The sequence below is a fragment of the Flavobacterium cheniae genome, from assembly GCF_004363695.1.
In the GTDB taxonomy this organism is placed as follows: Bacteria; Bacteroidota; Bacteroidia; order Flavobacteriales; family Flavobacteriaceae; genus Flavobacterium; species Flavobacterium cheniae.
In genome coordinates, this window is the sequence record NZ_SNZC01000004.1 from 115,343 (window position 1) to 173,013 (window position 57,671).

Annotated in this window: 52 protein-coding genes (2 of these 52 running past the window's edge); 17 read left to right on the forward strand and 35 right to left on the reverse strand. The window is 32.9% G+C overall.

Going from position 1 to position 57,671, the window contains the following annotated elements; all coding sequences use genetic code 11:
* From C8D80_RS10845 to C8D80_RS10880, 8 genes are all read right to left on the reverse strand, one after another.
* A protein-coding gene (locus C8D80_RS10845; protein WP_133610272.1) for a tetratricopeptide repeat protein crosses the window boundary here: on the reverse strand, positions 1-485 show its 5' portion. The gene continues 277 nt to the left of window position 1, outside the view; the window shows 485 of its 762 coding nt (coding positions 1-485); it begins with the start codon at positions 483-485; the stop codon falls past the left edge of the window.
* Positions 485-2,263, reverse strand: coding sequence for a BatD family protein (locus tag C8D80_RS10850; protein ID WP_133610274.1), 1,779 nt, complete (start codon positions 2,261-2,263; stop codon positions 485-487). The genes C8D80_RS10845 and C8D80_RS10850 overlap by 1 nt, the downstream gene beginning before the upstream one ends.
* A gap of 3 nt (positions 2,264-2,266) precedes the next feature.
* Entirely contained in the window at positions 2,267-3,037 is a 771-nt protein-coding gene (locus C8D80_RS10855; RefSeq protein WP_242004832.1) for a tetratricopeptide repeat protein, read from the reverse strand.
* Positions 3,030-4,073 (reverse strand): vWA domain-containing protein, encoded by a 1,044-nt coding sequence (locus C8D80_RS10860; protein ID WP_133610278.1) that lies wholly within the window; start codon positions 4,071-4,073, stop codon positions 3,030-3,032. Before C8D80_RS10860 ends, C8D80_RS10855 begins: the two co-directional genes overlap by 8 nt.
* 11 nt (positions 4,074-4,084) lie before the next feature.
* Positions 4,085-5,089 (reverse strand): vWA domain-containing protein, encoded by a 1,005-nt coding sequence (locus C8D80_RS10865; RefSeq protein WP_133610281.1) that lies wholly within the window; start codon positions 5,087-5,089, stop codon positions 4,085-4,087.
* Positions 5,089-6,705: a BatD family protein gene (locus C8D80_RS10870; RefSeq protein WP_133610283.1), complete on the reverse strand. Its 1,617-nt coding sequence runs from the start codon at positions 6,703-6,705 to the stop codon at positions 5,089-5,091. Before C8D80_RS10870 ends, C8D80_RS10865 begins: the two co-directional genes overlap by 1 nt.
* Before the next feature lie 5 nt (positions 6,706-6,710).
* Complete coding sequence (locus tag C8D80_RS10875; RefSeq protein WP_133610285.1) at positions 6,711-7,577, reverse strand: DUF58 domain-containing protein; 867 nt, start codon at positions 7,575-7,577, stop codon at positions 6,711-6,713.
* Positions 7,578-7,655: 78 nt separating this feature from the next.
* On the reverse strand, positions 7,656-8,660 hold the full coding sequence (locus C8D80_RS10880) for an AAA family ATPase (RefSeq protein WP_133610288.1): 1,005 nt from the start codon (positions 8,658-8,660) through the stop codon (positions 7,656-7,658).
* 177 nt (positions 8,661-8,837) lie between these two features.
* On the opposite strand from C8D80_RS10880, the gene C8D80_RS10885 reads away from it, so the two are divergent.
* Both C8D80_RS10885 and C8D80_RS10890 read left to right on the forward strand, forming a co-directional pair.
* Positions 8,838-9,710, forward strand: a complete 873-nt coding sequence (locus C8D80_RS10885; protein WP_242004831.1) for an aldo/keto reductase — start codon at positions 8,838-8,840, stop codon at positions 9,708-9,710.
* 75 nt (positions 9,711-9,785) lie between these two features.
* On the forward strand, positions 9,786-10,925 hold the full coding sequence (locus C8D80_RS10890; protein WP_133610293.1) for an ATP-binding protein: 1,140 nt from the start codon (positions 9,786-9,788) through the stop codon (positions 10,923-10,925).
* A 337-nt stretch (positions 10,926-11,262) separates the two neighbouring features.
* On the opposite strand, the gene C8D80_RS10895 is transcribed toward C8D80_RS10890, so the two are convergent.
* The 4 genes from C8D80_RS10895 to C8D80_RS10905 are packed head-to-tail and all read right to left on the reverse strand — an operon-like array spanning position 11,263 to position 14,430.
* Positions 11,263-11,934: a response regulator gene (locus C8D80_RS10895; protein WP_133610295.1), complete on the reverse strand. Its 672-nt coding sequence runs from the start codon at positions 11,932-11,934 to the stop codon at positions 11,263-11,265.
* 32 nt (positions 11,935-11,966) lie between these two features.
* Positions 11,967-13,979 carry an ATP-binding protein gene (locus C8D80_RS10900; protein ID WP_133610297.1) on the reverse strand — a complete coding sequence of 671 codons (2,013 nt, stop codon included), beginning with the start codon at positions 13,977-13,979 and terminating at the stop codon, positions 11,967-11,969.
* Positions 13,980-14,024: 45 nt separating this feature from the next.
* Positions 14,025-14,201: a hypothetical protein gene (locus C8D80_RS12785; protein WP_158633799.1), complete on the reverse strand. Its 177-nt coding sequence runs from the start codon at positions 14,199-14,201 to the stop codon at positions 14,025-14,027.
* Positions 14,202-14,220: 19 nt separating this feature from the next.
* The gene (locus C8D80_RS10905) at positions 14,221-14,430 is read right to left on the reverse strand and encodes a hypothetical protein (protein WP_133610299.1); all 210 of its coding nucleotides are present in this window, start codon (positions 14,428-14,430) and stop codon (positions 14,221-14,223) included.
* Positions 14,431-14,586: 156 nt separating this feature from the next.
* Between C8D80_RS10905 and C8D80_RS10910 the strand changes: the two genes are divergently transcribed.
* From C8D80_RS10910 to C8D80_RS10920, 3 genes are all read left to right on the forward strand, one after another.
* A complete protein-coding gene (locus tag C8D80_RS10910; protein ID WP_133610302.1) occupies positions 14,587-15,321 on the forward strand; it encodes a metallophosphoesterase family protein in 735 nt (244 codons plus the stop codon).
* Between the two features lie 39 nt (positions 15,322-15,360).
* A complete protein-coding gene (locus C8D80_RS10915; RefSeq protein ID WP_133610304.1) occupies positions 15,361-15,858 on the forward strand; it encodes a DUF6646 family protein in 498 nt (165 codons plus the stop codon).
* Positions 15,859-15,976: 118 nt separating this feature from the next.
* A complete protein-coding gene (locus C8D80_RS10920) occupies positions 15,977-16,552 on the forward strand; it encodes a PhnA domain-containing protein (protein WP_133610306.1) in 576 nt (191 codons plus the stop codon).
* Positions 16,553-16,631: 79 nt separating this feature from the next.
* On the opposite strand, the gene C8D80_RS10925 is transcribed toward C8D80_RS10920, so the two are convergent.
* On the reverse strand, positions 16,632-17,150 hold the full coding sequence (locus C8D80_RS10925; RefSeq protein ID WP_133610308.1) for a hypothetical protein: 519 nt from the start codon (positions 17,148-17,150) through the stop codon (positions 16,632-16,634).
* A gap of 54 nt (positions 17,151-17,204) precedes the next feature.
* Between C8D80_RS10925 and C8D80_RS10930 the strand changes: the two genes are divergently transcribed.
* On the forward strand, positions 17,205-17,996 hold the full coding sequence (locus C8D80_RS10930) for a DNA/RNA non-specific endonuclease (RefSeq protein WP_133610310.1): 792 nt from the start codon (positions 17,205-17,207) through the stop codon (positions 17,994-17,996).
* Positions 17,997-17,998: 2 nt separating this feature from the next.
* Here C8D80_RS10930 and rodA read toward each other — a convergent pair whose 3' ends face one another.
* The 6 genes from rodA to purH form a co-directional block, all read right to left on the reverse strand.
* A complete protein-coding gene (gene rodA / locus C8D80_RS10935; RefSeq protein WP_133610312.1) occupies positions 17,999-19,255 on the reverse strand; it encodes a rod shape-determining protein RodA in 1,257 nt (418 codons plus the stop codon).
* Entirely contained in the window at positions 19,256-21,184 is a 1,929-nt protein-coding gene (mrdA, locus tag C8D80_RS10940) for a penicillin-binding protein 2 (RefSeq protein WP_133610314.1), read from the reverse strand.
* Positions 21,181-21,687: a rod shape-determining protein MreD gene (locus C8D80_RS10945; protein ID WP_133610316.1), complete on the reverse strand. Its 507-nt coding sequence runs from the start codon at positions 21,685-21,687 to the stop codon at positions 21,181-21,183. The genes mrdA and C8D80_RS10945 overlap by 4 nt, the downstream gene beginning before the upstream one ends.
* A complete protein-coding gene (mreC, locus tag C8D80_RS10950; protein ID WP_133610318.1) occupies positions 21,687-22,517 on the reverse strand; it encodes a rod shape-determining protein MreC in 831 nt (276 codons plus the stop codon). Before mreC ends, C8D80_RS10945 begins: the two co-directional genes overlap by 1 nt.
* Before the next feature lie 10 nt (positions 22,518-22,527).
* Positions 22,528-23,556 carry a rod shape-determining protein gene (locus C8D80_RS10955; protein WP_026725280.1) on the reverse strand — a complete coding sequence of 343 codons (1,029 nt, stop codon included), beginning with the start codon at positions 23,554-23,556 and terminating at the stop codon, positions 22,528-22,530.
* A 143-nt stretch (positions 23,557-23,699) separates the two neighbouring features.
* A complete protein-coding gene (gene purH / locus C8D80_RS10960; protein ID WP_133610320.1) occupies positions 23,700-25,232 on the reverse strand; it encodes a bifunctional phosphoribosylaminoimidazolecarboxamide formyltransferase/IMP cyclohydrolase in 1,533 nt (510 codons plus the stop codon).
* 166 nt (positions 25,233-25,398) lie between these two features.
* On the opposite strand from purH, the gene C8D80_RS10965 reads away from it, so the two are divergent.
* Both C8D80_RS10965 and C8D80_RS10970 read left to right on the forward strand, forming a co-directional pair.
* Positions 25,399-26,649: an ABC transporter permease gene (locus C8D80_RS10965; RefSeq protein WP_133610322.1), complete on the forward strand. Its 1,251-nt coding sequence runs from the start codon at positions 25,399-25,401 to the stop codon at positions 26,647-26,649.
* 68 nt (positions 26,650-26,717) lie between these two features.
* Entirely contained in the window at positions 26,718-29,126 is a 2,409-nt protein-coding gene (locus C8D80_RS10970) for a TonB-dependent receptor plug domain-containing protein (protein WP_133610325.1), read from the forward strand.
* A 40-nt stretch (positions 29,127-29,166) separates the two neighbouring features.
* On the opposite strand, the gene accD is transcribed toward C8D80_RS10970, so the two are convergent.
* The 3 genes from accD to tamL all read right to left on the reverse strand — a co-directional run bounded on the left by accD (position 29,167) and on the right by tamL (position 33,795).
* Entirely contained in the window at positions 29,167-30,021 is an 855-nt protein-coding gene (gene accD / locus C8D80_RS10975; RefSeq protein WP_133610331.1) for an acetyl-CoA carboxylase, carboxyltransferase subunit beta, read from the reverse strand.
* Between the two features lie 109 nt (positions 30,022-30,130).
* Positions 30,131-31,198, reverse strand: coding sequence for a class II fructose-bisphosphate aldolase (gene fbaA / locus C8D80_RS10980; RefSeq protein WP_133610333.1), 1,068 nt, complete (start codon positions 31,196-31,198; stop codon positions 30,131-30,133).
* 47 nt (positions 31,199-31,245) lie between these two features.
* Complete coding sequence (tamL, locus tag C8D80_RS10985; RefSeq protein WP_133610334.1) at positions 31,246-33,795, reverse strand: translocation and assembly module lipoprotein TamL; 2,550 nt, start codon at positions 33,793-33,795, stop codon at positions 31,246-31,248.
* 36 nt (positions 33,796-33,831) lie between these two features.
* Here tamL and C8D80_RS10990 point away from each other — a divergent pair, with 36 nt between their 5' ends.
* Complete coding sequence (locus C8D80_RS10990; protein ID WP_133610337.1) at positions 33,832-34,557, forward strand: TrmH family RNA methyltransferase; 726 nt, start codon at positions 33,832-33,834, stop codon at positions 34,555-34,557.
* A gap of 3 nt (positions 34,558-34,560) precedes the next feature.
* Here C8D80_RS10990 and porT read toward each other — a convergent pair whose 3' ends face one another.
* The 12 genes from porT to C8D80_RS11050 form a co-directional block, all read right to left on the reverse strand.
* Positions 34,561-35,253, reverse strand: a complete 693-nt coding sequence (gene porT / locus C8D80_RS10995; protein ID WP_133610339.1) for a type IX secretion/gliding motility protein PorT/SprT — start codon at positions 35,251-35,253, stop codon at positions 34,561-34,563.
* A gap of 1 nt (position 35,254) precedes the next feature.
* On the reverse strand, positions 35,255-35,986 hold the full coding sequence (gene ubiE, locus C8D80_RS11000; protein WP_133610341.1) for a bifunctional demethylmenaquinone methyltransferase/2-methoxy-6-polyprenyl-1,4-benzoquinol methylase UbiE: 732 nt from the start codon (positions 35,984-35,986) through the stop codon (positions 35,255-35,257).
* Between the two features lie 53 nt (positions 35,987-36,039).
* Positions 36,040-36,525 (reverse strand): dihydrofolate reductase, encoded by a 486-nt coding sequence (locus C8D80_RS11005; RefSeq protein ID WP_133610343.1) that lies wholly within the window; start codon positions 36,523-36,525, stop codon positions 36,040-36,042.
* A 1-nt stretch (position 36,526) separates the two neighbouring features.
* The gene (locus tag C8D80_RS11010) at positions 36,527-36,922 is read right to left on the reverse strand and encodes a hypothetical protein (protein WP_133610345.1); all 396 of its coding nucleotides are present in this window, start codon (positions 36,920-36,922) and stop codon (positions 36,527-36,529) included.
* 1 nt (position 36,923) lies between these two features.
* Positions 36,924-37,382 carry an energy transducer TonB gene (locus tag C8D80_RS11015; RefSeq protein WP_133610347.1) on the reverse strand — a complete coding sequence of 153 codons (459 nt, stop codon included), beginning with the start codon at positions 37,380-37,382 and terminating at the stop codon, positions 36,924-36,926.
* Positions 37,383-37,516: 134 nt separating this feature from the next.
* A complete protein-coding gene (locus C8D80_RS11020; RefSeq protein ID WP_133610350.1) occupies positions 37,517-37,966 on the reverse strand; it encodes an energy transducer TonB in 450 nt (149 codons plus the stop codon).
* Positions 37,967-38,764, reverse strand: coding sequence for an energy transducer TonB (locus C8D80_RS11025; RefSeq protein WP_133610352.1), 798 nt, complete (start codon positions 38,762-38,764; stop codon positions 37,967-37,969).
* Between the two features lie 9 nt (positions 38,765-38,773).
* Positions 38,774-39,598, reverse strand: coding sequence for a thymidylate synthase (locus C8D80_RS11030; protein WP_133610354.1), 825 nt, complete (start codon positions 39,596-39,598; stop codon positions 38,774-38,776).
* A gap of 71 nt (positions 39,599-39,669) precedes the next feature.
* Complete coding sequence (locus tag C8D80_RS11035; protein WP_133610356.1) at positions 39,670-40,929, reverse strand: nucleoside permease; 1,260 nt, start codon at positions 40,927-40,929, stop codon at positions 39,670-39,672.
* Positions 40,930-40,947: 18 nt separating this feature from the next.
* Positions 40,948-41,571, reverse strand: coding sequence for a bifunctional nuclease family protein (locus C8D80_RS11040; RefSeq protein ID WP_111567342.1), 624 nt, complete (start codon positions 41,569-41,571; stop codon positions 40,948-40,950).
* 179 nt (positions 41,572-41,750) lie between these two features.
* Positions 41,751-42,719: an electron transfer flavoprotein subunit alpha/FixB family protein gene (locus C8D80_RS11045; RefSeq protein WP_111567341.1), complete on the reverse strand. Its 969-nt coding sequence runs from the start codon at positions 42,717-42,719 to the stop codon at positions 41,751-41,753.
* A 25-nt stretch (positions 42,720-42,744) separates the two neighbouring features.
* Entirely contained in the window at positions 42,745-43,491 is a 747-nt protein-coding gene (locus C8D80_RS11050) for an electron transfer flavoprotein subunit beta/FixA family protein (protein ID WP_133610358.1), read from the reverse strand.
* A gap of 228 nt (positions 43,492-43,719) precedes the next feature.
* On the opposite strand from C8D80_RS11050, the gene C8D80_RS11055 reads away from it, so the two are divergent.
* The 8 genes from C8D80_RS11055 to C8D80_RS11090 all read left to right on the forward strand — a co-directional run bounded on the left by C8D80_RS11055 (position 43,720) and on the right by C8D80_RS11090 (position 57,225).
* Complete coding sequence (locus C8D80_RS11055) at positions 43,720-44,742, forward strand: pyruvate dehydrogenase complex E1 component subunit beta (RefSeq protein ID WP_262709740.1); 1,023 nt, start codon at positions 43,720-43,722, stop codon at positions 44,740-44,742.
* A gap of 60 nt (positions 44,743-44,802) precedes the next feature.
* The gene (locus tag C8D80_RS11060) at positions 44,803-47,286 is read left to right on the forward strand and encodes a DUF5686 and carboxypeptidase-like regulatory domain-containing protein (protein WP_133610362.1); all 2,484 of its coding nucleotides are present in this window, start codon (positions 44,803-44,805) and stop codon (positions 47,284-47,286) included.
* An 83-nt stretch (positions 47,287-47,369) separates the two neighbouring features.
* The gene (locus tag C8D80_RS11065) at positions 47,370-47,900 is read left to right on the forward strand and encodes an inorganic diphosphatase (RefSeq protein WP_133610364.1); all 531 of its coding nucleotides are present in this window, start codon (positions 47,370-47,372) and stop codon (positions 47,898-47,900) included.
* A 115-nt stretch (positions 47,901-48,015) separates the two neighbouring features.
* Positions 48,016-50,595 carry a sodium-translocating pyrophosphatase gene (locus C8D80_RS11070; protein ID WP_133610366.1) on the forward strand — a complete coding sequence of 860 codons (2,580 nt, stop codon included), beginning with the start codon at positions 48,016-48,018 and terminating at the stop codon, positions 50,593-50,595.
* A gap of 81 nt (positions 50,596-50,676) precedes the next feature.
* Positions 50,677-52,974, forward strand: a complete 2,298-nt coding sequence (locus C8D80_RS11075; RefSeq protein WP_133610368.1) for a glycoside hydrolase family 20 protein — start codon at positions 50,677-50,679, stop codon at positions 52,972-52,974.
* Positions 52,974-53,972, forward strand: a complete 999-nt coding sequence (locus tag C8D80_RS11080; protein ID WP_199757200.1) for an isoaspartyl peptidase/L-asparaginase — start codon at positions 52,974-52,976, stop codon at positions 53,970-53,972. The genes C8D80_RS11075 and C8D80_RS11080 overlap by 1 nt, the downstream gene beginning before the upstream one ends.
* An 81-nt stretch (positions 53,973-54,053) precedes the next feature.
* Positions 54,054-54,734, forward strand: coding sequence for a copper homeostasis protein CutC (locus tag C8D80_RS11085; protein WP_133610370.1), 681 nt, complete (start codon positions 54,054-54,056; stop codon positions 54,732-54,734).
* 94 nt (positions 54,735-54,828) lie between these two features.
* Complete coding sequence (locus C8D80_RS11090; protein WP_133610372.1) at positions 54,829-57,225, forward strand: beta-mannosidase; 2,397 nt, start codon at positions 54,829-54,831, stop codon at positions 57,223-57,225.
* A gap of 32 nt (positions 57,226-57,257) precedes the next feature.
* On the opposite strand, the gene C8D80_RS11095 is transcribed toward C8D80_RS11090, so the two are convergent.
* Positions 57,258-57,671 carry the 3' portion of a deoxynucleoside kinase gene (locus C8D80_RS11095; protein ID WP_133610374.1) on the reverse strand. Its footprint extends 201 nt past the window's final position, so 414 of the gene's 615 nt are visible here — the last part of the coding sequence; its start codon lies beyond the right edge, outside the window; it ends in the stop codon at positions 57,258-57,260.

The window sequence follows — 57,671 nt, forward strand, 5'->3', positions numbered from 1 at the left end:
AAAAACGTTCGTTTTAGAAACACGGTATTTCCAAAATAATAGCCTAAAAACGAAAGTAAACTCAGGAAAGCGATAAAAACGGCAATCCAAGCCCAAGTGTCGTAATGAAGTTTGGACGTGAATTCTTTTACCACCTTCTTAAAACCTACTTCTGGAAGGATTTTAATGTCGTCAATTGCCGTTTTTTGCGCAAAAGACAGATTGGTTTGAATAGCTTCATCATCTGGGTTTAAAAGCAATGCTTTTTCGTAATTGTAAATCGATGGTGCTACTTTGCCTAATTTGTAATAGCAATTGGCAATATTAAAATATAAATCAGCAGATTCGTTGCCTTTATTTGCGATGCTTTCAAATGATTTCAGCGCTTGTTCGTAATCGCCTTTGTTATATAAATCGTTTGCTTTCTTGAAAGTAGCGTCGATTGATTCGCTTGCATTAGCAAATGAAACCAAAAACAAAAGGAAAAGTATAATCTTGTTTTTCATTATTTCAATTGTTTTTCAAGTTCTGAAATTCGTTCAACAGCTCGTTCAAAATCATTAGTCATTGCAATATCTGTTGCTGGTGCATATCTTGCAAATTCGCAATCGTTCATTAATTCCATGAATTGAGAAATACTTTGTTCAGAAGCGTTTCTTTGTTGTAACAATTCGATGATATTATCTTTACTCATTTCGACTGTTTCGATGTTTAATTTGGCTTTTAAGAAATTGTGTAATGCTTTCTCCATTGCCATATAAAACGGAACTTTGTCTCCCATTTGCTTTTTAGCCTCCGACAAATATTTCTTCACTAATCGGTTATTATTTCTAACTCGGTTTCCTACAACATCGGCATCTTTTGCTTCTTTTTGTTTTCTAACAATCATCACAATCGGAATCAATAACAATGGTGCAAATAACAAACTATAAAATAATCCTGAACCTAAGAAATCTTTTTTAGAAGCGGAAATAAATTCCGTTTTCAACTTATTGAATTGGAATACTTCTTTTTTCTGAATGGATTGTTTATTAGCACTTGGTGTATTGGCTACAAATGTTCCGTCACCTTCCGCTACATCAATGGTAATTTCTTTTGAAGTGATAGTTTTATATGATTTACTTGCCAAATCATAGTACGAAAACTCCATTGGTTTAATCGTATATTTTCCTTTAAATTGTGGAATTATTGTGTATTTATCCGAAATTTTTCCGGTCATACCTGTAACTGGAGTTTGTACATTTTCGGTATGAGCTGGTTCGTACATTTCTAAAGCACTTGGAACCACAGGTTTTGGTAATGTAAATAATTTTAAATTTCCTTTACCCGAAACACTAACTTCTAAATCTAAAGATTCACCCGCTTTTAAATCAGTTTTAGATGGTTTTACTACAAAATCAAATTTTCCAACCGCACCTGTAAATCCTGCAGGTTTTCCGTTTTCGGGAAGTGGTTTTACATTGATGGTTTGCATTCCTGTTGAAAGCGATTTTTGAATTACACGCATTTCGTATTCGCCAAACCAATCGCGACGGCCTGTTGGCACCTCCGCATCTAAATCAATTTTGAATGGTTCTATAGTTTTAGCGCCTGCTTCTAATGGATACAAAATTACTTTGCGAAGCACAACCATACTGTAATCTTTGCCGTTATACTTTCCACGTTCTGCACGCAGTTGTTTCATATCGATGTACTGACTCCAGAAATCATTGTATTTTGGTGCTTTGAAATTTCTAAAATTACCAACGGTTGATCTTGGTTCGAAATATAGTTTATAAATTACTGTAACAGGTTCATTTACATACGGATTCTTGGTTGACATTTCAGCTACCAAATGAATTCCTTCTCCATAATTCACATTCGTTGGTTGCTGACCAGGATAGGTTGGCATTTGGATAGGATCTGTAATCGTAATTTTTATGGGTGCCGATTTATAAATGGTTTCATCAAACTCAATTGAAGCAGCACCAATTGTAAATGTTCCTTTTTTTGTAGGTGTTAAATAATAAATAACTTGGGTTGAAATTTCTCTTTTTTGGGTAACCTTGCCATTTACAATCGTAATCGAAGTTTGATTTCCCTTATTAATAAATGGACCTTCAGCTTTAAAACCAGGAAATTTTGGCGGTACGAAATTATCACCTTCGTTATTGATGGAAAAAACCAATTGAATTCTCTCATTTAAACCATAAGAGCTTCTTTCTGTTTGCGCTTCAAATTTTACTTGAGCTGAAACAGAATTATAAAAAAACGATATAAATAAAACTAAAAGTATCTTTTTCATGAATTACCAATCTTTTTCATTTGAAACCGGACGTGCTTTTACTTTCTTCGCATTTACTTTGTCCTGCACTTTCTTCTCTGCATTATTAACCGCATCTAAAATATTATCGATACGTTGTTTATCGGCGCTACTTGGCTTTGGATTTTCGTTTTTATCTTCTTTTTTCTCTCCGTCTCCTTTTCCTTGTTGTTTATCGCCTTGTTTATCTTTGTTATTCTGATTGTCTTTATCAGAATCTTTTTTGTCGTTTCCTTTGTCGTTTTTACCGTCTTTGTCTTTTGGCTGTGGTTTATTATCTTGACCACCGCCACCTTTATTATCTTTTTTATTGTCTTTTGGAGGTGGATTGTCTTTATTTTTTCTTTTGGCTAAAGCGTAATTGTAACGCGTTTCTTCATCTTTTGGATTATTTCGAAGTGCGTTTTTATAAGCATCAGCTGCTAAATCATATTTTTTTTCCAACATGAAAGTGTTGCCTAAATTATGATAAATTCGGTGTTTTTCTTCTTTAGTTTTAGCAACTTCTAATGCTTGAATATATTTGATTTGCGCTTCACCTTGCTGATTTTGTCGGTAAATGCTATTTCCTAAATTATATCCTGCAACGGCTTTTTTTGGTGATTTTTTCGATTCTGTTACCCGATAATCGGCTTCGGAATCCACGTATTTCTTTTCGGTAAACGATTGATTTCCGTTGTACAGATTTTTATCTTTTTCTTGACTGAAAAGCGTGATGCAATTCAATAATAGCAATATGTAAACTATCTTACGCATGTTTCTTTTCATTAAATAAGTTCAACTTTTGCACCCATGCTGTTTTTTTCTCCAAAAGGAAAATATCTACCAATAATAATAAAAACCCTAACGCTAAAAACCATTGATATTGCGATTCAAAATCGGCTATTTGTTGTGATTCGAATTCAGATTTTTCTATTTTATCTAATGATTTCTTTAATTCCTCTACCACTTCTTTTGTTGATGTACCAACAATATATTTTGACTTGGTTTTATCGGCAATATTTTTTAAAACTTCAGGATATAATTTTGTTGTAACCGTTTGTCCTTCTGAGTCTTTTTTATATGAAGCTATGGTTCCTTTATCATCTCGTAATGGAATTGGACCGCCTTTTTCAGTTCCCACTCCAATAGTCAAAATACGAACGCCTTTTTCTTTAGCCATTTCAATTGCATCTTCTGCGCCTTCGCCATGGTCTTCACCATCGGAAATCAGGATAATTAACTTGCTAGTATCTTTCACATCAAAGAAATCAACTGCTAATTGAATGGCATCGTTAAAAGCAGTTCCTTGAGAAGAAACCATGTTGGTATTCATGCTTTGCAAGTACATTTTAGCAATGCTATAATCAGTAGTCATTGGTAAAACTGGATAAGCACTTCCAGCATAACCTACGATGCCCACACGGTCGTTTCCTAATTGATTAATAATTTGCGAAACGATTTGCTTGGTTTTTTCTAATCGGTTTGGTGCTACGTCTTCGGCTAGCATACTTTTGGAAATGTCGACTGCAAAAACAATATCAATTCCTTGACGTTTTACGGTTTCCATTTTGGTTCCCATTTTTGGGTTTACCAAAGCAATTATAATGCAAGCCAATGCCAACAACAAAACACCTAATTTTAAAGCGGGTTTAAACCTTGATTTTTCTGGAGCTAATTGGTTGAATAATTCCAAATCGGCAAAAACAGCTTGTCTTTTTCTTTTCCAAAACAAATTGAATAGAAAAAGTGCCACTATTATGGGTAATAGCGCTAACAAATAAAAATATATTGGACTTTCTAATTCAAACATTTTTTCTTTTTCTAAACGATTCCTCTAAAAACTGAATTTCTCAACAATACCTCAACACCTAACAACACAAAAGCAATTAAAACGAAAGGTTTGTATTTCTCATCATAATTGTAGAATTTTTTCTCTTGGATTTCTGTAGTTTCTAACTTATTAATTTCGTCGTAAATGGCTTGTAATTTCTTATTTGATGTAGCTCTAAAATATTTCGCATCGGTTGCTTTTGCAATTTCTTTCATCAGTTTTTCATCAATTTCTACTGGCATCATTCTGAAAACTAATTTTCCATTGGCGTCTTTTGCCACAGGAAACATCGCTTGTCCGTTTGTTCCAATTCCTATGGTATATACTTTGATTCCGTATTCTTTTGCGATTTCAGAAGCGGTTCTAGGATCGATGGTTCCAGAATTATTCACACCATCTGTCAATAAAATGATAATTCTACTTTTAGCTTTGCTGTCTTTGATTCGGTTAATAGCCGTAGCTAAACCAACGCCAATTCCAGTTCCATCAGCAATAATGGAATCATCGTATTCGATGGTTTTTAATGATTGCAAAATGATAGTTTTATCTGAAGTTACAGGAGTTCTCGTATAACTTTCACCCGCATAAACGACCAAACCAATTCTATCATTAACTCTATCTTGCACAAACGTTGAAGCTACTTTTTTCAATGCTTCTAGACGATTTGGTTTTAAATCATTGGCCAACATACTACTCGAAACGTCGATTGCCATTACAATATCAATTCCTTTTGTAGTTTTCGATTTTGAAGTTACGTCAACGCTTCTTGGTCTTGCTAATGCGATGATTATCGAACTTAATGCTAAAATTCGCAATACGTATAAAAAAGGTTTTGCTTTAGCCAAGAAAGTTCTGTTTTGTTTGAAAGGTCCCAACGAACTCATTTTTACCGTTGCTGAAAGTTGGTTTCTTTTATAAAACAACCAACCTATTGCTAATGGCAAAACCAAAAACAACCATAAGAATTCCGGATTTAAAAAGGTTACTTTTCCCATTATTTCTTGGCTTTTCTTAGTTCGATTGAATTCTGAATTTTCTCTATAATCTGCTTCGCGTGTTCGTCTTCTTCTTTATAAATTAAGAAAAACTCTTGAGCACCTCCAGGCTGAGATAATACCATAATTTCGTATTCCATTTTCACATCTTCTTCTCTAACTGGGTCAAAAGCGGTAAATGTTCCGTAAGCTTTTTTACCCGAAAGCCCTTTTACATTTTCGAATTCGCCTGTTTTTACAATGATATTTTTAGCTCCAAATTTTTCTAATTCTTTTAAATCAACTTCAAGCGCTAAATCTAAATCCAATCGAGTAGTATCTTTAAAAGCGGTTGTAATTAAGACAATAGAAAAATTATCGATGATACTTCCATACATGAATCGGCTGTTCGATTTTACATTTTCTGGAAGGTTATTCTGAATTTTCTCGTCGTTATTACGTTTTAAAACTTTTGGTGTTGAAATTACGATTGCAGGTTCGCCATATTCAGACGTTATCCATTCTTTTTCTAATAATTCTTCGGTAGAATGTCCAATGTAATTGTCTTTGATGAAATCGAATCCAACCGTGTAAGCGAAAATTACAACTGAAGTTACCAATAAAAACATCGAGATTCCAATTGACATCACCAAACGTTTGAATTTTTGTTTTTGCATTTCTTTCTTACGCACCTCTTCTGCAAAAAGGATTGCCGCTTGGTCTTCGGTTCTTGGTAAAGCCTTATCGATTATTAACAAAAACTTATCAATGATTTTTTTATCAGTTTCAATTTCAAACAACATAGGTTGCGATTTAGCAAATTTTACTAAATCTGAATTTTCTAAAACGCGACTGAATTTATCCAAATCTTCACGATTTACAAACATTTTCTTGTCTTTAATCGCTTTTTTTAGTGATTCTATTAACTCACTTGAAGTGCTTTCCATTGCTGGAATATGAACCGATTCTTCGATGTACGTTCTGGTGATATCGGTCATTTCAGAATAATATTCTTTGACATCACCTCGTTGCACCAATTGTTTTTTATCTAAGTTTTGAAGATACGCAATCGCTTTTTCAATTGGCGAAGCGAAAAATTCTACTTTTTGCTCTTTGTCTTTTTGCAATCTTTTGATGATGAAGTAGGAAGCAAATCCAGAAGCGATAATCAATACCAGTAAAATCAACAGTTTCCACCATTCGCTCATCGGTTTTTCTTCGGTAGCAATGATATCTTTGATGTCATACATTTGTTGTTTGGTCGTGTCAACTTTTACATCGTTTACCAAAATAGAAAGCGAATCAGTACGGAATTCTTTTTGATTGATTTTTACTAATAATTTCGGAATCACATAGCGTCCCGAATCAAATTGGGTTAACCCGTATTTTTTGATTAATTCGTATTCATTGTCGTTTTTTATGGTGTCAATTGGATAGGATTCTAATATTTCTAAAGCACCAAAAAACTTTCCAGCAGGAAAAACCACTTTATCTTTTGCGTTTACTTTTGCTTTGATGGTTAAATTGAATTGCGATCCAATTTTAATTTGGGTAGAATCAATAGAAGAAGAGATTTGTTGGGCAAAACCCAAAAATCCGAACAATAAAGCAATATATAAGTAAAGTTTCTTTTTCATTTTTCTTAATTACGCGCTTTAAAATAACCTAATAATTTGGTTACATAGCTTTCATCTACTCTCGAACTAATTGTTCCGGCTCCACATTTTGAAAAAATATCTTTGAAATAATTTACGTTTTCACGATAGTATTTTTCGTAATCCATTCGCACTTTTTTGGATGTGGTATCAACCAAAAGAGTTTCGCCAGTTTCCGCGTCTAACATATTTACAATTCCAATATTAGGAATGCTTTCTTCTCTTTGGTCAAAAACTCGAATTCCAGTTACATCATGACGTTTTGAAGCAATTTTCAGCGTGTGCTCATAATCTTTCACCATGAAATCGGAAATTAAAAACACAATGGCTTTCTTTTTTAAAACGCTAGATAAATATTTTAAAGCTTGTGATAAATCGGTTTTTTTACTTTTCGATTCGAATTCGATTAACTCGCGAATGATTCGTAAAACGTGCGATTTTCCTTTTTTAGGTGGAATAAACAATTCGATTTGGTCCGAAAACAAAAGCAAACCAATTTTATCATTATTTTGAGTAGCCGAAAACGCTAATGTGGCAGCAATTTCGGTAACCATATCTCTTTTTAGTTGATTTTTTGTACCAAAACTTTCCGAACCCGAAATGTCTACCATTAACATCATGGTTAATTCACGTTCTTCTTCAAACACTTTTACGAAAGGTTCGTTGTAACGAGCGGTTACATTCCAATCGATAGCTCTTACGTCGTCACCGTATTGGTATTGGCGCACTTCTGAAAACGTCATCCCGTGTCCTTTAAAAGACGTGTGATATTCTCCCGAAAAGATATGATCACTCAATCTTCGGGTTTTGATTTCAATTTTTCGAACTTTCTTTAGAATTTCTTTGGTATCCATTTTTAAAAGGTAAAGGGTAAAAGGTAAAAGGTAAAAGACACTTTACTAATGCCTAATCACTATTCCCTAATCACTTTTTTAAGGCACTTCAACTTCGTTAACAATTCTGCTAATAATGTCTTCTGTAGTTACATTTTCAGCTTCAGCTTCGTATGTGATTCCGATTCTGTGACGTAATACATCGTACACAACTGCACGAACGTCTTCTGGAATTACATAACCTCTTCGTTTGATGAAAGCGTAACATTTAGCAGCAGTTGCTAAGTTGATACTTCCACGTGGCGAAGCTCCAAAACTGATTAATGGTTTTAGACTTTCTAATTTGTATTTTTCTGGATAACGTGTTGCGAAAATTAAATCTAAGATGTATTTCTCAATTTTTTCGTCCATGTATACTTCACGAACGGCTTCTTGAGCTTTTAAAATTTGTTCAATAGAAACCACTTGGTTTACTTTTTCAAAAGCGCCTTTTAAGTTTTGACGAATAACCAAACGCTCGTCTTCCATTTTTGGATAATCGATAACGACTTTCAACATAAAACGGTCAACTTGTGCTTCTGGTAATGGATACGTTCCTTCTTGGTCAACCGGATTTTGTGTTGCCATTACTAAGAACGGCTTGTCTAACTTGAACGTTTCGTCTCCAATAGTAACTTGCTTTTCTTGCATCGCTTCTAACAATGCCGATTGCACTTTAGCAGGAGCACGGTTAATCTCATCGGCTAAAACGAAATTAGCAAAAATTGGTCCTTTACGAATGGTAAAGTCATTTTGTTTGATGTTATAAATCATAGTTCCTACAACGTCTGCAGGCAATAAATCGGGTGTGAACTGAATACGACTGAACGAACCGTGAACGGCTTGAGAAAGCGTATTAATTGCTAAAGTTTTTGCTAATCCGGGAACTCCTTCTAATAGAATGTGTCCTTGTCCTAAAAGTCCAATTAACAATCGTTCTACCATTTGTTTTTGACCTACAATAACTTTGTTCATTTCCATTGTAAGCAAATCGATAAAAGCACTTTCTCTTTCAATTTTCTCGTTGATTGCTCTTATGTCTAAACTCGATGTATTTTCTTCCATTTTAAGGTTTAATTTGGTGGTGTGAAATTAACAACATTTTTTAACATTGCAAATTGTAATTTTTTTTAATTTTTAGTTGTTAATTAAGCGTTAAAATGTGATTAAAAAAGTGCTTTTTGTGAGTGTTTTATGATTCTATTTTATAATTTTAAGGAAATTTTAAAAAAACAACAGGCTATGTCAATAAAATTATCACCTATAATTGCCGGAGTAATGAATTGGGGTGTTTCGGATAAAAACCTTAACACAAAAGAAATGAGCCATTTAATTAACCTTTATTTGGAAAACGGAATTACGTCTTTCGATCATGCCGATATCTATGGAGGTTACACAACCGAAGCTCAATTTGGAAAAGCATTTAATGAAAGTAAAATTTCTAGAGAAAAGCTACAGTTCATATCGAAATGTGGAATTCAATATACTTTTGAAAACAGACCTAATAATACCATTAAACATTATGAATATTCTAAAGATTACATTGTTTGGTCAGTTGAAAATTCATTAAAAAATCTACAAACCGATTATTTAGACGCTTTACTTTTGCATCGCCCAAGTCCATTAATGCAAGCTGATGAAATTGCCGAAGCGGTTGAAAAATTAAAATCGGAAGGAAAAATTAAATCGTTTGGTGTTTCTAATTTTACACCTTTTCAAACGGAACTTTTGCGTCAAAAAACCGAAATTTCATTTAATCAGGTGCAATTTTCGGCAACGCATTATGAAGCTATGTTAGATGGAAGTCTAGATTACATGCAAATTCACAACATTCAGCCCATGGCTTGGAATCCGTTAGGAACAGTTTTTAGAGAAAATACGGAGCAAACTTTTAGATTGAAGCAACTTTTAGCTACACTTGTGGATAAATATCATGTAGGTTCTGATTTAATTTTATTGGCTTGGATTTTACAACATCCAGCGAATATTTTACCCGTTGCCGGAACTGTAAATGTGGCACGAATTCAGCAACTATCGAAAGCTTGTTCATTGGAATTAGACAAGCAAGATTGGTTTGCAATCTGGACAGAAAGCATGGGAAATAAAGTGCCTTAAAAAAGTGATTAGTAATTAGTGACTAGTAATTAGTTTTTGCTAGTCACTAGTTACTAATTACTAATCACCAAAAATATGATAAACAAACGCTTACTTATCAAAAACATTTTATCTCACCACGATGAGAACAGTTTTTATGATAAGAAGCGCCAATTGAATTTACACACCAAAGAAGGAAAAGCAAAATTTCTAAAACACATTTGTGCACTTTCAAATTCTAATCCAAGTAACAACTCTTACATTGTTGTTGGAGTTGAAGACGAATCGAATGAAATCGTTGGTGATGATTTTTTTGATGATAGCCGAATTCAGAATTTGGTGAATGCTTTTTTGGAAAATCCGCCTAAAATTCAGTACGAAAATGTGCCTTTTCCTAATCTTCCAAAAGATAAAGTGGTAGGATTGGTTACGATAAAACCTAAATCTAAAACTTCTTATTTTAAAAAAGGAATTCACACTATTGAAGCCAATAGTACTTTTGTTAGAAAAGGAAGTAACACTTCGCCTACGAAAGAGAAAATTCCGTATTCAAAACAGAATGTTGAAACCGTTATTAGCATAGAAAATAGCTCACGTAATAGCATTGCGCATACGTTAGAAAGTGTTTTGGATTTCATCAACAATCGCCATAAAGACATTCCTTCTAACTATCATGTTTTTAAAGAATTGTTTGTGGTTTGCTGGGCGGGAAATAAGAAGAAGATTCGAGATAAAGTATATTATTCGAGAGTAGATATTGAGTTGATTAACGAACAAGTTAAGTTGTTTTACTCCGCTTTAGACGAAGTAAGTATCGAATATGATGACAGTACATTTTCAATTACGGAATACGTTTCTTTAGGTTTAAATGACAAAACCAGTTATTATCCTTTTGAAAAAGTTACGTTGAGTTTTTTTGATAATGGTTATTATAAAATGAATTCAGAAATGTTGTTTGAGCCTCCTCAATACAACCGAAAAATGTTGCATCATATTTATAATTCAAATTTGACCTTATTAGGAAAACTCCAAAAAGGATTGCCTTTACAAGAATCAGAAAAAAGAGATTTGGAGAATTTACCTCACATTATGATGATTTGCAATTTAAACGGATTTGAAGAAGCAAAACAAAAACTTATTGATGCAAAACCCTTTCTAAAAACATTAGAAAACCCAATGGTTTATGTTTCTTTTAAAGAAGTAATGCGAATTTTAAGAAAAATGAAATACGATTAGTACAAATTTTTATTGTTTTTTTTAAAAAAAATCAGCATCAGATAAGAAACAAAAAGTACAACTCCCAATATGTAGACCAATTTGAATTGTAGACTGTAATCAAGGGTGTTAAAAAAGGTTGCCTTTTCTTGAAAAAGGGTATAATACGTTAAATCAACGATAAAGTAAATCCAAATTAGACTAAGGATTAACAGCACGATAACTAATTTTGTATATAACTTCATTTTCTGTATCATTTAGATTATAAAGTTACCTATACCAAAAAGAAAAATTGTTACAGATTTTCTGTATATTTTTACTTTTATTTTTCAGTGTTTTGGGCTTTTTTTGAAAATTTTTAGATCAATCCGTGCTTTTTAGCTTCGCGAATGATGTCTTCGTCGCTTCCTTTTTCAATTTTAAAGAAGTGTTTTATTTGTGCTTTTCGTTTGTCGATTGCACTTATGGATAAATTCATGCGTTGAGGTAAATTTTTAGTTTTTACACCTTCCGCCAATAAGGTAATTAGTTTTCTGTTGTTTTCGTCTAAGAAAGCGCTTTTTTCATGTAATTCAGCAATGTTTTCCACAACTGTTCTACTTGTGTAGAAATGATTGTTGTAAATTTTTTCAAATGCTAATAAAAACTCATCTGCCGTAAAATCACTTTTTACTAACAAGCCGTTTGGAGCTATATTTTTTTGAATGGCATCTAAAATAAAAGCTTCTGCATGCGAAGTAAGAATAACAATTTTACAATTTGGGAATTTGTTTTTAATTAGAAGTGCTAAATCTTCACCGCTTTTAATGTTTTTTTCCAAATAAGGCGGTAAACTCAAATCGACAAAAGCAAAATCAAATGCCTTGAAAACAGGCGTGCTGTCAATTATATTATAAGCAGATTCGCAGTTGTAAGCTGGAGTTGTCGTTATTCGTAAACCTAGATCGTTAAAAGACAATATGCTTTTATAACCCTCAATCATTGATGGATGATCGTCAATCATTAAAATATGTAAGTCTGTTTTATTCACGAGATTTTATTTATTTCAAATTTACAATTTATTTAATTTACCAACGGAACTTTTAATTTTATAATTGTACCTTTTTCTTTTTCGGAAGTAATAGAAATTTCACCCTTCATCGCTTCAGTTCTGCTTTTCATGTTTTTCAAGCCAATGCCGTTTTTGATTTTTTTCTCGTTAAAACCAATGCCATTATCATTTATTTCTAAGTGTAAAAAATCATCTTCTGTGTCGAGTATTAATACAATTTTAGTGGCATTTGCATATTTATTAATATTGTTAAACGCTTCTTGAATTATACGATAGACATTCATTTTTATTTCTGGACTCATATTATTCATTGCATCGTCATAATATATTTCGAAATTAGATTCTGGTGAATATGTTTCCTTTTGATTTTTTAAAAGTTCATCTAAAATGTTTTTAAAACCACTTTTATATATTTCTGATTCATTATGTAAATGATGCGAAAAGGCTCTGATTTCTTGTTCTATAACTCTAATATAATCAATATGCTCTAAGGCTTTTTTAATGGTTTCTTCATCTTGTTTTCTAGATATTGAAAATAAATTTAATCTAACTCCTGCCAGTCTATTTAGAATGTTATCATGAAGTTCTAAGCCAATATTTCGTTTTACATTTCTTCGAACCTCATCTATATCTTCTTGATTGTTAAGCATCAATCTGTAAATTTCTTCGTTTGATTCTTGTTGCTGTTGTGCGAAAACCAATTCTTTATGCTTGCTTCTTTGATAAAGAATTACATAGAGTAGAAAACTAAATGAAATAATCAACAATGAAGCTATCAAAATAATTTTTCGTTGATTAGAAATCGTTTCTTTTTCAGAAATAATTTCGTCGGTTTCAAATTCAATTCGAGCCAATTTGTTTCGGGTAGCTCTTTCTTGTTTTTGGAGACTATCGTTTAATTTGATGTAGTCTCTTGCATAAGACAAGCCTTCTTTTGGAAGTAACTTCGTGAAGAAATCTAGTGTTACCAAAACTTCTTTGTTGTAATGCGATTCTTTGGCTAATTTATTGGCTTCACTATTAAGTTGAAGCGCTTTTAAAGTGTCGTTTTGAGAAAGGTAATATTCAGTAAGATGAATTCTACTGTTGATTTTTCCTAGGACATCTCCAATTTTATCTCTTACGGTTAAAGCTTTTTGAAAATCCTCTAAACCTTTCTTTTTATTGATTTTAAAAATAGAATATGCATAATTATCAAGTAAAGATGAATATAAAATAGGTTGTATGTCTTTTAGGTTGTTGATTTTTAAACCTTCAGCAAAAATTTGGCTTGCTTCATTGAATTTATTAATGTTTAAATAAACGAATCCAATATTATTTAAAGTTTGAGCTTGAAAAATAGGTTTATAATTTTCATCTTCAATATTTTTGATTTGAACTAGTGCCTTTTGATGATATTCTAACCCTTTTTCATAATTTCCTAAACCTGATAAGGAACTACCTAAATTAACATAACATTCGTAAATTAAAGATTGATCATTGATTTCTTTAGCAATGTTTAGAACCTTAATTGTTTCTGATTCACTGCCTAAAAAATCTTTTTCAAAGAGTAAAATATAAGCTTTATGAAGTATCGTTCTTGCTAAATTAGATTTGTCTTCTATTTTTTCATACTTCTTCTCCGCGCCTAAGTAATAATAATAAGCACTATCATTTTTGGAAAGAGAAAAATAATAATCTCCTAAATAATATTCTGCCTTAGCAATATTTAATGTATCATTAATTGATTCAGAAATATTTAAAATTTTATTAGTTGTTTTTTTATATTCTTCATACTCTAACAGTATAAAATAACGATTAGCTAACTTAAAATAATTTTTAATTTTTATGGAATCAATAGTACTAGCGCCTTGAATTAAATTTTTAGCTGAGTCAATATATTTTAGACGAATTTTCTTATCTAAATTTACATTTGAACTATTTTCAAAATAAGAATCCAACTTTTTTTGAATAACAGGAGTTTTCTCGTTTGAATTACATCCAACGAAAAAAATAAAACCAAATAAAATTATTATCTGTTTCAATTAAAAGAGTTGCTTTTGTACAAATTTACTGTTTAAAGATAATAATTAATCCTTTTTTACAATTATTATAGGAGTTCTTGGGTTAGTAATATTTAAGGTTTTAATTTTTTCTGTCTTTTCAATTTTATAAGCCATTATTTTTTCAATTGAATCCTTTTCTTTATTGTTTTGAATGTTAGACAAAAACAAAGAACTTACTATTAATAATGCTACTGTTTTCATTTTTACTATTTTTAAATTATTAATCTTTTTTTGATACTATTATTGGATTTGTTTCTTCTTTTGCTATACTATCTGAAGGAGTTTCATCACCTTCTCTTGCTTGCATTTGTTGTATGTTTTCTGATAGTTTAATGGCTTTTTCTAAGTCCTCATCTTGCTCGTCTGTTGAACATGAAAATAATACAAGACTAACCATTAATAGTCCGAATAATTTAACTGAATTTTTCATAGGGGTTTGAATTTTAATTGTTTGTTATTTGTTTTTATGTTTTAATTGAATTTTTTGTCGAGTTTTGCATTATAAAAGTACTTATACCTTTTTATAATGTTGTTACAGATTTTCTGTACATTTTCACTTTAATTTTTCAGTGTTTATTGAGTTTTTATGAAAAAATTTGTCATTGGAGACATCCACGGAGGTCTAAAAGCATTACTTCAGGTACTAAAAAAAATTAACTGTGATGAAAACGACACATTAATTTTTTTAGGAGACTATGTAGATGGTTGGAGCGAATCGCCTGCCGTTTTAGATTTTCTAATAGAATTACAAAAAAAACAACCTTGTATTTTTATTCGAGGTAATCACGACGAGCTTCTATTAGACTGGTTGTTAGGTAATAACGATAATATCGATGAAAAATTGTGGTTTCAACATGGTGGTGAAGCTACAGTGTTATCCTATCAAAACATTAACGCCGAAACAAAGGAAAGACACATTCAGTTTTTAAAGTCATTACAAGATTATCATTTAGATGATAAAAACCGATTGTTTATTCATGCCGGATTTACCAATATGAAAGGAGTGGAACACGAATTTTTTAAACCTTTATTTTACTGGGATAGAACCCTTTGGGAAACGGCTTTAGCAATTGATAGTCAACTTTCAAAAGACGCTATTACCTATCCATTGCGTTTAAAGATTTATAACGAAATTTTCATTGGTCACACACCTGTTACTAAAATTGATGAAACAATTCCAGTAAATAAAGCCTGCGTTTGGAATGTGGATACAGGAGCTGCTTTCAAAGGTAAACTTACTATCATGGATGTTGATAGTAAAGAATTCTGGCAAAGCGACTCACTACCAGACTTATATCCAAACGAAAAAGGTAGGAATTAATTTATCCCTATATTTGTACTCAATTTTAATTTTAATACGATGAAAAAAATTTTAGCCGTAATTTGTTTATTAGCCGCAGTTCAAATGTCAAATGCGCAAGTTTTTAAAGGAAAAGGAGATACTAAATTTCAAGTTGGAGCCAACTTACAAGAAAAAGGTTCAGGAATAATTGCAACTTATGATAGAGGAATAGGCACAAACATGTCGTTTGGTTTTACCTCTTTATATTTATTAGGAATTGAAGAAGTAGCTGGTGAAAAACCAAATTTTGATGATCGTTTTGATCTTAGAGCTCGTTTTAGTGCTAACATTGCTGATGTTTTTGGAATTGAAGAAAAAGTAGATATTTATCCTGGATTAAATATTGGGATTAAAAATTTTGGGGCGCATTTTGGCGTTCGCTATTTCATTACAGATGGTTTCGGCTTGTACTCTGAAATACAATTACCAATTGCTCATTATGATAATGATCCTAGAGGATTTGAAAAATATAATAATCAGTTTAATTTATCAATTGGAGCTTCTTTCAATTTATAAAATAGTTTAAGCAATATATTTTAAAGCAACTCCTTAAAAAAGTTGCTTTTTTTTATGCTGTTATGTAACAATTTATACCTTTGCTTCAAATTATTTATTTACGTAAAATCCATTCAAAATGAGTGTAATAGAAAAAAAACTGAAAGACCGCAGTGGTTCAGTTTGCGAGATTAGTGGTGCCGAACATGATTTAGTTGTGTACACGTTACCACCTCACACTGCAGAGAGCTTAGAACATTCGGTTTTGGTTGCTAAACATTTGAAAGACCAAATTGAAAACCCAGAAACCATGAATGAAAACGATTGGAGAGGTTTATCAGATAGCATGTGGAATGAGCATTTACCGGTTCAAATTTTATCTTGGCGTATGTTAGCACGTTTGAAAAACAACGATTTGCTTGACATGATGTACTTAGACGAAGAAGCCTTAGAATGGGCAAAAGCAACAGGCGAAGGCGCAGAAGAAGACGAAAACAAAATTGTACATAAAGACAGTAACGGTGTAATCTTATTAGATGGTGATTCAGTTGTATTGATTAAAGATTTAGATGTAAAAGGCGCTACTTTTACAGCAAAACGTGGTGCTGCCGTACACAACATTAAATTAGTTTGGGACGACGCGAATCTTATTGAAGGTAGAGTGGAAAATCAAAATATTTATATTTTGACACAGTACGTGAAGAAAACGAAGTAGTGTTAATCCGTAATGTTAAAATATAAAGTGCGCTAAATCAATAAAAAAAAATCCCGATTCATTTGAATCGGGATTTTTTTTATTCTAGTTTTCTTAATTTGTTTTCAGCTTTTTCTAAATCTAATTGTAGTTCTAAAGCTTTGTTTTCTTTTTTAAGAATTTTCTCTCTCCATTTTAGTTCGTCTTCTGGAGTTAGTTTGCCTTTTCTTCTAAGCTTTTCAAATTTTTCTTTGTCTTTTTCTAAATCTTTTTTGTTACTATCAATTTTAGATTTAGCTTTTTCGATATTGTTTTTAGCTTTTTCTCTTTGGGCTACCGCTTTTTCAGCTTGTTTTAGTTCCTTTTCAGCTTTTTTCTGAGCTTTTTCTGCATCCTTTTTTGCTTTTTCTGCTTCTTTTAAAGCTTTTTGGCGCTCTTTTTCGGCCTTTTGCTGCTCTTTAATTATCTTTTCTTCGGCTTTGATTCTTTCTTTTTCGGCTTTTTGTTGCTCTAAAACTAATTTTTCCTGTTTAACTTTTACACTATCAATTACAGTTTCTTGAGCTAAAGCAGATTGCAAACTAAATAAACCTAATAGAATTAAAAAATTTATTCTCATGATTTTGGATTTTAAAATTTATCTTTACAAAGATAACAAAAACTGAGCCAAAGCATGAAAAGATTCATTTATCTCCTTATCGTTGTTTCTATGTTTTCTTGTAAAGAATTTAATATTGATGAAGGTACTTCCATTAAAAAAAATGAGGTTTCAGTTGATAAAAGTATGATTTCTGGTGATTTTGATTTTTTACCAACATCAACCACAAATGATGTTTATAAACGTAATACTTATGTTTTTTCTTATTCTGAAGAGCACGAACAAAGCGAATGGGTGGCGTATTATTTGGATAGTGAAGATGTAAAAGCAACTAATTTTGATAGACCTTTTTTTGAGCAAGATCCACTAGTGGAATCTGTATCTGCCGATTGGAGAAATTATAAAAATTCAGGTTACGATAAAGGCCATTTGTGTCCAGCTGGCGATAGAAAAGGTTCCTTTGATGAGTATAACGAAACTTTTTTCACGTCTAATATTAGTCCACAAGAGCATGAATTTAATTCGGGTGTTTGGAATCGTTTAGAGGAAAAGGTTAGATATTGGGCAGTAAAAAGTGATGGATTATATGTGGTAACAGGTGGTGTCTTGAGCGATAATCTAAAAACTATAGGTAAAGAAGATGTTTCGGTGCCTAATTATTTTTACAAAGTGCTGCTGACTAAAGACGGTTCTAAAATGATTGGTTTTTTAGTGCCGCATGAAAATTCAAATCAACCTTTGTATGAGTTTGTGGTTTCGGTAGACGATATTGAAAAAATGACAGGTATTGACTTTTATCCTAATTTAGAAGATACAATTGAAAATCAATTTGAATCTAAATCAGATTATAAAGGTTGGAGTTTTTAAATTTACCACTCATTTACTTTATTCGCATCTAGCTTAATAAAGATAAAAAGTAATATTGTAAATGCCCATAAACTTGAACCTCCGTAAGAGAAAAAGGGTAGAGGTACTCCAATGGTTGGGAACAATTTAATAAGCATCGCAATATTTACAAAGAAATGCGTAAATAAATAAGTAGCCACACAGTAGCCATAAACTCTACTGAATTTTGTTTTTTGATTTTCGGCTAGGTATATAATTCTCAAGAATAAAGCTACAAATAATAGAATTACGGTTACACTTCCAATGAATCCCCATTCTTCGCCTACAGTAGTAAAGATGTAATCGGTGTGTTGCTCAGGTACGAAACCTCCTTTAGTTTGTGTGCCTTCTAAATAACCTTTACCAATTAAACCTCCAGAACCAATGGCAATCATCGACTGATTCAGGTTGTAACCTTCTCGTTTCATGTCAACATCATCACCAATTAATACATTGATACGATCTTTTTGATGTGGTTCTAAAACACTATCATATACATAACTTACCGAGAAAGCAAATCCAGCCATAACTAAATATAGTAATCCGTAAACAATTGGATTTCTAGAAATTTTTCGGTTAAATATGTAATGAATCACCATTATTACAAATACAATCCCAATTAAATAGATTGGTTCAATTACTAATGATAGAAAGAACAATGCAATAGCAATTATCCCTGAAAAAAAGTACCAACTTGGCAATCCTTCACGGTTTAAAACAAAGATTAGCGAAATGAAAATCATGGCACTACCTGCATCGGGCTGCATTAGAATTAGCAAAACAGGTATAAAGACGATTGCTAAACCTATTATTTGATGTTTAGTGTACTTTAAATTTATTTGGGAATAACTTAAATATTTTGCTAATAATAAGGCTGTTGCAGTTTTAACAAATTCAGAAGGTTGAAATCCAAATCCGCCAAATTGATACCAGTTGGTTTGTCCTTTTTTGGTAACTCCAAATACAAATAAACCAAGTAATAATATAATTCCTAAACCATAAAACACAAAAGAAAGACGTTCAAAAATTTTAGCATCGGTGAATAAGATGATAAAAATAAGAGGAATGGTTAAACCAATGAAGAGCATTTGTCTACCGTAAATTTGAGAAATATCAAAAATGGAAGTTTCTTCTAAAGGTAAAGAAGCGGAATAAATAGTCATCCAACCCATAATTACTAATACGATATAAAGTAATATGGAGATATAGTCAATTCTATTTCCTACGCTTTGATTTTTCATCTAGTTTTCCTCTTCTTCTTTTTTGGCTTCGCTAATTTCTACATTGACTTTGTTCAAAGAATCCTGAACTTTTATTGGATCTACTTTTCTTTGAAAAATAATATTTTCAATTTTTTCATATTCTGAAAGTAAGCTTCCATTTAGCATTCTATCTTCTAAATCTTTACGAGTGATTTTGCCATTTACATATTTTTCAACCATTAAAGTAGCAATTGGTCCAGCCCATCGACTTCCCCAATAACCATTCTCAATAAATACAGCAATAGCAATTGTAGGGTTTTCTTTTGGTGCAAAAGCCACAAAAATTGAGTGATCCTTTAGTTGGTAAGTTTTACCCGCTACTCTAATTTTGTTCTCAGCAGTACCTGTTTTTCCACAAATTTGTAATCCTTCAACTTTTAAAGTGGAGGCAGTACCAACATTGTAAACATCTGCTAATCCTTGAATCATGGGAGCAAAGTGCTGTCTTTCGATGGTGGTATAGTGTTTCGTAGTGTATTTTTTATCTAAATTTTGACCTTTAATTTTTTTAACGATATGTGGTGTAAAGTAATAACCTTGATTTGCTACAGCAGCCATCATGTTGGCTAATTGGATAGGAGACGTTAAAACTTCTCCCTGTCCAATTGAATTCGAAATTATATATGAGCTTCTGATTTTTGCTCCATTATACATTTTTTTATACATTTTTGACGTTGGAACCAAACCTTTTGCGCCAATTGGCATATCAGTTCCTAAAAATTGTCCTAATCCAAAACTTTTAACATGGTTGGCCCAATTATCCACACTATAATAAGAGTCTTTATATTTTTCAATAGTTCTTTTATATGTGTTCCCAAAATAACTGTTACACGACTGATACGTTCCGTTGTTCAGTTGTAGGGTATGTAAACCACAGTGACATTTCATAAAACGTCCAAAATTAGCTCCATGATTACAATAAAAAGTAGTTTGTTCATCAATTACTTCTTCTTGAAGTCCAATTAATCCGGTAACAATTTTAAATGGAGAACCAGGAGGATACGTAGCTTGAAGACCTCTATCATACAATGGTTTTGAAATCGAATCGTTATATAAAGCGGTGTAGTTTTTTGAACGTTGTCTTCCAACCAACAAAGCTGGATCATATGTAGGTGCAGAAACTAAAGCTAAAATTTCACCTGTTTTTGGTTCAATAGCAACAATACCACCTCTTTTATTAATCATTAAATCGGTGCCGTATTTTTGAAGTTCATGATCAATTGTTAAGGTTAAATCCTTTCCTTGTTGAGCAATGGTATCAAATTGCCCTTTTTTGTAAGGACCAATAATTTTATTGTGTTTGTCACGAAGTAAGTATTTAACGCCTTTAATTCCTCTTAAAATTTCTTCATATTCTTGCTCAACACCTTGCTTTCCTATCAAATCACCACTATTGTAGTATTTGTTTTTGTTAAGAATAGCTTCGTTAACCTGTGTAATAAATCCGAAAATATTAGCACATTCTTTGACTTGATAATCGCGTAAAGAACGTTTTTGCGTATAAAATCCTTCAAATTTTCTTTCTTTTTCCTGAAAAGCAGCATATTCAGCCTTGTTTAATTGCGACAAGAAAACCGAAGGAAGCCTTGGACTGTAAACATTTGCTTTTTCAATTTTCTTAATAAAATATTCCTTTGTAATGTGAAGTAAATTGCAAAATTCGGTTGTATCAATATTTTTGATTTCTCTCGGAACCACCATGATGTCATACGAAGGCTGATTGGCAACTAAAAGTTTACCATTACGATCATAGATATAACCTCTTTCTGGAAAATCGAATACTTTTTTAATAGCATTATTTTCCGATTGTAGTTTTAAATTTTCATCAATTACTTGAAGATAGAAAATTCGTACAATCAGAAGAATGGAAGTAATAATGATTACGGCAGGTAAAACAGCTTTTCTCATCGTCTATTGCTTGGCTTGATTAAATAGATGGTTAACAAACATATAATAAACGTAAATAGGGTGCTAAATAGTGTTCGAGACAAAACAGTCAATAATAAATCGAATCTGAAATATTCAAAAAAGAATAAGATGAAATGATGAATAAAAATCGCTAATAGCAACAATGTAATTCGCTCTGGTGAAATTTTATCAGCAATTTTTACAGTTTGATATTCGTAACTCAATCCAAAAGCAAATTTAAAAAGTGATGGTCTTATGTAAGCCAAAACCAAAGATGCCATTGTGTGAATTCCGCCTGAATTACAAAACATATCCAAAAGAATTCCCATAGCAAAACTACTCAATAACAAAACAGATTTATTGCTGTTAACAGGATATAGTAAAATAAACAACACATAAGGATACGGATTTAAATACCCAAACAGATTAATATTATTGAATATTAAAATCTGAAGAAGTAAAAAAACAACAAAACGTATGCTATTTAAAATGTTATTGTTCACTATTTTTTAGGTGCTGTGGTTTCTAATTCTAATTGTTTTTTCTCTTTTTTTCTTTTGTTTTCAATTACATACACATAACCAAGCGATGTCATGTCGTTGAACAAACGAATATTGATAGTATAATAATTTGTTTTTTTATCAATAAAAATCTTATCAATTTTTCCAATTGGAATATTCTCCGGGAAAATGTCTGAATTTCCACCTGTTACAATTGAATCTCCGTGTTTTAGGGAAGCCAATCTTGGAACATCAATAAGTTGAGCAAAACCAACATTTCGTCCATCCCAAATTAAAGAACCAAAGTGATTCGAGTTTTTAATCTTCGCATTAATCTTCGATTTGGTGTTCAAAACACTTTGAATGGTAGAGAAGTTAGTTGACGTTTTTTCAATTAAACCTACAATTCCTTTATCGTTTACAACACCCATGTCGACTTCAATTCCAGAATTTTTCCCTGAATTGATAGTGATATAATTCTCGCGTGAGTTAAACGAATTTTTCACCACTTTTGATACCACAACATTGTAATTGTTAAGGTCGTTTCTAAATAAGGTTTTAGAAGTTAAAATGGTGTCTTTTTTGTTGAAAAGCAATTCTTTTAATAAAGCATTTTCCGAAGCTAAGTCTTTGTTTTTTTGTTTCAGACTTAAATATTCGTTTGCTTCATTCACTTTTTCATAGTAAGCACCTGTAACAGCGTTAGCCGAATTTACATATTCACTTCTATGGTAGGAATGCGATTTTACAATCAAAGAAAATGAGATGCCCAAAAGCAGCAAAAACAGCAATCGATAGCTGTTTTTTATGATAAAATTAATTATTTGCTGCATGGATTATTTTTTATTTAATCAGGATTCCTTTGTATTTGTTGATATTCTTTAAGGTCATTCCCGTTCCTCTTACAACGGCTCTTAAAGGATCTTCTGCGATGTAAACAGGTAAATCTGTTTTCATTGAAATTCGTTTGTCTAAACCTCTTAACATCGAACCTCCACCTGCTAGGTAAATACCGGTGTTATAAATATCGGCAGATAATTCCGGTGGCGTTTGTGATAAGGTTTCCATAACCGCATCTTCAATACGTTGAATCGATTTGTCTAATGCTTTTGCAATTTCTCGGTACGATACATCAACACGTTTTGGTTTTCCGGTTAATAAATCTCTTCCGTCTACTGCCATATCTTCTGGTGGACTATCTAAATCTTCAGTAGCAGCACCAATTTGAATTTTTACTTTTTCTGCGGTAGTTTCTCCAACAAATAAATTGTGTTGCGTTCTCATGTAGTAAATGATATCATTTGTGAAAACGTCTCCGGCAATTTTAACCGATTTATCACAAACAATTCCGCCTAATGCAATAACTGCAATTTCTGTTGTTCCTCCACCTATGTCCACAATCATGTTTCCTTTTGGTTGCATAATATCTAAACCGATACCAATTGCAGCCGCCATAGGTTCATGAATCAAATACACTTCTTTACCATTTACACGCTCTGCTGATTCTTTTACCGCACGCATTTCCACTTCTGTAATTCCAGAAGGAATACAAATTACCATACGAAGTGCTGGTGTGAATAATTTTTTCTTTAAAGCGGGAATACTTTTAATAAACATTTTAATCATCTGCTCAGAAGCATCAAAGTCAGCGATAACTCCATCTTTTAACGGACGAATGGTTTTGATGTTTTCATGCGTTTTACCTTGCATCATGTTGGCTTCCTTACCAACGGCAATAATTTTGCCCGTAATTCGGTCTCTGGCAACAATAGATGGACTGTCAATCACGACTTTATCGTTGTGAATGATTAGTGTATTTGCGGTACCAAGGTCGATAGCGATATCCTCGGTCATGAAATCAAAAAATCCCATAAGTAAGAGAAGGGTTTAGCGTTTTTTGTATAATAGTATTCAACTAGCAAAACTATGAAAATTATCTGATATATTTTCAAATAAAAACGCATTAAAAAATAATATTTTAATGCGTTTTAAAAATCTATATTTTTAAGTAAATTTTAGTGCTTAAAATGACGGATTCCTGTGAATACCATTGCCATATTATTGTCGTTGCAATAATTAATACTTAATTCGTCTTTTATAGAACCTCCTGGCTGAATCACCGCTGTAATTCCTGCTTTATTTGCGATTTCTACACAGTCTGGGAAAGGGAAGAAGGCATCACTTGCCATTACAGCTCCTGTTAAATCAAATTCAAATGAAGTTGCTTTTTCAATTGCATGACGTAAAGCATCTACTCTTGAAGTTTGTCCAGTTCCTGAAGCACACAATTGTTTGTTTTTTGCAAATACAATCGTGTTTGATTTTGTGTGTTTACAAATTTTAGAAGCAAATAATAAATCTTCAATTTCTTCTGCTGTTGGAACTGCCGTTGTAACCGTTTTTAAATGGTCTTTAGAATCGGTAACATTGTCTTTATCTTGCACTAAAACACCGTTTAAACAAGTACGAACGGTTGTTTGTGGTAATGCTACTTCGTTTTGGATTAAGATAATTCTGTTTTTCTTTTCTTCTAAAATATCAATTGCTTCTTGGTCGTAAGCCGGAGCAATTACCACTTCGCAGAACAATTGGTTGATTTCATTCGCTGTAGCGACATCAATTTTTCCATTCGCAATTAAAACTCCACCAAAAGCGGATGTTGGGTCACCTGCTAAAGCATCTAAATACGCATCTTTCATCGTATTTCTTGTTGCTAAACCACAAGCGTTATTGTGTTTTAAAATCGCGAAAGTTGGATTGTCGTTTTTGAATTCGTTCATTAAATTCACAGCCGCATCAACGTCTAATAAATTGTTGTACGACAATTCTTTACCGTGAACTTTGCTGAACATTTTATCAAAATCGCCATAGAAAAATCCTTTTTGATGTGGGTTTTCACCATAACGTAATACGTTTCCGTTTTGCTCGCTGATTTTTAAAACTGGTTCTTCAAAAACTTGATTGAAGTAGTTGAAGATAGCCGAATCATAATGCGAAGAAACATTAAAAGCTCTTGAAGCTAATAATTTTCTGTTTTCTAAAGTAGTAGCACCGTTATTTTCGGTATAGAAATTCAAAAATGGCGCATATTGCTCAACAGAAGGAACAATTACTGTGTCTTTGAAATTTTTAGCTGCCGCTCTAATTAACGAAATTCCACCGATGTCGATTTTCTCAATAATATCTTGTTCGCCAGCACCTGAAGCAACTGTTTTTTCAAACGGATACAAATCCACAATTACTAAATCGATTTGCGGAATGTTGAATTCTTTCATTTGCTCCACATCACCCGCATGGTCTTGACGGTTTAAAATACCACCAAAGATTTTTGGATGTAAGGTTTTTACTCTTCCTCCTAAAATTTCAGGAAAAGCCGTAATATCTTCTACAGCAACTACTGGAATGCCTAAATCTTTAATAAAAGTTTCGGTTCCGCCGGTAGAATAAATGGTTACATTGTTTTGGTGAAGGGCTTTAACAATAGGTTCTAAACCGTTTTTGTCAAATACAGAAATCAATGCCGAAGCAATTTTTTTTGTTGTGTTCATGGTGTTGTGTTGTTGTATCTGAATAGTCTCAGATAAATGTTGTTGTTTTCGTGGTGCAAAAGTAGTTATACTTCTTAAAATAGTCAAACTTTATTGGAAGTGATTTTTTAATAATTATTTGTAACATTTTCGCTCAATGCTCTACTTATAGTTATAGCTCAATATTATGCTTTTATATTTACGATTACTTTCAGAAAGTTTCAGTTTTGCCATTAACGCGTTGCGCAACAACAAATTGCGTACGCTTTTGTCGTTGTTAGGTGTTACCATTGGTATTTTTTCCATTATTGCGGTGTTGGCTGCAGTAGATTCTATGGATAAAAAAATCAAGGAAGATTTGAGTGATATGGATATGAATACCATTTACTTAATGAATTTTTCTTTTGGTCCGTCTGAAGTGCCTCGTTGGAAAAGAGAACAATTTCCAAAAGTAACGTATGATGAATTTGAATATTTGAAAAAAAGTGTTCCTAGTATAGAAAAAATTTCTTTTAATTTCTTCGCAAGAAACGAAAGTGTAAAATACGAATCCAATACGGTGAATTCTATTCGAATGAAACCTTCAACAGATGAGTTTTTTGATATTGAACCTATTAAAATTGAAACGGGACGTTTGTTTAATGAAGCCGAATCCAATTCGGGAAGCCCAGTTATTGTAATAGGAAGTGAAGTAGCTAAAGGTTTGTTTGAAAATAGCGACCCTATTGGAAAGAAAATTCGTTTGTACGGACAAAAACTAACGGTTATTGGCGTGCTAAAAAAACAAGGGCAAGGTATGTTTGGCGACAGTAATGACGTGGCTGTATTTTTTCCAGTGAATTTTTTAAGAAGAATGTACGGTGATGAGAATGACGCTTTGCGTGCAGCAATTTTAATAAAACCAGAAAAAGGAGTTGATATTGAAGAGTTTAAAGCGGAATTATCTCAAAAATTAAGAGCTTTCAGAGGTGTCAAAACAGGAGATATTGATAATTTCTTCCTAAATGTATTATCTGGTTTTACGGATTTTATTGATAACATCATAGGTCAAATGAACATGATTGGTTGGATTATTAGTGCATTTTCACTTTTAGTAGGAGGATTTGGTATCGCCAACATTATGTTCGTATCGGTAAAAGAAAGAACGAATTTAATCGGAATTCAAAAAGCGTTAGGTGCTAAAAATAAATTCATTTTGTTTCAATTCTTGTTTGAAGCTATTATTTTGTCATTAATTGGTGGAATAGTGGGAATGTTTTTAGTTTGGATTATTGCTTTAATATTGTCAAGCGCTTTAGATTTCGAATTTGTTTTAAGTGCTTCAAACATGTTATTAGGTTCAGGATTAGCAGCTTTTATCGGGTTAATTTCTGGAATTATTCCAGCAATTTCCGCATCTAAGTTAGATCCAGTGGAAGCTATTAGAAGTGGCATGTAATTTGTGGCAATAAGTGACAATCATTTTGTAAATTTGTTCTCACTAATTATTAAAACATTTCGTAAATAATGCTTAAGCAATTATTACTCATTATATTTTTTGGATTCACAACAACGTTATTCTCTCAAACAATAACCATAAAAGACAAAGAATCGGGTGAGCCATTAGAATCGGTTACGCTAGCTTCCGAGGATAAAAAAGTCTACGTTGTTACGAATAACAAAGGTCAGGCTGATGTTTCTGATTTTGTTGGGTTTAATAAAATTATCATTCAATCTTTTGGGTATGAAACTCAAATTGTGAGTTATAATCAGTTGGAATTAGCTTCTTTTCAGTTGAATTTAACAGCTTCGTTATTGGCAATGGATGAAATAATTGTTTCTGCAAATCGTTGGAAACAAAATACTCGAGATATTCCAGTAAAAATCACCTCTATTTCTAAGAAAGATATCCAATTGCAAAATCCGCAAACGGCAGCCGATTTACTAACCGTTTCTGGTAAAGTGTTTATGCAAAAAAGTCAGCAGGGTGGAGGAAGTCCTATGATTCGTGGTTTTGCTACCAATCGTTTGCTATATGCTATTGATGGTGTGCGAATGAATACCGCTATTTTTAGAGGTGGAAACATTCAAAATGTCATTTCGTTAGATCCATTTGCAATTGAAAAATCAGAGGTTTTATTTGGACCAAGTTCTGTTATTTACGGTAGTGATGCGATTGGTGGTGTAATGAGTTTTCAAACCTTAACACCACAATTTACAACGGAAGAAAAACCTTTTGTTTCAGGAAGCGCTTTTACTAGATATTCTTCAGCAAACAATGAAAAAACCGGACATTTTGATGCCAATGTAGGTTGGAAAAAATGGGCTTCGGTTACGAGTATCAGTTCTAATGATTTTGGCGATTTAAAAATGGGAAGTCACGGACCAGATGAATATTTACGACCTTTTTATGTGCAAAGACAAAATGGAGTAGATATAGTTGTAACGAATGATGATCCTTTAGTACAGAGACCAACGGCTTATTCTCAAATCAATTTGATGCAAAAAGTGCGTTTTCAACCTAATGAAAAATGGGATTTTCAATATGGTTTTCATTTTTCGGAAACATCTAGTTATTCGCGATACGACAGACATATTCGTTATACCAATTCAGGAATGCCACGCTATGGCGAATTTGATTATGGTCCACAAAAATGGATTATGAATAATTTGTCAATTTCGAATATGCAAGCTACGAAAGCGTATGATGAACTTTCTATTCGTGTGGCGCATCAGTTTTTTGAGGAAAGTAGAATCAGTCGTAATTTTAATAATCCAAATCGCGCCATTCGTACGGAAAAAGTAAATGCAGTTTCTGTAAATGCCGATTTCACAAAGAAAACGAGTACTAAAAATGCTCTTTTTTACGGAGTGGAATATGTAATGAACGATGTAAACTCTGAAGGAATTGATGAAAATATTGTTGCAGGAACAAGTCAAACTGGACCTGCTCGATATCCACAATCCAAATGGAATTCGTATGGTGTTTATGTAAATGATCAATATAAATTTTCTGAAAAAATGTTGCTTCAAGCGGGATTGCGATACAATCAGTTTGTATTAGATGCCGATTTTGATACTACTTTTTATCCGTTTCCTTTTACCGAAGCTAAAATAAATGATGGTGCTTTAACTGGAAGTTTAGGCTTGGTATATCGTCCAACGGCTAAATGGGTGATTAGTTCCAATGTTGCCACGGCTTTCCGTTCTCCTAATGTGGATGATTTAGGAAAAGTGTTTGATTCAGAACCAGGTTCGGTAGTAGTTCCTAATCCTGATTTAAAGGCAGAATATGCGTATAACGTAGATTTGAATGTAGCTAAATTATTTGGTAAAAATGTGAAAGTGGATGTTTCAACTTATTATACTTTGTTAGAAAATGCTATGGTAAGAAGAGATTTTACTTTGAATGGCGCTACCGAGATTATCTACGATGGCGAATTGAGCAACGTACAAGCCATTCAAAACGCAGCCAATGCCAAAGTATACGGAATTCAAGCCGGAATTGAAGTGAAATCGGCAACTGGATTTTATTTTCATGGCGATTTGAATTTTCAAAAAGGTGAAGAGGAATTGGATAATGGAGATAAGAGTCCGTCTCGTCATGCAGCTCCATTTTTTGGTGTAGGCCGTTTGGGATATGCTAATTCTAAATTAGATTTACAATTGAATGCACAATTCAGCGATGCCGTTTCTTACGAAGATTTAGCCGAAGAAGAAAAAGGAAAACCAGAAATTTATGCTATTGATGGCAATGGAAATCCATATTCTCCAAGTTGGTACACCTTAAATTTAAAATCGATGTATAAGCTTACCGAAAACTTTACCGTTACAGCAGGTTTAGAGAACATCACCGACCAACGTTATCGTCCGTATAGTTCAGGAATTGTAGCGCCAGGGAAGAATTTTATTCTGGCTTTGCGAGCTAAGTTTTAATAATAAAAAAATCCCGATATCACTATCGGGATTTTTGTTTTTATCTGATTTCTTGATTTTGAATTAAATCCAAATACAAGTTAATTTTGTTTTTCAACTCTTTTCTGTGAGCGATAAAATCTAAAAATCCGTGCTCTAGTAAGAATTCTGAAGTTTGGAAACCTTCTGGTAAATCTTTACCTGTCGTGTCTCTTACAATACGTGGTCCTGCGAATCCAATTAAAGCTCCTGGTTCACCGATATTGATATCTCCAAGCATTGCATAAGAAGCAGTAGTTCCACCCGTTGTTGGGTCAGTACATAATGAAATGTATGGAATTCTTTCTTCTGCTAACTGCGCTAATTTTGCAGATGTTTTTGCTAACTGCATTAAAGACATTGCAGCTTCCATCATACGAGCTCCACCTGATTTTGAAATCATTACAAATGGGATTTTATGTTTGATAGAATAATCAATTGCTCTTGCAATTTTTTCACCTACAACAGCTCCCATAGAACCTCCAATGAAAGCAAAATCCATACAAGAAACAACTAAGTCTTTCCCTTTAGATTTTCCAACTCCTGTGCGAATTGCGTCTTTTAGTTTGGTTTTATCCATTACGTCTTTTAAACGATCACTATATTTTTTAGTGTCTTCAAATTTTAATGGATCTTTTGAAGTTAAATTCGCATCTAATTCTTTGAATTCGTTATTGTCGAATAAAATTTCAAAATATTCTTTACTACCAATTCTTACGTGATAATCGTCTTCTGGACTTACCCATAAGTTTCTTGCCAATTCATCTTGGTCAATAATTTTTCCTGTTGGTGATTTGTACCATAAACCTTTAGGGACATCTTTTTTGTCCTCAGTTGCGGTTGTAATTCCTTTTTCTTTTCTTTTAAACCAAGCCATAATTAAGTTAGAAGTTAGAAGTTAGAAGTTGGAAGGCTAACCTTATCTTCATCTAATTTCAATTAATAATAAATTTTAAACTTCGTACTTTGTACCTCGTACTTCGTACTTATAAAGTATTCACGTTATTTAAATCGGCAAAAGCTTGTTCTAATCTTGTGTTGAACGTAACTTCTCCTTCACGAACCCATTTTCTTGGATCGTAGTGTTTTTTGTTTGGACTATCTGCTCCGTCTGGACTTCCGATTTGTGTTTTTAAATAATCGATTTTAGAAGTCATATAATCACGAATTCCTTCAGTGAAAGCAAATTGTAAATCGGTATCAATATTCATTTTAATTACTCCGTAAGAAATTGCTTCTCTAATTTCTTCTAAAGTAGAACCTGAACCTCCGTGGAATACAAAATCAACCGGGTTGTTTCCTGTGTTGAATTTATTTTGAACGTATTCTTGAGAATTTTTAAGAATTTTTGGAGTCAATTTCACATTTCCTGGTTTGTAAACGCCATGAACATTTCCGAAAGAAGCTGCGATAGTAAATCTTGGACTTACTTTCATTAATTCTTCGTAAGCGTAAGCTACTTCATCAGGTTGTGTGTATAATTTTGAGCTGTCAACATCAGAATTGTCTACACCGTCTTCTTCACCACCAGTAATTCCTAATTCGATTTCTAATGTCATGCCCATTTTGCTCATTCTTTCTAAATATTTTTTAGAAATTTCAAGATTTTCTTCAATCGGTTCTTCCGATAAATCAATCATGTGAGAGCTATATAATGGTTTTCCTGTTTCAGCAAAATGTTTTTCTGAAGCATCTAATAAACCATCAATCCATGGTAAAAGATTTTTTGCACAATGGTCGGTATGTAAAATAACCGTTGCACCATAAGCTTCAGCTAAAGTATGAATATGTTTAGCACCTGCAACAGCTCCTAAAATAGCTGATTTTTGATTTTCATTTGATAATCCTTTTCCAGCATTAAATTGTGCTCCACCATTAGAAAACTGAATGATAACTGGCGCATTTAATTTTGCAGCTGTTTCTAAAACACCATTAATAGTACTAGATCCTACAACATTAACAGCAGGTAATGCAAATCCTTTTTGTTTTGCGTAATTAAAGATTTCTTGTACTTGATCTCCGGTAGCAACACCAGGTTTAATATTGTGACTCATAGTTGTATGTTTTTAGTATAGTTGTGCAAAAATAATAATTTAAAAAATTAGAACGGATAATTAATACCAAAATTTAGCACTGTTTTGCTAAAGTTCACCCCTTTTAACCATCGGTCGCCGACTTCTCTTCCTGGGTCGTAGGCTTTGTAACCTAAATCGAAACGGAAAACAAAGAAGTCAAAATCATATCGTAGACCAATTCCAGAACCAAATGCTAAATCTTCAAATGAGCTAAATCCGTTAAAAGTATAGTCTTCATCCGTAATATTATCAAATACATTCCAAATGTTTCCAATATCGGCAAAAAAGGCACTGTAGAAATTTCCTCCCACTCTAAAACGGTATTCTAAACTGTAGGCTAATTTAAAGTTGGCTTCGTTAAAGTCATTAATTCCGCCACTTCGACCTGGTCCTAGACTATAGGCTTGCCAACCTCTGTTATCATTTGAACCTCCAGAAAAATAACTTCGCGAGAAAGGAATTGATTGTGCATTGCCAAACGGAACTGCTAAGCCAGCAAAAGCTCTCATGGCTAAGGTGTTTTTCTTGCCAAAATCCCAGTGTTTGATAAAATCGATTTCCCCTTTTATGTATTGTGAATATTCAATTCCAAACATGGTTTCGTTACCGTTTTGGTTCAAATCTTCGTTTTTTGTACCCGCTAATAGTGAAAGTACATTTCCTGCGGATTCTATTTTAGTTCGTATCGAATAAAAACTATTGTCTAATAAGCTAGCTTTAGTGTTTCGGAAGAATGTTATACCAGAAGAAACAATTAAGTTGTTTTCAATTAATCGTTCTCTTCTTTCGCCAATACTTCGTATGACTTTATAATCTTGGTCGCTTGGGTTTAAAGAAGTACTTCCGTTTTCAACATCATTGATGAAATTTACTGCTCCTTGTGTTGTTAAATTTCCATTTTCAAAGTTAGCAGGGTCAACATTGTAATCCTGTGCTAAATCATTTAAAGTGTTGTAGGAAGAAGTATAAACGTTAAAGTAGTTTTCAGGATTCAAGTTTTTAATAAACTGAATGTTTAATAAGTCAAATCGAATGGTGTTTTTTTGTTTTGGAGTCCAATTATAATTAAAAACTCCTGTTAAGTTTTCCTTGTCTAAACCAATATTTCTTTGACTGGTTAAACCAATGTTCGCATTGGTGGTAGGAAGCATTTCTTTTTTGATGATTTTTCTTGTATCTAAAGGGAAAACAATTCTTGGAAAACTTAATTTTCCTTCTACACCATATTCAGAAATATTGAAAAACACGTTATTTGGATTGGCCAAATCTTTAGAAGAACCAATGTTTCCTTTTGCTGATAACTCAAATGTTTCGGCTCTTTTAAATAAGTTTCTCCATGTAAATGCCATTCTGCCGCTAATTCCAAATTCTTGTACATCGGAAGTTGTAACATCAATAGAAGGTTGCCAAATATATTTTGGTTTACTCATCAAATAAATGTTAGCAATAAGCGAAGTGTTTGTACTGTCACTAGGGTCTTCAACATATTCAATGTTTGGATAATTAAAAACCTTTAAATTGCTTAACGATTTTGAAGTTAACGTTCTGTCGTTGTCGCTAAATAATTTTCCTTTTTCAATAAAAATGGCGTTTGTGATAGCTTTAGGTTTGTATTTTAATTTACCTGCGCTGTAGATATTAAAATTTCGATACGTTACACTATCGTTAAACTGATTGCGTTCTTTTTTTGAAGTATTATTAGTAAAAATATTAACCTGGCTAATTTTATAAACTGTAAATGGGCGTTTTGTTAAGGTGTCGCCATCTTTTACATAACGGTCTTCAATTTTTAAATTGATGTTCATTTTTTGAACCGAATCATCTATGATAGCATCATATTTTACGTTACTTTCCTGAAAATGGTACACACCATTATTTCTTAGATATTGAGTGATTCTTTTTCTTTCGTTATCAAAATTAAGATAAGAATACTGATCGCCTTTTTTTATGAAACTCTTTTTTTCTTGAAGCGTGTACATGCTATCAATTGCTGGAGTTTCAATAAATTTTGAAATGGAATCTATAAAGTAAGGCTTTCCAGTAGTTATTTTATAAACTATTTTTCCCTTTTTCTTTCCAAGAGAATCAATAGACATTGTAACTGTATTTCTAATAAATCCGTTGTTGTAATAAAATCCACTCAATCTTTCTTTAGAACGTATTGCTTTTTTTTCATCAATAATAACAGGTGCTTCTCCCGTTTCTTTCATGAAATTAGATAATCCACTAACGAAAAAAGATTTACCTAATCGATTCACTTGTTTGGCAGATAAAAAACGATTCAGATTTTTTATTCTATTGGGTTTTTTGTTCAGCCAAGCTTGGTAAGAAGAATCCGGATTTGGTTTTGCGGCATTGTATAAGGTTAGTCCAAATGGGTAATTTAAAAATTTAGTATTAGGTTGTTGTACCACTAAATTATTAATACGGTCTTCCTTGTTCAATTCGTCATTAACGAAGATTTCGTTTTTGGTCAATAACTTTTCACTTTCGGGTACTCGCTTCACTAACGAACACGAATAAATTATTGTTCCGATTACAAATAATAATGTTATTTTTGATAAATTATTTCTCAAAGCACTTTTTAAAAGTTAGTCAAAAATACAATTTTTATGGTTAGTAAAAACCAAATTAAACTAATAACGAGTTTACAGCAAAAAAAATATAGAAAACAAGAACAACTTTTCTTTGCCGAAGGTGTAAAGGTAGTTCAAGAATTGCTGAATTCTAACTTTGAATTACAAGATTTATTTACAACAAAGCAAGATTTTCTTACAGTTTCAAAAGACAAAGTTCATGCCATTTCTGATACGGAATTAAAAAAAATCAGTGCTTTAACTACTCCAAATACTTGTTTGGCGGTTTTTAAAATGCCAAAATCAAAAGATTTCGTTGAAAAGGGACTAATTGTAGTTTTAGATGATGTTCGCGATCCTGGAAATTTAGGAACAATTATTCGTTTGTGCGACTGGTTTGGAATTGAAACCTTGTTTTGTTCGGAAGAATCAGTTGATATTTATAATCCAAAAGTGGTGCAAGCTACAATGGGTTCTATTAGTAGAGTAAATGTGGTGTATGGAAATTTAGAAGCGTTTTTAACGAAAACTAAATTACCTGTTTTTGGTACTTTTATGGATGGGAAGAATATTTACCAAGAAAAATTACCAAAAGAAGGAATTATTATCATGGGGAATGAAGCGAACGGAATTTCGTCTTCAGTTGAAAAGTTAGTTTCTGAACGAATTGCTATTCCACGTTTTGGAAATCTTCAAGTTACAGAAAGTTTAAATGTTGCAACCGCTACAGCCATTATTCTGAGTGAATTTAAACGAAGTTAACTTTTAGTGGAAAGAAAAATTGATGAAGAAACCACGCGTTTTCATCTCGTGCACATTTCCTGTCCAAGGACTATTCGGGTCGTTATCACGAATTAACTCATCGTTCATACTAAAGACACCTCTGATAGATGGTGAAAAAATGAAATATTCCAAATACAAATCAATTCCAAATCCTACTTCGTAGAAATTAGTCCATTTGGTCATTCTAAAACGGTTATTGAAATTGTCATCTGGAGAATCGGCATTGCTGCTAAGGTTTAAAGCAGTTGAAACACCTCCAAGTAAATAAGGTCTAACATTACCTGTTCGTAAAGCAGAATATTTTAATAATAAAGGAAAGAAAATATAAGTCGATTTCACTTCTCTTAAACGATCACCTGTATCGGTAATATTAGGAAAGGTTAAATTACGTTGGGTTATAACTAATCCAGGTTCAAATCGCAAATCAAAATATTCAGCCAATCTAAGATTTCCAATTAAACCTACGTTAAAACCAGTAGTGGCTCCTACTTCAATATCTTCGGTAACGGATAAATAATCGGTTTTAAAATCCAAACTATTAAATCCAAGGTAATAACCCCAGTGAACGCGCTGTTTGTTCCAATTTTCTTTGTTGATAATTGGGTCTTTGCTAAACATGCCTTCCTGAGCTAAAAGGATAGGTGAAAAAAGTAATAAAAATAAAAACTTCTTCATATTATTTTTTAGATGCTTGATAAATAGTAGCTACTCCAAATGTTTGAGGTAGATGCTTCACATCTATAAACCCAATTTTTCTCAAAATATTGTTTAACACTTCTCCAAAAGGGAATTCGTTTGCAGAATTTGATAAGTACGTGTAAGCGGATTGATCTTTTGAAAACAATTTTCCTACTAACGGAAGAATTACTTTTGAATGAAAAGCATAACCTTGTTTGAACGGAAATTTAGTAGGAACTGAAGTTTCTAAAATGATAAATTGTCCGTTAGGTTTTAATGTTCTTAAGATTTCAGATAAACCTTTTTCAAGATTTTCAAAATTACGAACGCCATAAGCAACGGTAATAACATCAAAATAATTATCAGGATAAGGAATGTTTTCACCATCACCTAAAACCATTTGAATTTTTGAGTCTAATTTTTGCGCTTCAATTTTTTTCTTCCCAATGTCTAACATTCCTTGAGAAATATCTAAACCAATGATTTCAGTAGCAGAAGTTTTTGCAAATAAAATAGCCAAATCACCCGTGCCAGTTGCAATATCTAAAATAGATTTTGGCTGACTTGCCGCTACCATTTTCAAGATTTTTTGCTTCCACTTTGCATCAGTGCCAAAAGAAATTACTTTATTAAGACCATCATAGTTACCAGAAATGTTGTCAAACATTTGAGCAACTTGTTCTTTTTTACCTAATTCTGAATCTTTGTATGGCGTTATATTTTTTGACATTTTATTAATTTTGGAACACAAAAGTACGATTAATAATCAAGAACTTAAAAAATTTACCTTTTAACATACGTTAAAAAAGTAAAATCGTAATCGTGTTTTTCGTCTTTAGTGTGGAATTCTTCAAAAACTAATTCCCATTTATCAGTATCAATTTCCGGGAAAAAAGTATCTGCTTCAATAGTAGTATGCACACGCGTTAAATCGATTTTATCCGCAATTTCAATAGATTGTTTGTAGATTTCGCCTCCGCCAATGATGAAAACTTCTTCCTCTTTTGGACACAAATCAATCGCTTTTTTTAAACTACTTGCTACCAAACAACCTTCTGGCGCTTCGTAATCTTTTTGTCGAGTAATAATTACATGTGTGCGATTAGGTAACGGTTTCTGAAAGCTTTCAAAAGTTTTTCTTCCCATCACAATAAAATGACCCGATGTTAAACTTTTAAAACGTTTAAAATCATCTGGCAAATGCCAAACCAATTGATTGTCTTTTCCTAAAGCGTTGTTTTCAGATGCGGCTGCGATTATAGTTAGCATGTTATTTTTCTTTTGGGTGTAAATAAAATGAAGTTGTCATTAAAGCATCTCGAGGTTTTCCGTTTTCAATTACGGGTTCAACTTTTGGAAATTTTTTGAATAGTTCAATAATTTTATGTTTGAAATTTTCAATTTTCCCATCAATAGATTCAATTACCATATTGCCTTCTTTGGTAACGGTATATTTTATTCTCAAAAGTTGTAAATCGTATAAATTCGATGCTTCTTCTCTATATTTTTCATATTCTGATTGGACTTCAGTTCTAATTACTTCCATAATGCAAGAATTAGGAGAGGAAGTTTTTTTACAGTCGTCAAATAGTTTTTCGTAATTTTTATCTTGTCCAAATAATGAGAGTTGAAACAGTAAAAAAAGTATAATAGATATTTTTTTCATGTTATTTTAAATTAAAGATTATTGGTTGTAGGTATTTTGTACTCACAGTTTCTCCTCTAAATTTTCCGGGTTCCATTTTTGGTAAAAGACTTATTATTCTAATTGCTTCTGTCTCTAATAATTCGCAACCTTCAGGAACTTTAGTTGAAATGATTTCAATTTTTCCTTCGGCATTAATTACAAAGATTACAGAAACTCGTCCTTGAATTTTTTTCTTTCTAGCTTCTTTTGGATAGTTAAAGTTTTTACTAATGTGTTCACTCAATTTTTCTTGAAAACAAGTTAGTTTTTTGTTTCTAGCCTCTTCTTCACATCCGGGAAAAACGGGAACATCTTCAAGTACGGGAAAAGGAACAATCTCTTCTTTTATAACTTCTTCTTTGGTTACCGTTATTTCTTGTGACCAACTAATATTAGCTTTTAAAATCAGAGCTAAAACAAATAGCATTTTTTTTATCATAAAGCAGTTTTATTTATTAAATCAAATGGAAAAAGATTTTGTTAATTCTGTTTATATAATTGGTTTTAGTAGTTTTGAAATTATATGTTAATTTTAAACTATACTAAAGTGATATTTTGGATGCTACCTAAATTTTAAAGTTTAAAAGTTATGGGTTGGGTATATTTTACTTTAACTGGTTTTCCTTTTTGCATTCCAGGTTTAAATTTTGGAAGTAAGCTTATAATCCTAATAGCTTCTTTTTCTAGTATTTCGCAATCTTTACAATCTTCTGGACTTTTTGCAACAATATTTTCAACCACACCTTCATAGTTTATTAAAAAAGTAACGAGAATTCTACCTTGTATTTTTTTTTGTTTAGCAACCGTAGGGTATCTCATGTTTTTAATTACATGTTCTGCCATTTTTTGCTTGAAGCAGTTTACAGAATTACTTTGATCTATTTCATCACATCCATGAAATATAGGTGCAGATTCTGTTACTGTAATAGGTTTTTTTTCTTCTGAGGTTTCTGTGATCTTTTTTTCTTGACCAAAAGATAAGAGTTGCGAAAAGATAAAAATAAGAATTAAAGTTTTGTTCATTTATTGAAGTCTAAAAGTTAAAGGAAATTGATAATTTACAGATACAGGTTTTCCTTCTTTGATGCCTGGATTAAATGTAGGAAGAAATTCTGAGATTTTTAGAGCTTGATTTTGAAGAATTGGATGTGAAAAATAAACAATAATAGTTCTTATTTCACCTTCTTTGTTAATTACAAAATTTGTAATTGTTCTTCCTTGAATATCATTCTCCATTGCATATTCTGGATATTTAAAATTTTTTCTTACAACTTTGTTAATGATATTATTTATACTTTCAAGTGCTTTTTCTTTATCTGTGAATTTCTCTGGTTTTCCGCCATAAGAAGGATAAAGGTCTAATTCTTCTATACGATTGGTTTTATTTTCTTCTTTTTGTCGAATTAAAATATCATTAAATTTTTCCCCTTCGTAATTGTATTTTTTTAAATCAAATTTTACAGTAATGTATTCTAAATCTTTACCCTTTTCAAAATTTTCTATTGGGAAAGGCGGAGCTTTTAAAAAAAAATTATTTAATAATTCTTCAATGTCTTTGTTTTCTTCGTTTATTATAACAAATTGAAATTTCTTATTGCTGTCAATTTTAATGATCCCACTAATAACTCTTTCTTCTTTTGTTAACGGATCGTTTATTTGGTTGTATTCATAATTGAACATTCTTAAGATTCTGTAAAAATTAGAACCAATATTTGTTTTTGAAATACTATCTAAACCAGAATACAACTCGGAATATTCTTGAGCTGTGGTTTTTAAGTTTAAAAAACAAATAAATAAAAAAGCTAATACTATTTTTTTCATAATTTCTTTTTAAACAGCAACTGCACCTTTAATATGTGGATGCGGGTCATAACCTTCCAACGTAAAATCCTCAAACTTAAAATCAAAGATATTTTTAATTTCTGGGTTTAATTTCATCGTTGGTAATGGTCGGCACTCACGAGATAGTTGTAATTCTAATTGTTCCATGTGGTTGTTGTAAATGTGCGCATCTCCAAAAGTGTGGATGAATTCGCCTACTTGTAAATCACAAACTTGCGCAATCATCATCGTAAACAAAGCATAAGACGCAATGTTAAACGGAACGCCTAAGAAAATATCGGCACTGCGTTGGTACAACTGGCAACTTAATTTTCCATCGGCAACATAAAACTGAAAAAACGCATGACATGGAGGTAAAGCGGCTTTTCCATTGGCTACGTTTTCTGCAAACGAAACAGAAGTATCCGGCAAAACACTAGGATTCCAAGCGGAAACTAACATTCTTCTGCTGTTTGGATTGGTTTTTAGCGTTTCTATTAATTCGGTAATTTGGTCAATTTCTTCACTGTTCCAATTGCGCCATTGGTGTCCGTAAACCGGACCTAAATCGCCATTTTCATCAGCCCATTCATCCCAAATTTTCACTCCGTTTTCTTGTAAATATTTGATGTTCGTGTCACCATTTAAAAACCACAACAATTCGTAAATAATCGATTTTAAGTGTAGTTTCTTAGTGGTTACCATTGGGAAACCTTCGCTTAAATCAAAACGCATTTGGTAACCAAAAACACTTAAGGTTCCAGTTCCTGTACGGTCGCCTTTTTGGTTGCCGTTTGCTAATACGTGTTTTACTAAATCGTGATATTGTTGCATTTTTAAGTCAGAAGTTAGAAGTTAGAAGTCAGAAGTTTTTGAAATCTTCAACAACTTATTCAATAATAAAATTAATGTGTAATATTAGCTACATCCTTTGGGTTATGCTTGTGCTTGAATAGAACAGCAAAAGCAATTGCAATTACTAAAGCATAAGCAGCAAAAGTTAACCAGATGTTGTGCCAGTCTTTTTCTCCTGTTGCAGCATCTGTAAAATACATGCTGATGATTTGTCCGCTGACAACACTTCCTAAAACAGCACCGAAACCGTTAGTCATCATCATGAATAAACCTTGAGCCGAAGAACGAATCTTAGAATCGGTTGAGGTTTCTACGAATAATGAACCTGAAATGTTAAAGAAATCAAATGCCATTCCGTAAACCACACAGGATAAAATAATCATCCATAATCCATCACCAGGATTTCCGTAAGCAAATAATCCGAAACGTAAAACCCATGCAATCATACTAAACAACATTACTTGTTTGATTCCGAAACGTCTTAAGAAAAATGGAATTGCCAAGATGAATAAGGTTTCTGAAATTTGAGAAATCGACATAATTAAAGTCGAATATTTTACTACTAATGAATCGGCATAAACTGGATCGTGTTTAAAGTCATCTAAAAATACATCACCGTAAGCGTTGGTTAATTGTAAAGCAGCTCCAAGGAACATACTGAATACAAAGAATAAGGCTAATTTGTAATCAGCAAATAATTTAAACGAACTTAATCCCATAAGTTCCATGAAAGACTTGTTTTCTGTAGTATTTCCTTCTGGTTCACATTTTGGTAATGTAAAGGAATACAATCCTAAGAAAATAGCAGCAATGGCGGCAATGTAAAATTGATTTTCAGAAGCTTTATTTCCGGTTAAGTTGGTAATCCACATCGCTACAATGAAACCAATAGTTCCCCAAACACGAATAGGTGGAAAGTCTTTCACCACATCTAAACCACCTTTTTTCAAGGCGTTGTAAGCAACAGAATTAGAAAGCGCAATGGTTGGCATGTAAAAAATCATTGCCACTAAAATCACCCAAAAGAAATCAGATGGATTGCTAACTTGTGGAACATATAAAAGTGTTAAACCTCCTAAAATATGAAGAGCTCCGTATAATTTTTCAGCATTTATCCATCGGTCGGCAACAATTCCGCAAAGTGTTGGCATAAAAATCGAAGCAATTCCCATAGTAGAAAAAATAGCTCCAAATTGTGCTCCATCCCAATTTTTAGTTCCAAACCAATAATTTGCTACTGTGATAAGCCAAGCTCCCCAAACGAAGAACTGGAAAAAGTTCATTATCGTTAATCTGAATTTTACATTCATACTGTTATAGTTAAAGTATTAAGATTCTTTTTTTGAGATTTCATCTCTAATTTTTGCTGCTTTTTCGTAGTCTTCGTTTTGCACAGCTTCGTCTAATTTTTCGTATAATTCTTTTAGCGAATAGCCTGAATAACTGTCAGCAGGAACAACTACATCTTCTTGTCCAAAAGTTTCTGGAGTAGAAAGAATGTCATCGTTTTCCTGGTTTTCTGCATTTTCAGAAGGATTAATGCTTAGGTAAATTCCAGCTTTGTCCAAGATGTTTTTGTAAGTAAAAATAGGAGCATTAAAGCGTAACGCTAACGCAATAGCATCTGAAGTTCTAGCGTCGATAATTTCTTCGATTTTGTCTCTTTCACAAATAATACTCGAATAGAAAACACCATCAACTAACTTATGAATAATCACTTGTTTTACCACGATGTCAAATCGGTCGGCAAAACTTTTAAATAAATCGTGTGTAAGTGGGCGAGGTGGTTTGATTTCTTTTTCTAAAGCAATAGCAATAGATTGAGCTTCAAAAGCACCGATAACGATAGGTAGTTTTCGGTCACCATCCACTTCATTTAAGATTAAGGCATAAGCTCCGTTTTGCGTTTGGCTATAGGAAATACCTTTTATAGTTAATTTTACTAAACTCATTTCAAATTGTTAATTATCATTTCTTTGATGTCTGATTTGGATTTTTAAACACCATCACAAAGTCAGAAAATGGCTAACAGAAAAACGGTTAGCCATTCGCTCCAAAAATAAAAAAAAGAGCTATCTAAACAAAGATAACTCTAATTTTAATTTAATATATTTTTTAAACAACTATTTTGTTACGAGTTGCTTGCTTTAAATGCTTTTAATTTTTCAATTAATTGAGGCACTACAGTGAAAGCATCACCTACAACTCCATAATCAGCTACTTTAAAGAAAGGTGCTTCTGGATCTGTGTTGATAACTACTTTTACTTTTGATGAGTTAATACCTGCAATATGTTGAATTGCTCCAGAGATTCCAACTGCAATGTACAAGTTAGAAGCTACTGGTTTTCCAGTTTGTCCAACGTGCTCACTGTGAGGTCTCCATCCGATGTCAGAAACTGGTTTAGAACATGCAGTTGCAGCACCTAAAACAGAAGCTAATTCTTCAATCATTCCCCAATTTTCTGGACCTTTCATTCCACGACCTGCAGAGACCACGATTTCAGCATCAGCGATAGTTACTTTTCCAGTTACTTTTTCTACGTTTTCAACTTTGATTCCGAAATCAGCATCGTTTAATGATGGTGCGAAGCTTTCTTCAGTCATTGCAGCAGCATTTTCTACTAATCCGAAAGAGTTTTTAGCAATTCCTAATACTTTTACTGGAGTTGAAATTTCAGTAATATTGAATGCTTTGTTTGAAAAAGCTGTTCTTTTTACTTGGAAAGGCGAAGTGCTTTCTGGTAACGCTACAACATTTGAAGCATAACCTGCTTCTAAAGCTACCGCTACGAGTGGAGCTAAATATAAACTATCTGTAGTTGAAGAAACTAATACAATTTGAGTTCCTTCTTTTTTAGCCGCTTGAGCAATTACATCAGCATATGCTTTTGCGCTAAAGTTGTTTAATTTATCGTTTGAAACGTTTAATACTTTGTCTACTCCGTAAGCCGCTAAAGCACTGTTGTCAGAGTTGTTAATAGTTACAGCGGTAACTGTTGTTCCCATTGAAGCAGCTACTTTTTTTGCGTAAGAAGCTAATTCGAATGCTACTTTTTTAATTTTTCCTTCTGCTGATTCAGCATATATTAATATCGACATGATTCTTTAATTTTTAGGTTTGAAATTAGATAACTTTCGCTTCGTTATGTAATAAGTTAATTAACTCATCTAAGTTGTCAGCATTTACTAATTTAACTGCTGATTTAGCAGCTGGTTTTTCAAATTTAACAGCTTTTGTTGTAGTTGCGTCGCCAGTTGGTTCTACTAGAGTTAAGGCTTTAGTTCTTGCCATCATGATTCCTCTCATGTTTGGAATACGTAAATCTTTTTCTTCTACTAAACCTTTTTGACCACCAATAATTAATGGTAAACCTGCAGAAATAGTTTCTTTTCCACCGTCAATTTCTCTAGTTACTTTTGCTTCGTTTCCATTTACGTCGATACCAACACAAGCGTTTACGAAATTGAAACCTAATAATCCAGCAACCATTCCTGGAACCATTCCACCATTATAGTCTAACGATTCTTTTCCAGCAATTACTAAATCATAACCTCCGTTTTTAACAACTTCAGCTAATTGTTTTGCAACAAACATTCCGTCTGTTGGGTTTGCATTAATACGAATTGCTTCGTCTGCTCCAATTGCTAATGCTTTTCTTAAAGTTGCTTCAGCGTCAGCTCCACCAACATTTACAACAGTAACATTTGCTCCTTGTTGCTCTTTAAACCAAATGGCTCTTGTTAAACCAAATTCATCATTAGGATTAATTACAAATTGAACACCGTTAGTGTCAAACTCACTGTCACCATTGACAAAATTAATCTTTGAAGTAGTATCAGGTACGTGACTGATGCAAACTAATATTTTCATTTTTATGTATTTTGTTAGTGAATATTTTCTGTCCCAAAAATACAAAATAATTTCTAAATAAAAACTATGCACGCATAATAAATATGTTTTTCTTAGATAAATTAGCTTTTTTTTAGGAATAGTTTAATTACGGAGTTGTGTTTTGTGTTTTGATTGAATATTTTTAACGCTAAAACGTTTTAGTAGAAAGTGTTGCCATTTTTTTTAATAACGAATTAGAATAATTATATTTTTCTTACTTTTGCCAATCATAATTCAAAAGAAATTAATTTCATGAGAACGATACAATTTAGAGAAGCTATTTGTGAAGCGATGAGCGAAGAAATGCGTCGCGACGAATCAATATATTTAATGGGTGAAGAAGTAGCAGAATATAATGGAGCTTATAAAGCTTCAAAAGGGATGCTAGATGAATTTGGACCAAAACGTGTAATTGATACTCCTATCGCAGAGTTAGGATTTGCAGGAATCGCTGTAGGTTCGGCTATGAATGGGAATCGTCCTATTGTAGAGTTCATGACGTTCAACTTCTCATTAGTAGGAATTGACCAAATTATCAACAACGCAGCAAAAATGCGTCAAATGTCTGCTGGACAATTTCCAATGCCAATGGTATTCAGAGGTCCAACAGCTTCTGCAGGTCAGTTAGGTGCAACACACTCACAAGCTTTTGAAAATTGGTTTGCAAACACTCCAGGTTTAAAAGTAGTAGTTCCTTCTTCTGTTTACGATGCTAAAGGTTTATTAAAATCAGCTATTCGTGATAATGATCCAGTTATTTTCATGGAGTCAGAACAAATGTATGGCGATAAAGGTGAAGTGCCAGAAGGAGAATACACTATTCCATTAGGTGTTGCTGATATCAAGAGAGAAGGTACAGATGTTACAATTGTTTCATTTGGTAAAATCATTAAAGAAGCTTACGCTGCGGCTGATGAATTAGCAAAAGAAAATATTTCTTGTGAAATTATCGATTTAAGAACGGTTCGTCCTATGGATTACGATGCGATTTTAAATTCGGTTAAAAAAACAAACAGATTAGTAGTTTTAGAAGAAGCTTGGCCATTTGCTTCAGTTGCTTCTGAGATAACTTATATGGTACAAGAAAAAGCATTTGATTACTTAGATGCTCCAGTTCAAAGAATTACAACTGCAGATACTCCGGCGCCTTACTCACCAACTTTATTAAAAGAATGGTTACCTAATTCGCAAGATGTAATTAAGGCTGTGAAAAAAGTTATGTATAAATAATAATTAACTTATTATATTTGGAACTTCATCAGTAACTTTCTGATGAAGTTTTTTTTTCCTATGAAGACAAAAATTGTATTATTCTTTTTATTTCTAAGCTCAATAGTTATTGGGCAAACCAAGGTTGGTGGAAAAGTAACTGACGAATTTGGTGATCCTGTAGCTTTTGCAAATGTTATATTTAAAAACTCAAAAGAAGGAGTAATTACCGATGAAAATGGGAATTTCTATTTTGAATCTAAAGAAAACTATTCCACGTTAGTGGTTTCTTATGTGGGATTCGAAAAGAAAGAAATTTCATTAAAACCTGGTTTGAATTCGGGGTTAAAAATAGAGTTGAAGTCGGGTACAGAGCTTAAAGAAGTTGTAATTTATACAGGTAAAACGTCAAAAAAGAACAATCCAGCTATCGATATATTGCGAAAAATTTGGGAACGTAGAAGAAAGAACGGACTCAAAATGTTTAAACAATACGAATATGATAAGTATGAAAAAGTTGAATTTGACTTAAATACCATCGATTCTGCTTTCATGAATAGTAAAGTGTTTAAAGGAATGGAATTTGTTTTTGACCAAATTGACACTTCAAGTATTTCAGGAAAAACCTATTTGCCAATTTTTATCAATGAAACACTAAGTGAAGTTTATGGCGATAATGAAGCAAAAAAAACAAAAGAAATTACAAAAGCCAATAAAAATTCTGGATTTGGTTCAGGTGATGGAGTAAATACATTCATCAAAGATTTATATGCTGATTTCGATATCTATGACAATTACTTAAAGTTTTTCGATAAAGATTTCGTGAGTCCTTTGTCAAGAACAGGAATCAATGTTTATAATTACGTTTTAAATGATAGTATGTACATCGATAACAAATGGTGTTATAATATTGTGTACTATCCAAGACGTAAAAATGAATTGACTTTCAAAGGAGATTTCTGGGTAAACGATACCACTTTTGCTATTAAGAAAATTAATTTAGAAGCCAGTAAAAGTGCCAATATTAACTGGGTAAAAGAAATTTATATTGAGCAAGAATATGAGGTTTTAAATGATTCTGTTTTTTTATTGACAAGAGATTACATGATGTCTGATTTTAGTTTTTCTAAAAAAGAAGAATCGAAAGGAGTTTACGGAAAAAGAACAACGCTTGCTAAAAATCATAAATTCAACGTTAAGAAAGACGATAAATTCTATAAACAAGAAGTCAATTTCTATGATAATGCTGTTTTCAACAAACCCGACGAATATTGGGAAGCCAATCGATTTGAAGCTTTAAATAAAAACGAAGCTGGAATTTACAAAATGCTCGACACTTTAAAAGAAGTGCCGCGTTTTAAACGAATTTACAGTCTTGCCTCAATTTTGGGAAGTGGTTATATTGAAATTCCAAAATGGAAAATGGACTACGGACCAATATTTTCAACTTTTGGATATAACGATGTTGAAGGGCAAAGATTAAGAGCTGGTGGTAGAACTTATTTTGGTTCAAATGATAAGTGGCGCATTCAAGGTTACACGGCTTACGGATTTAGAGACAACCAATTCAAATATGGAATTTCGGGTAGATGGATGGTGAATCCAAATAAAAGATTGATTTTATCCATAGGAAATCGTCGCGATGTGGAACAAATGGGGGTTAGTTTAACAACTTCAAATGATGTTTTAGGGAGAAGTTTTGCTTCGTCGGCACTTTTTGCAAGTGGTGTTAATAACCAATTAACTTCTGTAAATCTTACAACTTTAGGATTTGAAATAGAGCCAGCAAAGAATTTTACTTTCCAAACGAATTTAACGTACAGAACATTAAAATCGGCATCAAGCGAATTTAGTTTGGATTATTACACTGATTTGACTCAAACCGAAATTAAAAGTGAAGTAAAGCAATCAGAAATAAATTTTGTAGCAGAATATACTCCAAAACGTAAAACCGTAGGTTATGGTGTTGATCGTATGGATGTAGATTTCAATTATGCTCGTGTTTTCCTAAGCTATAGTAACGGTTTAAAAGGGGTTTTGAATAGTGATTTTAATTATCAAAAATTGCAACTTTATTATCGTCAACCAGCTATGATTGGTGGTTTTGGTCGATTATTTACCACTTTCGAAACTGGAAAAATTTTCGGAGAAGTACCACTTGGTTTAATGGGGGTAATTCCTGGAAATCAATCTTGGTTTGTAATCGAAAACACTTATAACTTATTAGATTACTACGATTTTGTGGCAGATGAATATGCTTCTTTACATTTTGAACACCATTTTAACGGAAGATTATTTTCGAGAGTTCCGCTTTTAAGAAAATTAAATTTACGTGAAATCATTGGAATAAAAGGTGTTTACGGAAGAGTTTCTGATGAAAATGTAATGTTGAATGCTTCGGGTTTAACGTATATTGCGCCAGAAGATATTTACTGGGAATATCATGCAGGTGTTGGAAATATTTTTAAAGTATTGCGTGTCGATTTTGCTTGGAGAGGAAGTTACTTAGAAATGCCAGATGCTAGAAAATTTGCTGTAAGGGCTTCTTTCGGTTTTTATTTCTAAACCTATATTTTTTTTGCAAAACTCTTTTGTTTCTCATGTTTTATAGTGGTAACTTTGCACCCGTTTTAAAAACATAAGATAAAATGACAGCAGATAAAATTACTACATTTGATGTATTGATTGAGATTCCAAGAGGAAGTAGAAACAAATACGAATACGATTTTGAATTAAAAAGAATGCGTTTTGACAGAATGTTATTTTCGTCAATGATGTATCCAGCAGATTACGGATTTATTCCAGAAACGTTAGCATTAGATGGTGATCCATTAGATGTTTTGGTTTTAGTAAACGAACCAACATTTCCAGGTTGTGTTATGGAAGTAAAACCCATTGGTGTTTTCCACATGGCAGACGACAAAGGACCAGATGAGAAAGTGATTTGTGTACCAGTTTCTGACCCAATTTGGAATAAATTAAACGATTTAAGCGATGTAAATCCTCACTTAATTAAAGAAATCGAGCACTTCTTCCAAGTGTATAAAGATTTAGAAAATAAAAAAGTAGATGTTGAAGGTTGGGGAGACGTTAATGAAGCAAAAGAAATTTTGACAAAATGTACGAATCGTTTCAACGAAATCGAAAATAAACCAGAAGGATTGTTTAGTATTAAATAATTTTTTAGTTCTCAATAAATAAAAAGGCAGTATTTTTCTAAAAATATTGCCTTTTTTGTTTTATTTTCTTAATATTACCATAAAATAAACAAACAAAATAACTAAATTATATTTTATGGAATCAATGATGATTTATGTGCCAATAGTCATGGCACTATTAGGATTAGCATTTATGGCTGTCAAACGCGCTTGGGTTCTTAAGCAAGATGCTGGAGATGGAAAAATGAAAGAAATTTCAGATTACATCTACGAAGGAGCCTTAGCCTTTTTAAAAGCAGAATACAAATTATTAACGTTTTTCGTCCTTGGAGCGAGTGTGGTTCTTGCAGGAATTTCATTTATTGTTCCAACAACACATTGGTTAATCGTAATTGCATTTATTTTCGGAGCTATATTTTCTGCTTATGCAGGTAATATTGGGATGAAAATCGCAACAAAAACAAATGTTAGAACTACGCAAGCGGCTCGTACAAGTTTACCACAAGCATTAAAAGTTTCTTTTGGTGGTGGAACAGTAATGGGATTAGGTGTTGCTGGTTTAGCAGTTTTAGGATTAACTGGATTCTTTATCATATTCTTTAGATTTTTTATGAACGGAGAATGGACATCAACAGATGACATGACTATCGTTCTTGAAACTTTAGCAGGATTTTCTCTTGGAGCAGAATCTATCGCTTTGTTTGCTCGTGTTGGTGGAGGTATTTATACAAAAGCTGCCGATGTAGGTGCTGACTTAGTAGGAAAAGTAGAAGCTGGAATTCCAGAAGACGATCCACGTAATCCTGCTACAATTGCAGATAACGTTGGAGATAACGTTGGAGACGTTGCAGGTATGGGTGCCGATTTATTCGGTTCGTATGTAGCAACCGTATTAGCGGCAATGGTTTTAGGAAATTATGTAATTAAAGATATGGGTGGTAAAATCGATGACGCTTTTGGCGGAATTGGACCAATTTTATTACCAATGGCAATCGCTGGTTTCGGAATTTTATTTTCTATCATTGGAACAATGTTAGTTAAAATTTCAAGCGACGATGCTAAAGAAGCGCAAGTTCAAAAAGCATTAAACATTGGAAACTGGGTTTCTATTGCTTTAACAGCTATTGCTTGTTTTTTCTTAATTACTTTCATGTTGCCAGAAACTATGCAAATGTCATTCTTTGGTGAAGGAATTCAAGAGATTTCTTCAATGAGAGTTTTCTATGCATCTTTAATTGGACTATTTGTTGGTGGAGCAATTTCATCAGTAACTGAATATTACACAGGATTAGGTACAAAACCAGTTATGGCTATCGTACAAAAATCGTCAACTGGAGCAGGAACTAACGTAATCGCTGGTTTAGCAACAGGTATGATTTCTACTTTCCCAACAGTAATTTTATTTGCTGCTGCAATCTGGTCAACTTATGCTTTAGCAGGATTTTACGGAGTAGCTTTAGCAGCTTCTGCAATGATGGCAACAACTGCAATGCAGTTAGCAATCGACGCCTTTGGACCAATCTCTGATAATGCTGGTGGAATCGCTGAAATGAGTGAATTACCAAAAGAAGTTCGTACTCGTACAGATATTTTAGATTCTGTAGGTAACACAACGGCTGCAACCGGAAAAGGTTTCGCAATCGCATCTGCTGCTTTAACTTCGTTAGCTTTATTTGCAGCTTATGTAACTTTTACAGGAATTGATGGTATTAATATCTTCAAAGCGCCGGTATTAGCAATGTTATTTGTTGGAGGTATGATTCCAGTAGTTTTCTCTGCATTAGCAATGAATTCAGTAGGAAAAGCGGCAATGGACATGGTATACGAAGTGCGTCGTCAGTTCAAAGAAATCCCAGGAATTATGGAAGGAACTGGAAAACCAGAATACGGAAAATGTGTTGAAATTTCTACAAAAGCCGCTTTACGCGAAATGATGTTGCCTGGAATCTTAACAATCGGTTTCCCAATTGCAATTGTATTATTAGGTAAATTAGTTTACGCAGATAACAACCAATTAATCGCTGAAATGTTAGGTGGATATATGGCTGGAGTTACCGTTTCAGGTGTACTTTGGGCTGTGTTCCAAAATAACGCTGGTGGTGCTTGGGATAACGCTAAAAAATCGTTCGAAGCTGGAGTTATGATTAACGGTGAAATGACATACAAAGGTTCTGATGCGCACAAAGCAGCAGTAACTGGTGATACTGTTGGAGATCCATTTAAAGATACTTCTGGACCATCAATGAACATCTTAATTAAATTAACGTGTTTAATTGGTTTAGTAATCGCTCCAATCTTAGGAGGTCATGGTGCTACAACTGAAAAAGGAGCTTGTTGTGCAAAAACAGAAATGATGTGTTGCGATACAGGAAAATGCGATATGTCTAAATGTGCTGATATGACAAAAGAAGAATGTGCTAAAATGTGTGAAGACAATGGCTGTTCTCAAGAATGTAAAGAAAAATGTATGGCAATGTATGATGAAAACGGAAAATTCATCGGAGATGCTGGACATGTTCATGACGAAAATTGCAACCATGGAAAACATGAGGAAATCATCAAAATGGATGTAAAAAAAGTAAAAGACGATAACGGAAAAGTAAAAGCAACAGTTACCATTACTAAGAAAGTAGATGGTAAAGAAACTACTGAAGAAAAAGTTTTCGAAGGAGACGATTTAGAAGTAGAAGCAAAAATTGCTGAACTAGGAAAATAATCTTTTTCTATACAAATAATGAAAACCGCACAGCAATGTGCGGTTTTTTTATTTAATTTTAGCCAAACAAACACAACTCCAATGAAATACAAAATACTGACTTTGTTGTTGCTCTTTTCTGTAATTAGCTCTGCACAACAAACTCTTAATTTAATACCGAAGCCGAATTCAGTCGAATTAAAAAAAGGACATTTCGTTTTAAATAAAGAAACTGTAATCGTAGCTGATGAAAATTCTTTTGAAGCAAAGTATCTTCAAAATGAAATTAATAATAGAACAGGTTTTTTGTTGAAAATTTCTTTAAATTCTAATTCAAAAAGTAAAATCGGATTTTTTGATATGTTGATGCCAGGAGTTACTTTTGAAATTGATTCATTAGGGAATCGTTCAATAAATAGAAATAAAGGAAAATATTTTCTTAGAATTGAGAAAAGCGAAATTACAATTGCTCAATGTGATGATATTGGTAATTTTTACGGAATTCAAACTTTATTACAGTTAATTCCATTTGAAAAGAAGAATGAAATTAGAATTCCGTGTTTAGATATTGACGACCAACCCAAATTCCAATGGCGCGGCATGCATTTAGACGTTTCTCGTCATTTCTTTCCAAAAGATTTTATCAAAAAATACATTGATTATTTAGCAATGTACAAGATGAATACCTTTCATTGGCATTTGACAGATGACCAAGGTTGGCGCATCGAAATCAAAAAATATCCAAAATTAACTGAAGTCGGCGCATGGCGAAACGGCTCCATGATTGGACATTACACCGATCAAACTTTTAACGACATTCGTTATGGCGGATTTTATACCCAAGAAGAAATCAAAGAAATTGTAGCTTACGCCAAAGAACGCCACATCACCATTGTTCCAGAAATTGAAATGCCAGGTCACGCTTTAGCAGCCTTAGCTTCTTATCCTGAATTTTCTTGTACAGGCGGACCATTTGAAGTGGGAAAAACGTGGGGCGTTTTAGAAGATGTTTTTTGCCCAAAAGACGAAACGTTTGCTTTTTTAGAAAATATTTTGACCGAAGTTATCGCATTATTTCCATCTGAATACATTCACATCGGTGGTGATGAATGTCCAAAAGTTCGCTGGAAAAGTTGTTCGCATTGTCAAAAGAGAATTAAAGAGGAACATCTAAAAGACGAACATGAATTACAAAGTTATTTTATCCAGAGAATTGAAAAATTTGTCAACAGTAAAGGTCGAAAAATCATCGGCTGGGACGAAATTTTAGAAGGCGGATTAGCACCAAACGCAGCCGTTATGAGTTGGCGTGGTACTGAAGGCGGAATCGCAGCAGCCAAACAAAAACATTTCGTAGTCATGTCGCCGGGATCTCATTGTTATTTTGACCATTATCAAGGGGAACCCAAAAACGAACCGATTGCTTTTGGAGGTTATACCAATTTGGAAAAAGTATATTCTTTTAATCCCATTCCGAAGGAACTTTCAGTAGATGAATCGAAATATATTTTAGGTGCTCAAGCCAATCTTTGGACAGAATACATCAATACGCCAGAACATGTTGAATATATGCTTTTCCCAAGAATAGCTGCGCTTTCCGAAGTTGTTTGGGGAACATCCAATCCGAAAGAATACAAAGAATTCGAAAAAAGACTGATTTCACATTTTGAAATGTATTATAAAAAAGGAATCAACTACAGCAAAGCCATTTTCGAAGTAACTTCTAAAGTACAACCTGCTGAAAACGGTGTGGCTTTCGAATTAAAATCAGTAAATCCAAACGGAATTAAATTTACCACTGATGGTTCAGAGCCAATCGCAAATTCAATTTCTTATGAAAAACCAATTCTAGTAACTTCAAATCAAACCATAAAAGCGGCTTATTTTGAAAACGGTAAGGCTAAAAGTGCCACCATCGAGCAACCGTTTTTCATCACAAAGTCAACTGGAAAAAAGATTGAATTGGTACATCAACCTCACGAAAATTATGGAATTGGAGGTCCTTTTACTTTGGTGGATGGCATGAAAGGAAATACTTCTAAATTTGGAAGAGATTGGTTAGGTTTCTGGGGAAAAGATATGAATGCTACTATCGATTTAGGAAAAACAGAAATGATTTCAAAAATCAGTATCAATACACTTTTATCAGAAGGAAGTTGGATTTATTATCCAAAAAGCATTGGAATTTTAGTTTCAAAAGATGGTGAAAATTATATTCCAATTACGATTATTTCTTCCAAAGAAATTGATGAAAATAAAGGAAAAATCGTAGTTAAATTCGACAAACAAAACGTTCAATTTATAAAAGTCATTGCAGAAAACAACGGAATCATAGCAGATGGAAAACCTGGAGCCGGTTCCAACAGTTGGTTATTTGTAGACGAAATAAGTGTAGAATAATGACAAACAGAAGAAATTTTTTAAAAACGACCGCTTTAGCAACTGCTGGCGTGGCATTTCAATCGTTTCATTCCAAATCGGATGAAACGGAAGTTGAAATTAATTCAGGAAAAACAAACAAACCAATCGTACTTTCTACATGGAATTTCGGTTTACAAGCTAACGAAGCTGCTTGGGAAGTACTTAAAAATAAAGGTCGCGCTTTAGATGCAGTTGAAGCAGGAGTGAAAATTCCAGAAGGCGATCCAAATGAGAGAAGTGTAGGTTACGGCGGTCGTCCGGATAGAGATGGTCGCGTAACATTAGACGCTTGTATCATGGACGAATTTTCGAATATCGGTTCGGTGGCTTGTTTGGAACACATCAAACATCCTATTTCCGTAGCAAGAATGGTGATGGAAAAAACGCCTCATGTGATGTTGGTAGGTGAAGGCGCTTTGCAGTTTGCCATTGCACAAGGATTCAAAAAAGAAAATTTGTTAGTTGAAGCTTCCGAAAAAGAATGGAAAGAATGGCTAAAAACGAGTGAATATTTACCAAAAGCAAATATCGAAAATCACGATACCATCGGAATGATTGCTTTAGATGCTCAAGGGAATTTGTCTGGCGCATGTACTACAAGTGGTATGGCATTTAAAATGCACGGACGAGTAGGAGATTCCCCAATTATTGGTGCTGGTTTATATGTAGATAACGAAATTGGTGCAGCAACAGCAACAGGTCACGGCGAAGAAGTAATCCGAATTACAGGTTGTCATTTAGTAGTAGAATTAATGCGTCAAGGAAAATCGCCACAAAAGGCTTGTGAAGAAGCCGTGATGCGAATTGTAAAACTGACTCAAAATCGAGGAAAAAATCTAAAAGATATCCAAGTTGGGTTCATTGCCTTGAATAAAAAAGGTGAATTTGGTTCTTATTGTGTACAAGGTGGTTTCAATTATGCTGTTCACGATGTAACCGGAAATAAATTAATCGATGCGAATTACTTTTTGAAATAATTTTTCGCCACAGATTAAAGGATTTTAAGGATTATTTAATCCGTGAGAATTTGTGTAATCCGTGGCTAATATTCATGACTTATGTTCCAGAATAAAAAAATAGAAATCGCTTGTTTTAACCTTGAATCTGCTCTAATAGCACAAAATGCTGGAGCTGACAGAGTGGAATTATGTGCAGACATGTCAGTTGGTGGAACAACACCTTCTATTGAAATCATTCAACAAGCTCGCGAAAATTTGAACATCGATTTATACGTAATGATTCGTCTAAGAGGAGGAAATTTCGTTTACTCAGAAGCAGAATTTGAACAAATAAAATCGGAAATCGAGACCATCAAAAAACTTGGAGTCAACGGATTTGTTTTTGGAATTTTGAAGGATGATAATACGATTAATATCGAACAAAATAAAGTCTTAGTTGAATTAGCAAAACCATTTCCTTGCACATTTCACAGAGCATTTGATGAGGTTTCAGATTTAAAAAAAGCATTAGAAGATGTTATTTTTTGTGGATTTTCAACGATTTTAACTTCTGGAACTTTTCCAAATGTGATGGAAGGAAAAGAAGTTTTAAAACAATTAGTCAAACAAGCTAATAATCGCATCGAAATAATGCCCGGTGGAGGATTGCGTTCGACTAATATTTCAGAATTAGACGAAATGGTTAATACTAATTGGTATCATTCTTCTGCCATTACCGATGGAAGTGAAATTGCTAGTCCAGAGGAAATTGTTCAATTGAAGAAAAAGTTGCTATCTTAAATGAACTTACATGCCTTATATGTTTAAAAAAATCTTCGTTTTTATATTGTGTCTAAATTGTTTTTTCATTTTTGGACAAACTTCCTATCGCAATTTGTCAACGGAAAACTGGACATTCAACAAGCAAAACGAAGTAAAAAAATACAAGGCAACCATTCCCGGAACCGTTCACACCGATTTATTTCAAAACCAATTAATTCCTGATCCGTTTTTTGGAGCTAATGAAAAGCAATTGCAATGGATTGAAAATGAGAATTGGGAATATGAAACAGAATTTATACTTACTACTAAAGAGTTAAAAACCGAAAATATAGATTTGGAGTTTGAGGGTTTGGACACCTATGCATCGGTTTATTTGAATGGAGAACTAGTTTTAGAAGCGGATAATATGTTCCGAAAATGGACAATTTCTGCCAAATCACATTTGAAAATTGGAACCAATCATTTAAAAGTAGTTTTTCATTCCGCGGTTCAAAAAGGAAAAGAGGAAGCGAAAAAAATATCTTATACCTTACCCGAAAAAGAACGTGTTTTTGTTAGAAAAGCACAATATCAATTTGGTTGGGATTGGGGCCCACGATTTGTAACGGCAGGAATTTGGAAAAAAGTCCAATTGAAGTTTTGGAATTCGGCTAAAATCGAAAACATGAAATTCAGTCAAGTCGAATTGAATGACAAAAAAGCGATTTTAGAATTCACAACCGAAATTTACGTTTCCAAAGTCAAAACAATTCAGTTAAAAATCAATAAAAAATCGGAAACATTCAATCTTAAAAAAGGAAAGAACAAAATCAAAATGCAATATGAAATTGCAAATCCAAAACTTTGGTGGTGTAATGGATTAGGTGATGCTAATTTATATCCTTTTACTGTTGAAATTAGTCAGAAAAAGCAGTTTTTGGATTCGAAAAAGCTAAATATTGGCTTGAGAACTATCGAATTAATTCAGGAAAAAGACCAAGCTGGGAAAAGTTTTTATTTTAAATTAAATGGGAAACCCGTGTTCATGAAAGGTGCCAATATAGTTCCACCTGATAGTTTTTTACCACGAGTTTCAGATTCTACTTATTTTTCATTGGTTGAAAATGCTAAAAATGCGAACATGAACATGCTACGTGTTTGGGGTGGAGGAGTCTATTTTGAAGATGCGTTTTATGAAGCTTGTGATGCCAAAGGAATTTTAGTTTGGCAAGATTTTATGTTTGCTTGTTCTATGTATCCGGGCAATGAAAAATTTGTGCAAAATGTAAAACAAGAAGTAATTGATAACGTAAATCGTTTGCAAAATCATCCGAGTATTGCGATTTGGTGTGGCAATAATGAAAACGACGAAGGTTGGCACAATTGGGGTTGGCAAAAACAGTTTAAGTATACCAAAGCCGATTCGACTCAAATTTGGAATGATTATAAAAAAGTATTTCATGAAATGATTCCGAAAACTTTAGATAGTTTACTTCCGAAAGAAAAAAATATTTATTGGTCATCTTCGCCATCGATTGGTTGGGGACGAAAAGAAAGTTTAACTCAAGGTGATTCGCACTATTGGGGAGTTTGGTGGGGAAAAGAACCGTTTGAAATTTATGAGAATAAAGTTGGGCGATTTATGAGCGAATACGGTTTTCAAGGCATGCCAAATTTAGAAACCTTGCAAAAAGTAATACGTAAAGAAGATTTGAATTTCACTTCCGAAGCTTTTAAAAATCATCAAAAACATCCAACAGGTTATGAAACCATCAACGAATACATGGAGCGCGATTATGTAGTGCCAAAAGATTTTGAAAATTATCTTTATGTTTCGCAATTGTTACAAGCTCGTGGAATGAAAATCGCAATTGAAGCTCACCGCTTGGCAAAACCTTATTGTATGGGTACTTTGTATTGGCAATTTAACGATTGTTGGCCAGTCACGTCATGGAGTTCGTTGGATTATTATGGGAATTGGAAAGCGGCTCATTACCAAGTCAAAGAAAGTTTTGCGCCTATTTTTTTAGCAGTAGCAGAAAAAACAGATGGACTTTCAATTATAGGAAGTAATGATAACTTGGAAGTAAAAGCTGGTATAGTTACGGTAAAATTAATTGATTTTTCTGGGAAAGAACTTTGGACTGCTTCTAAAGAATGTGTTTTAGATGTTGAAAAAAATACAACGTGTATGCAGATTTCCTATGCAGATTTCCCAAAATTTGTAAAAGAAAAAACGGTGTTGCAGATTGAATTTAGTGGTAATCATAAAAATACAGTAGCATATCATTATTTTGTAAAACCAAAAGAATTACAATTAGAACAACCAACTATTGAAGTGAAAATTGTGGGTGAAACACTTATTGAAGTTAAAACAAATACTTTTGCTAAAAATGTGTATTTGCAGTCGGATGGTCGTTTTTTTAATGACAACTATTTTGATTTGATTCCAGGAATTCCTAAAATAATTAAAACCGATCGACCAACTGATAATATTATGGTGAAATCGTTGTTTGATACAATGAAATAAAAAAAACGCCTCAATTGAGGCGTTTCATATATCTAAAATAATCCGTTTAATTCGGCATCAATTCTATTAATGATGGTTCCTAAATCTTCTGGATTGTTTACAAAATCAAAATTATCAACATCAATAATGACTAATTTACCTTTATCATACGTTTGAATCCAAGCTTCGTATCTTTCGTTCAAACGACTTAAATAATCAATTGAAATTGAGTTTTCATAATCTCTTCCTCTTTTGTGAATTTGGCTTACTAAATTTGGAATCGAACTTCTTAAATAAATCAATAAGTCGGGCGATCCTACTAAACTTTCCATCAATTCGAAAAGTGAAGTGTAATTATTAAAATCTCGGTTCGACATTAATCCCATTGCGTGAAGATTGGGTGCAAAAATATGTGCGTCTTCGTAAATGGTTCTGTCTTGAATAATGTTTTTACCACTTTCACGAAT

What these genes read in the sequence shown, in the direction of transcription:
- C8D80_RS10850 (WP_133610274.1), bottom strand. Translation starts at nt 2,263, where the DNA reads ATGAAAAAGATACTTTTAGTTTTATTTATATCGTTTTTTTATAATTCT.
- C8D80_RS10855 (WP_242004832.1), bottom strand. Translation starts at nt 3,037, where the DNA reads ATGCGTAAGATAGTTTACATATTGCTATTATTGAATTGCATCACGCTT.
- C8D80_RS10860 (WP_133610278.1), bottom strand. Translation starts at nt 4,073, where the DNA reads ATGTTTGAATTAGAAAGTCCAATATATTTTTATTTGTTAGCGCTATTA.
- C8D80_RS10865 (WP_133610281.1), bottom strand. Translation starts at nt 5,089, where the DNA reads ATGGGAAAAGTAACCTTTTTAAATCCGGAATTCTTATGGTTGTTTTTG.
- C8D80_RS10870 (WP_133610283.1), bottom strand. Translation starts at nt 6,705, where the DNA reads ATGAAAAAGAAACTTTACTTATATATTGCTTTATTGTTCGGATTTTTG.
- C8D80_RS10875 (WP_133610285.1), bottom strand. Translation starts at nt 7,577, where the DNA reads ATGGATACCAAAGAAATTCTAAAGAAAGTTCGAAAAATTGAAATCAAA.
- C8D80_RS10880 (WP_133610288.1), bottom strand. Translation starts at nt 8,660, where the DNA reads ATGGAAGAAAATACATCGAGTTTAGACATAAGAGCAATCAACGAGAAA.
- C8D80_RS10885 (WP_242004831.1), top strand. Translation starts at nt 8,838, where the DNA reads ATGTCAATAAAATTATCACCTATAATTGCCGGAGTAATGAATTGGGGT.
- C8D80_RS10890 (WP_133610293.1), top strand. Translation starts at nt 9,786, where the DNA reads ATGATAAACAAACGCTTACTTATCAAAAACATTTTATCTCACCACGAT.
- C8D80_RS12785 (WP_158633799.1), bottom strand. Translation starts at nt 14,201, where the DNA reads ATGAAAACAGTAGCATTATTAATAGTAAGTTCTTTGTTTTTGTCTAAC.
- C8D80_RS10905 (WP_133610299.1), bottom strand. Translation starts at nt 14,430, where the DNA reads ATGAAAAATTCAGTTAAATTATTCGGACTATTAATGGTTAGTCTTGTA.
- C8D80_RS10910 (WP_133610302.1), top strand. Translation starts at nt 14,587, where the DNA reads ATGAAAAAATTTGTCATTGGAGACATCCACGGAGGTCTAAAAGCATTA.
- C8D80_RS10915 (WP_133610304.1), top strand. Translation starts at nt 15,361, where the DNA reads ATGAAAAAAATTTTAGCCGTAATTTGTTTATTAGCCGCAGTTCAAATG.
- C8D80_RS10920 (WP_133610306.1), top strand. Translation starts at nt 15,977, where the DNA reads ATGAGTGTAATAGAAAAAAAACTGAAAGACCGCAGTGGTTCAGTTTGC.
- C8D80_RS10925 (WP_133610308.1), bottom strand. Translation starts at nt 17,150, where the DNA reads ATGAGAATAAATTTTTTAATTCTATTAGGTTTATTTAGTTTGCAATCT.
- C8D80_RS10930 (WP_133610310.1), top strand. Translation starts at nt 17,205, where the DNA reads ATGAAAAGATTCATTTATCTCCTTATCGTTGTTTCTATGTTTTCTTGT.
- rodA (WP_133610312.1), bottom strand. Translation starts at nt 19,255, where the DNA reads ATGAAAAATCAAAGCGTAGGAAATAGAATTGACTATATCTCCATATTA.
- mrdA (WP_133610314.1), bottom strand. Translation starts at nt 21,184, where the DNA reads ATGAGAAAAGCTGTTTTACCTGCCGTAATCATTATTACTTCCATTCTT.
- mreC (WP_133610318.1), bottom strand. Translation starts at nt 22,517, where the DNA reads ATGCAGCAAATAATTAATTTTATCATAAAAAACAGCTATCGATTGCTG.
- C8D80_RS10955 (WP_026725280.1), bottom strand. Translation starts at nt 23,556, where the DNA reads ATGGGATTTTTTGATTTCATGACCGAGGATATCGCTATCGACCTTGGT.
- purH (WP_133610320.1), bottom strand. Translation starts at nt 25,232, where the DNA reads ATGAACACAACAAAAAAAATTGCTTCGGCATTGATTTCTGTATTTGAC.
- C8D80_RS10965 (WP_133610322.1), top strand. Translation starts at nt 25,399, where the DNA reads ATGCTTTTATATTTACGATTACTTTCAGAAAGTTTCAGTTTTGCCATT.
- C8D80_RS10970 (WP_133610325.1), top strand. Translation starts at nt 26,718, where the DNA reads ATGCTTAAGCAATTATTACTCATTATATTTTTTGGATTCACAACAACG.
- accD (WP_133610331.1), bottom strand. Translation starts at nt 30,021, where the DNA reads ATGGCTTGGTTTAAAAGAAAAGAAAAAGGAATTACAACCGCAACTGAG.
- fbaA (WP_133610333.1), bottom strand. Translation starts at nt 31,198, where the DNA reads ATGAGTCACAATATTAAACCTGGTGTTGCTACCGGAGATCAAGTACAA.
- C8D80_RS10990 (WP_133610337.1), top strand. Translation starts at nt 33,832, where the DNA reads ATGGTTAGTAAAAACCAAATTAAACTAATAACGAGTTTACAGCAAAAA.
- porT (WP_133610339.1), bottom strand. Translation starts at nt 35,253, where the DNA reads ATGAAGAAGTTTTTATTTTTATTACTTTTTTCACCTATCCTTTTAGCT.
- ubiE (WP_133610341.1), bottom strand. Translation starts at nt 35,986, where the DNA reads ATGTCAAAAAATATAACGCCATACAAAGATTCAGAATTAGGTAAAAAA.
- C8D80_RS11005 (WP_133610343.1), bottom strand. Translation starts at nt 36,525, where the DNA reads ATGCTAACTATAATCGCAGCCGCATCTGAAAACAACGCTTTAGGAAAA.
- C8D80_RS11010 (WP_133610345.1), bottom strand. Translation starts at nt 36,922, where the DNA reads ATGAAAAAAATATCTATTATACTTTTTTTACTGTTTCAACTCTCATTA.
- C8D80_RS11015 (WP_133610347.1), bottom strand. Translation starts at nt 37,382, where the DNA reads ATGATAAAAAAAATGCTATTTGTTTTAGCTCTGATTTTAAAAGCTAAT.
- C8D80_RS11020 (WP_133610350.1), bottom strand. Translation starts at nt 37,966, where the DNA reads ATGAACAAAACTTTAATTCTTATTTTTATCTTTTCGCAACTCTTATCT.
- C8D80_RS11025 (WP_133610352.1), bottom strand. Translation starts at nt 38,764, where the DNA reads ATGAAAAAAATAGTATTAGCTTTTTTATTTATTTGTTTTTTAAACTTA.
- C8D80_RS11030 (WP_133610354.1), bottom strand. Translation starts at nt 39,598, where the DNA reads ATGCAACAATATCACGATTTAGTAAAACACGTATTAGCAAACGGCAAC.
- C8D80_RS11035 (WP_133610356.1), bottom strand. Translation starts at nt 40,929, where the DNA reads ATGAATGTAAAATTCAGATTAACGATAATGAACTTTTTCCAGTTCTTC.
- C8D80_RS11040 (WP_111567342.1), bottom strand. Translation starts at nt 41,571, where the DNA reads ATGAGTTTAGTAAAATTAACTATAAAAGGTATTTCCTATAGCCAAACG.
- C8D80_RS11045 (WP_111567341.1), bottom strand. Translation starts at nt 42,719, where the DNA reads ATGTCGATATTAATATATGCTGAATCAGCAGAAGGAAAAATTAAAAAA.
- C8D80_RS11050 (WP_133610358.1), bottom strand. Translation starts at nt 43,491, where the DNA reads ATGAAAATATTAGTTTGCATCAGTCACGTACCTGATACTACTTCAAAG.
- C8D80_RS11060 (WP_133610362.1), top strand. Translation starts at nt 44,803, where the DNA reads ATGAAGACAAAAATTGTATTATTCTTTTTATTTCTAAGCTCAATAGTT.
- C8D80_RS11065 (WP_133610364.1), top strand. Translation starts at nt 47,370, where the DNA reads ATGACAGCAGATAAAATTACTACATTTGATGTATTGATTGAGATTCCA.
- C8D80_RS11070 (WP_133610366.1), top strand. Translation starts at nt 48,016, where the DNA reads ATGGAATCAATGATGATTTATGTGCCAATAGTCATGGCACTATTAGGA.
- C8D80_RS11075 (WP_133610368.1), top strand. Translation starts at nt 50,677, where the DNA reads ATGAAATACAAAATACTGACTTTGTTGTTGCTCTTTTCTGTAATTAGC.
- C8D80_RS11080 (WP_199757200.1), top strand. Translation starts at nt 52,974, where the DNA reads ATGACAAACAGAAGAAATTTTTTAAAAACGACCGCTTTAGCAACTGCT.
- C8D80_RS11085 (WP_133610370.1), top strand. Translation starts at nt 54,054, where the DNA reads ATGTTCCAGAATAAAAAAATAGAAATCGCTTGTTTTAACCTTGAATCT.